This is a genomic window from Flavobacterium sp. LC2016-01, from assembly GCF_009711135.1.
GTDB lineage: Bacteria > Bacteroidota > Bacteroidia > Flavobacteriales > Flavobacteriaceae > Flavobacterium.
Genome location: NZ_WMIC01000002.1, coordinates 173,015 through 230,685, shown reverse-complemented (window position 1 = coordinate 230,685; position 57,671 = coordinate 173,015). Strand labels below are relative to the sequence as shown.

The window sequence follows — 57,671 nt, the reverse complement described above, 5'->3', positions numbered from 1 at the left end:
TATTTCCGGCGTCTGCAAAGACAGCTCCTTTAACATCGCCAAGAATTTTAAAACGATATTCGGCACTAAATGCAATCTTCATATTGGCCTCATTAAAATCATCCATTGCATCTGTACTTCCCGGACCTAACGAGTAAGGCTGCCATGCGCGGTTGTCATTTGAACCTCCTGAATAATAACTTCGTGAAAACGGAATATAATTTGAGTTCCCAAAAGGGATTGCAATACCAAAGAAGCTTCGTACCGCAAGCACATTTTCTTTTCCAAAATCCCAGTGTTTGATATAATCGAATTCCGTTTTAATGTATTCTGAATACTCTAAATTGAATATTTCATAATTGCCATTTGTGTTTTTAGGCAAACTTGCAATGTTTGAAATGGCTGATAATAAAGTTCCAGCCGATTCTACTTTAGTTTTAAACTGATAGAAATTATTGTCGGCAAGATCTTTTTTAGTTGTTTTGGTGAAGGTATAACTTGTGGCTAAAATAAAGTCATTTTCAGTCAGACGAACTCTTCGTTCTTCAATACTTTCTACATCTCTATATTGAGGATCTCCAGGAAGCAAAGCTGTTCTGTTATTCAATACATCATCAGTAAACCCGGTCGTTCCTTGTGGGATCGTTAGATTTTTTTTAGCTTGTTCTTCGGGTATATCTCCCCAGTTGATAGGGTTGATATTATAATCTTTACCAATTCCATTTAATTCATCATAGGAAGAGGTGTAAACATTAAAATAGTTATTCGGATTTAAATTACGTACATACTGCGCATTTAACAATTCTAATTTTGCTGTATTATGACGTTTTGGAGACCAATTGTATGCAATTCCTCCAGTGAAGTTTTCTTTATCTAAACCAATATTTCGCTGCTTCGAAAAACCGCTTGATATGGAGGTGGAAGGAATCATCCTTTTCGGAATAATTTTTTCAGTTCCAAAAGGCATCAGAATTCTTGGGAAATTTAATTTCATATCAAGTCCATATTCTGAAACATTGAAGAAATTATTATTTGGATTCGCCATATCTTTTGATGAACCAATATTCATACGTGCGGAGATTTCCAGCGTTTCAGCACGATTAAATACGTTCCGAATAGTTTCAGAAACACTTGCTCCAATACCAAAATCCTGAATATTAGAGTGTGTTACGTCAAGCGTTGCTCCAAAACTGTATTTTTTTCTTGGTGTTAGATAAACATTGGCAATTAAAGATTGTGCTGTCGAATCTCTTTTATCAACTTCATATTGTATAGAAGGATAATTAAAGATCTTTAAATTATTTAAATATCGCGAAGAAAGTGTTGTTCTAGTGTCTGAAAATGTACTTCCTTTAGTAATAAAAATAGCATCTGTAATAGCTCTTGGCTTGTATTTTAGTTTGCTATAGCTGTACAGGTTAAAATTGTTGTACGATACACTGTCGTTAATTTTAGTTTTAGCTTTTGCAGGCGAATAATCGGTGTAAATATTAACGTCGCTTATTTTATACAGTTTGAAAGGTTCAGTTCTGCTTGAATCTTTCTCTTGTATACTATTATTGTTAATAATCAAGTTTACGTCGGCTTTGTTTTTTTTGCCAATTGTATCAATATCAAAAGTTACATAAGTAGGCTGAAAATAATAAGCACCATTGTTTCTGAAATAAGTCGTAATACGGTTTTTTTCTTCTTCAAAATCGGTTGTTTTGTATTGATTTCCGGATTTTAAAATCGAAGGTTCTCTGCTGGTATTATAAAGTGAATCTAGGGCAGGAGTTAAAATCGTAGTTCTAATAGAATCTAATGTATAAGCTGGTCCAGTTGTAATATTATAGTTTATTTTAGCTTTTTTAATTCCAATAGTATCAATAGTATAGTCAGTTTGTACTTTAAAAAAGCCATTATTTAAATAATAATATTTTAAGCGAAGCAAAGATTTTTTTGTTTTCGCGGTATCAATAATTACTGGCGGTTCTCCCGTATTTTTTAAGAAATCATTCAGTCCTTTGTTTATAAAAGACTGACCAAGACGATCAACTTGTTTTGCCGATAGTATTTTTGACCAGCGCTCATATCGCCCGGGATGATTGTCAAATTTTGCCTGATAAGTCGAATCTGGATTTAAATTGGCTAAATTGTATAAATTTAAACGCAGTTTAAAGCCTAATAACTTTCCGTTTGGCTTTTGATACATTTGATTCGTGGCAATTTCGTCATTTGAAGACTTTCCGTTTACAAGAATATTATTTTTTACAAGAAGGTTTTTTCCATCTGGAACTCTTTTTACGGCATTACAAGCACAAATAAGTGTTGCTATTAGAATAAATGCTGTTATTTTTGTGGAATTATTTTTCAAGTGTTTTTAAATATTTAATTCAAAAGTACATTATTTTATGGTTAGTAAAAACCAAATAAAACTTATCTCAGGCTTACATCAAAAAAAGCAGCGTTTCGCAAATCAATTATTCTTTGCCGAAGGAGTAAAAGTAATTCAAGAATTGTTGCTATCCAATTTTGAATTAGAGCATTTATACACCACACAAAATGATTTTGAAACAGTTCAGTCTTCAAAACGTACTCTTATTAATGAACAGGAGTTAAAAAAAATAAGTGCTTTGTCGACTCCAAATTCTTGTTTGGCTGTATTCAAAATCCCTGCCGAAAATAAAATTAGCGACTCCGGTTTGATTTTGGCTTTAGACGATATTCGTGATCCTGGAAATTTAGGTACGATACTGCGTCTTTGCGACTGGTTTGGTATCAAACAAATTATTTGCTCTAAAGAAACTGTAGATATTTATAACCCAAAAGTGGTTCAGGCTACAATGGGATCTATAACCAGAGTAAACGTAAATTATGTTGATTTGAAAAACTTTATCGCTCAAACAAAACTGCCAGTTTTTGGAACTTTTATGGACGGTGAGAACATCTATAAATCAAATTTGCCTCAAAACGGCATCATTATTATGGGTAATGAAGCCAATGGTATTTCGGCAGAAATTGAAAAAATGGTCACAAGCCGACTCACAATTCCTCGTTTTGGAGAGCTTCAAAAAACCGAAAGTTTAAATGTAGCTACCGCAACAGCAATTATTCTTAGTGAATTTAAACGAAATAGTTAGGTATTTGTTTTAGTGAAAAGTGAAATTTATTAAAATAGCTCTAGATTTCATAGAATCGATGTTTCCTGTCCAAGGGCTATTTGGATCATTGTCTCTAATTAATTCATCTGTTATGCCAAACATACCTCTGATTGAAGGAGAAAAAATGAAATATTCTGTAAAAAAGTCTATTCCAACTCCCATTTCATAAGCTGCTGTCCAAGGTTTTACTCTGAATTTTTGTTCAGAATTGTCGTCCTGAGATTTTGAATTGCTTGATAAATTAAGCGTAGTCGACATTCCTCCAACTAAGTACGGGCGGATGTTTCCTGTACGAAGAGAAGAGAATTTTAAAAGCAGCGGAAAATGAATATAAGTACTGTTTACTTCTCTTAAATAATCATTTTTAGAACTGAAATTCGGATAATATAAATCGCGTTTTGTATAGTACAAACCTGGTTCAAAACGCAGATTTATGTATTCCTGTAATCTTAAATCTGCTACTACGCCAACATTAAATCCGGTAGTTTTTTTAACCTGAATATCTTGGTTCACAACATTTTTATAGTCAAATTTAAAGTCAAAGCTGTTGAAGCCCAAATAATACCCAAAGTAAAGGCGTTGTTTTTGCCAGTTTTCAAGATTGATAATGGGATCTTTGCTAAACATACTTTTAGCAAATTGCGAATATCCTTTTGTCGATAAGACTAATAAAAGTAAGATTACTGTTTTTTTCATACTATTTTTTAGAAGCAGAATAAATGGTTGCAACTCCAAAAGTTTGAGGCATTGCCACAACATCTATAAACCCAATTTTTCTCAAAATATTGTTTAATGCTTCTCCGTATGGAAAAACTGCAGCCGATTCAGATAAGTATCCATATGCTGCATTATCTTTAGAAAATAATTTTCCAATTATTGGGAGAATGTTTTTGCTGTAAAATTTATATCCTTGTTTGTATGGAGTTTTATCTGGAACTGAAGTTTCTAAAATTACAAACACGCCATTTGGTTTTAAAACTCTTAAAATTTCAGCAAATCCTTTTTCTAAATTTTCGAAATTTCGAACACCAAAACCAACAGTTATAGCATCAAAATAATTGTCTTCAAAAGGAATATTTTCAGAATCGCCTAAAACTAAATCAATTGTATCAGACAGTTTTTTTTCTTCAACTTTTTTCTTTCCAACTTCAAGCATTCCTGCCGAAATATCTAAACCAATAATTTTTTCAGCATTTGTCTTTGCCATTAAAATAGCAAGATCCCCGGTACCGGTTGCGATATCAAGTATGATTTTAGGTTTAGTGTCAGAAACTATTTTTAAAACTTTTTTTCGCCATTTTACGTCGATCCCAAAAGAGATCACACGATTCAAGTTATCATAGTTCCCAGAAATGTTGTCAAACATTTGGGCAACCTGTTCTTTTTTTCCTAAAGAGGAGTCTTTATATGGAGTTATTTTTTCAGACATTTTTTTTATTTAGGCAAATATAATACAATCTGACTTAACTGTAATTGGCTTTTTTAATTTGTAAATCAAATGTTTTAAAAGAAAGGCTAAAGCCTTTAGGAATCTTCAATTTTACTTTTCATAGAGCATCACCAAAAGTGGGTATTTTTAAAAAATCACTAAAAATGGGTATTGTGCAATGCTGGTTTTATGTTCAAATTTGTCAAAGATAAAATAATGAAAGTTTAATGATTGATTAAAAATAGAGCTTAAATCAAATGGTTACTTTTTTTGCATTGGTAATTTCATTTGTTCTTGTAAGTAGTTTTGAAATGTTGTTCTTATAAAGCAACATTCTTTTTAAAGTGCAAAATACGTTCTTAGGATTAAATTTGTTTTTGGAAATTTTAATTTTCTTGCCTTTAATATCTTAGTGGTATTTGTTATTAAAGGCGCTTTTGAGATTCGTTCTCAATTATGTTATTCAGTTATTCAAATGTTTTAGACATTTGTGAATTTTTTTTACCAAAACTACTTCTGGAATGAGCCAGTCTAAAAATCAATCGTTTTTAAAAAACATCCTTCAAAAGAGGATGTTTTTTTATTTACGGATATAAGTTTCGTAAGTGTAGTCGTAAAGATGTTTGTCATCTTTAAAGTTTTCTTCGCTCTCAACAAGCATCCATTCTTTCTCATTTATTTTTGGAAAAAAAGTATCAGCATCAAAAGTATGATGGACTCTTGTTACTTCAATAATGTCAGTAAACGGCAATGCAAGATTGTAAATTTCGCCGCCGCCAATAATATAAGAATCCTCATTTTCAGGACACACCGCAATAGCTTTTTCAATGCTGTCTACTACAATACAGCCTTCAGGCTGATAATTGCTCTGGCGTGTAATAATTACATGAGTTCTGTTAGGTAAAGGTTTTGGGAAACTTTCAAAAGTTTTTCTTCCCATAATAATATAATGATTTGTTGTAAGTGCTTTGAATCTTTTAAAATCATTTGGCAAATGCCATACTAAATCATTGTTTTTCCCTAGGGCATTATTTTCGGCTACAGCCGCTATCATTATAATCATGGCATTCTAAACTAAATTTTATTTTTCAGTATCCTCGTTTATTTTGGATTCCAATTGACTGATTCTTTTTTGCTGCAGTGCAACAAGTCTGTCAATTTGTTCTCTTTCCCATTTTTTATTCATGAATCTGTCTGTAATATAGACTTTTATAAAGTGTAAAATGAACAAAAAGAACCATATCGTAATTCCCCAGATACACCAGTTTTGATTCGATTCTGCTCCAAAACCAAAAAATCGGTTAGCTACAAATAAAAATAAACTTCCTAATAGAAAAAGCACAAAATGAAAATAAAGAATTTTCTTCTGTCTGAGTCTTCTCCTGGCATATTCATATTGTTCGTGTACTTCTTTTTCCATAAGATATTAAATGAAATGAGGTTATAAAGTTAAAATTTATTTTGAAAACAAGGAATTTTGATTTCATAATATTTGCCAATGAATGAGTTAAGAATTTGAAATCAAAAAATTATCGCTGGTTAATTTATGGATATGATTAAAATAAATAAGCATTTTTGCTATTGTCGTAAATCGGATATTGAGATGCCGAAAGTTTACTGGATTTTGTGTAACTTAGACATATCAATCTAAAAACTAAATAGTTATGTCTTTAAAAAAACAGTTTATCAAAACAAAACCAGTAGTAAAAGTTACTTTTTCTATTGATGCTAAAGATGCAAGTACCGCTGCTGTAGTTGGAGATTTCAATAATTGGAATCCAGAAGAAGGAACTTTGAGCAAATTAAAAAACGGAACTTTTAAAGCAACTTACGACTTGGTAAAAGATGCGATTTATGAGTTTAAGTATTTAATTGACGGCGTTTATGTGAATGAGCCTGAAGCAGATTCTTATAAATGGAATGATTTTGCTGGAAGCGAAAACAGCGTTTTAGCAGTATAAAAAAATCCGCTTAAATTCTAAGCGGATTTTTTTTATGTTTTTTTATACAGCAACACTTCCTTTTATTCCCGGATGCGGTTCATAATCAACAAGTGTGAAGTCGTTGTAATCAAAATCAAAAATGTTCTTAATCGCAGGATTTAATATCATTTTTGGCAGTGGTTTTGGCTCTCTTGAAAGCTGTAATTCCAATTGATCAAAATGATTATTGTAAATATGTGCATCTCCAAAAGTGTGGATAAAGTCTCCAGCTTCAAGATCACAAACCTGTGCGATCATCATCGTTAATAATGCGTAAGAAGCAATGTTAAATGGAACTCCCAAAAAGATGTCAGCACTTCTTTGGTACAATTGACATGATAATTTTCCTTTAGTTTCTCCTTTTTCTAAATCTGGAGCTGCTACGTAAAATTGAAAAAAGGCATGACAAGGAGGTAATGCCGCTTTATTATTGGCTACATTTTCTTCAAATGATTTTTTTGTATCTGGCAATACTGATGGATTCCATGCAGAAACCAACATTCGTCGGCTGTTAGGATTTGTTTTCAGCTCTGTAATCAATTCAGTGATTTGATCAATTTCTTCGCTGTTCCAATTTCTCCATTGATGACCGTAAACAGGACCTAAATCGCCATTAGAATCGGCCCAATCATCCCATATTTTTACTCCGTTTTCCTGAAGATATTTAATGTTTGTATCTCCTTTTAAAAACCAAAGCAATTCGTAAATGATTGATTTTAAATGAAGTTTTTTTGTTGTAACCATTGGGAAACCTTCACTTAAATCAAAACGCATTTGGTAACCAAAAACACTTTTAGTTCCGGTTCCGGTTCTGTCTCCTTTTTGATTGCCGTTTTCTAAAACGTGTTTTACTAAATCTAAGTACTGCTTCATCGTCTTTTAATCGTTTAATCGTGGATTTGTTTAATTGAGAATTTGTTTAATCGATTTAACGAATAAACAAATCAATGATTAAACAATATTTTTATCTTTTCGAGATTTCGTCTCTGATTTTTGCTGCTTTTTCGTAATCTTCCTGAGAAACGGCCTGATCTAAAAGCTCGTTCAGTTCTTGTAAACTATGTTTTGCGTAAACATCTCCAGATTGATTTGTTTCTTCTTCGTGACCAAAAGTCTCCGGATTAGAGAGTACATCGTCAATTTCCTGAGAACCTTGATCTGTATCGGCAGTATTTGATTTTAGATAAATTCCGGCCTTATCTAAGATGTTTTTATAAGTAAAAATTGGTGCGTTGAAACGCAATGCCAATGCAATTGCATCAGAGGTTCTTGCATCGATAATTTCTTCGATTTTGTCTCTTTCACAGATTAAGCTGGAGTAAAAAACGCCATCAACAAGTTTATGAATAATTACTTGTTTTACGACAATATCAAATCGCTCAGCGAAATTTTTAAATAAATCGTGTGTTAGTGGGCGAGGAGGTTTAATCTCTTTTTCTAAGGCAATAGCAATCGATTGGGCTTCAAAAGCACCAATTACGATAGGTAATTTTCTTTCGCCATCAACTTCATTCAAAATTAAGGCATAAGCGCCATTTTGAGTTTGACTGTATGAAATTCCTTTTATAGATAATTTTACTAGACTCATATATGATTGTAAAAAGGGCACTTAAGCCACATTTTAATACTATTTTTGATTGGGAAATAAAGCTGCAATTTTAATCAAAAAATATGGAACAAAAAAGCTGCCTTAAAACAAAGATACGATTATCTTGTTTTTAGGCAGCTATAATATTAAGAATTCTTAAATTAAGAATGCTGAGCTTTAAAAGCTTTTAATTTCTCAGTTAATTGAGGTACAATTTCAAATGCATCACCCACAATTCCGTAGTCAGCAACTTTAAAGAAAGGAGCTTCAGGATCGCTGTTGATTACTACTTTTACTTTTGAGGAGTTGATTCCGGCAATATGCTGGATTGCTCCAGAAATTCCGATTGCAATGTATAAGTTTGTTGCAACTGGTTTTCCTGTTTGTCCTACGTGTTCGCTATGAGGTCTCCATCCTAAGTCAGAAACTGGTTTAGAACATGCTGTTGCAGCGCCTAAAACTTCTGCTAAATTTTCAACTAATCCCCAGTTTTCTGGACCTTTCAATCCGCGTCCGCCAGAAACTACAATATCAGCATCGGCGATAGAAACTTTTCCTGTTACTTTTTCTACAGATTCTACTTTTACACCAAAGTCATTATCTCCAATTGATGGATTAAAATCTTCAGCAGCTGCAGCTCCTGCACTTTCGAAAATCCCGTAAGAGTTTTTAGCTAAACCAAGAACTTTTACATCAGTATTGATTTCTGTAATATTGAAAGCTTTGTTTGAGAAAGCATTTCTTTTTACTTGAAAAGGTGAAGTACTAAGAGGTAATCCAACAACATTTGAAGCAAAACCAGCATTTAAAGCTACTGCAACTAATGATGAAAGATAGATACTGTCTGTTGTAGAAGAAAGTAAAACTACTTTTGTGCCTTCTTTTTCAGCAGCTTGTTTGATAACATCGGCGTAAGCCTTAGCAGTAAAACCTGTTAATTTATCGTTGTTTACTTTTAATACTTTATCAACTCCGTATTTGCCTAATTCGCTTACGTCGCTAACATTTACAGTCAAAGCTGTAACCGTTGTTCCTAATGATTCCGCTACTTTTTTAGCGTAAGAAGCTAATTCGAAAGCAACTTTTTTAAATTTTCCTTCTGCAGATTCTGCATATATTAATATTGACATAATTTTTTTGTTTAAAGTTTAAAGTTTAAGGTTTCAAGTTCATAAACTGAGACTCAAAACTGAGACTGAAAACTAATTACTAGATTACTTTCGCTTCGTTGTGTAATAAATTGATTAACTCATCTAAATTATCAGGAGAAACTAATTTCACTGCTGATTTAGGAGCTGGTTTTTCAAATTTCACCGCTTTTGTATTTACAGGAGCGTCAACTGGTTCAAGAATAGTTAAAGCTTTAGTTCTTGCTGTCATGATTCCTCTCATGTTTGGAATACGTAAATCTTTTTCTTCAACAAGACCTTTTTGACCTCCAATAATTAAAGGTAAAGTAGTGCTTACAGTTTCTTTTCCACCGTCGATTTCACGAACAGCTTTTACATTATTTCCATCAACAGTAACGCTTGTACAAGAGTTTAAAAAGTTAGAACCTAAAATTCCAGCAATCATTCCAGGAACCATTCCTCCATTATAATCTAAAGACTCTTTTCCAGCAATTACAAGATCGTAACCGCCATTTTTAATTACTTCAGCCAATTGTTTTGCTACGAAAAATCCGTCAGTTGGGTTAGCGTTTACACGAATTGCTTCGTTTGCGCCAATTGCCAATGCTTTACGTAAAGTTGGTTCAGTATCAGGACCTCCAACGTTAACAACAGTTACAGTTGCTCCTTGTTGTTCTTGAAACCAAATTGCACGTGTTAAACCAAATTCGTCATTTGGGTTTATTACATATTGTACACCATTGGTATCAAATTCTGAATCACCATTGGAGAAGTTAATTTTTGAAGTAGTATCAGGCACATGGCTGATGCAAACCAATATTTTCATAAGTATATATTTTGAATTTGTAATATGCTTTGACAAATTTAGAAATTAAAATCGGAATAATATACTATGCATGCATAATATTTTTTAAAAACTATTACGTTTTCGAAGATTATGAAATTTGAAGCGTCTTTTAGTGCTTTTCAAAAATGAAAACTCAGCTATTTTGCCTGATTCTTAGTAATTTCGTAATCATCTGAGGTTGTTTCGCTGTTAAAATGGGAAGGAATTTATACTAGATTTTGATTTCCTGCGTTTAAAAGAAGCTAAATTGAAAAACAGAATTACACAAATAAGATTGTATTTGTATAAAAAGTGTTTTTGCAGATAGAATAACATCAATTATATCGATTTCGTAAATATTACAATACCTTTCAAAAAGTTAAAAGGGAGAGAAGAGGATAAACTTCCTGCGATTTTAAATTTAATTTATGCTTTTAAGTGATTTAAAATATTTATTTTTGCTCTTCAGAAAATTCAACATACAATATAAATATGAGAACAATACAATTTAGAGAGGCCATTTGTGAAGCAATGAGCGAAGAAATGCGTCACGATGAATCCATATATTTAATGGGCGAAGAAGTTGCAGAATACAACGGAGCATATAAAGCTTCAAAAGGAATGCTTGCTGAGTTTGGCGAAAAAAGAGTAATCGATACTCCAATTGCTGAGCTTGGTTTTACAGGAATTGCAGTAGGTTCTGCAATGAATGGCAACAGACCGATTGTTGAATATATGACTTTCAACTTCTGTTTAGTAGGTATTGATCAAATTATAAATAATGCTGCTAAAATGCGTCAAATGACTGGTGGACAATTTAATGTGCCAATCGTTTTCCGCGGACCAACTGCTTCTGCAGGTCAATTAGGAGCAACTCACTCTCAGGCTTTAGAAAACTGGTTTGCAAATACTCCAGGTCTTAAAGTTGTAGTTCCTTCAACTCCTTATGATGCAAAAGGACTTTTAAAATCAGCAATTCGCGATAATGATCCAGTTATTTTCATGGAATCTGAGCAAATGTATGGTGATAAAGGTGAAGTGCCAGACGGAGAATACACAATTCCATTAGGTGTTGCTGATATCAAACGTGAAGGAAAAGATGTAACGATTGTTTCTTTCGGAAAAATTATTAAAGAAGCATTTATCGCTGCTGATGAATTAGCTAAAGAAGGAATTTCTTGTGAAATTATCGACTTAAGAACAGTTCGTCCTATGGATAAAGATGCTATTCTTACTTCTGTTAAAAAGACAAATCGTTTAGTAATTCTTGAAGAAGCTTGGCCATTTGCAAGTATTTCTTCTGAAATTACTTATATCGTTCAGGAACAGGCATTCGATTTTCTTGATGCGCCAATTCAGCGTATCACAACTGCTGATACTCCTGCGCCTTACTCTCCTGTTTTACTAAAAGACTGGTTGCCAAATGCTGGTGATGTAGTAAAAGCAGTAAAGAAAGTAATGTACAAATAAAAAAATCAACAATACTTATAAAACTTCATCAGTCATATTAATTGATGAAGTTTTTTTTTGCCAAATGATAAAAAGAATAATTTTACTCAGCCTGTTTTTGGTATTTGCATTTGCGAATATTGCTACTGCACAAACTAAAGTGAGCGGAATTGTTTTGGATAAATCAAATCAGCCTGTTCCGTTTGCAAATATTGTTTTTAAAGGTTCTAATACCGGAATTGTTTCTAATGAAGATGGACGTTTTTATTTAGAATCTCCCAATACTTATACGGCATTATTAGTTACATCAGCAGGATTTTCAGATAAGGAAGTTCCTCTTGAAAAAGCAGTTAATTATAATTTTAAAATTGTTTTAGGCGAAGCCGAAGCACTTAATGAAGTTGTAATTTATACTGGAAAAACTTCTAAAAAGAATAATCCAGCATTAGATATCTTGAGGAAAATTTGGGAAAGAAAGCGTAAAAACGGACTTTATCAATTTAATCAGTATGAAATGCAAAAGTATGAGAAAGTCGAGTTCGATATGAACACGATTGACAGTGCTTTGATGAAAAACAAGCTTTTTAAAGGAATGGAGTTTGTGTTCCAGCATGTTGATACTTCTGAAGTAACTGGAAAAACATATTTGCCAATTTTCATTAACGAATCGGTTTATGATGTTTACGGCGACAATAAATTAAAGAAAGTAAAAGAAAATCTGACCGGAAATAAGATGTCTGGTTTCAACGGAAATCAGCAGATTTTATCTTTCGTAAAAGATCTTTATTCAGATTATAATATTTACGATAATCACCTTAAATTTTTTGACAAAAGTTTTACAAGCCCGCTTTCAAAAACAGGAATTGATGTCTATAATTATGTACTGAAAGACAGTGCTTATATTGACAAAAAATGGTGTTATAATATTGTTTTTTATCCGAGACGTAAAAATGAATTGACTTTTAAAGGTGATTTTTGGGTAAACGATTCCACTTTTGCCATCAAGAAAATTAATATGGGCGTAACAAAAAGCGCCAATATTAACTGGGTAAAAGATATTTATATCGAACAGGAATTTGAAGTTGAAAATGATTCTGTTTTCCTTTTGACACGTGATTATATGATGTCTGATTTTGCTTTGAATAAAAAAGAAAAATCAAAAGGAGTTTATGGAAAGCGAACGACTTTGTTTCGAAATCATAAATTCAATATTCAGAAACCAGAGAAGTTTTATAAAGAAGAAGTCAATTTTATCGACAATGCAGTTTACGACAGACCTCCTGAATTTTGGGAAGAAAATCGTTTTGAGAAGTTGAATAAAGATGAGAAGGGGATTTATAAAATGCTCGATACTTTGCAGACTGTCAAGCGATTTAAGCAATTGTACAGCCTCGTCTCCATTTTGGGAAGCGGTTATGTTGAGTTCAAAAATTTTGATTTTGGACCTATTTTTTCAACATTTGGCTATAATGAAGTCGAGGGTTTAAGGATACGTGCCGGAGGCCGAACGTATTTTGGACCAAATGATCCATGGCGTGTACAGGCATATACAGCATATGGTTTTGATGACGATAAATTCAAATATGGCGTTTCTGGAAAATGGATGGTCGATAAGAAAAAACGTATCATTATTTCTGGAGGAAACAGGCGTGATATTGAACAAATTGGAGCCAGTTTAACTACTACAAATGATATTTTAGGGCGAAGTTTTGCGTCTTCTGCGTTATTTACAACGGGAAGCAACGGAAAATTAACCAATATTAATTTGAGTAATGTTTCTTTTGAAATTGAACCAAAAAAGAATTTTATTGTCCAAACAGGTTTTTCATATAGAACCTTAGAGTCGGCATCAAAAACATTTAGTTTAGATTATTATACTACTTTGCCAAGTCCTTCAAATCCTGCGGGTGTTATTGAAAGTAAAGTGAGGCAGTCAGAAGCTAATATTCAGTTTGAGTACATGCCAAACCGAAAAACCATTGGTTATGGCGTAGAAAGAAGTTTGGTAGACAGCCCTTTTAGCCATTTCTTTGTGAATTTCAGCTATGGATTAAAAGGTGTTTTTGAAAGTGATTTCGCTTACGAAAAAATACAGATTTACTACAAACAGCCAATTATCATTGGTCCTTTAGGAAGATCAAATATTATTCTGGAAACTGGTAAAACTTTCGGAACAATTCCGTTAGGTTTAATGAGTGTTATTCCGGGTAACCAGACGTATTGGACTATTGAAAATACATTCAGTAACTTGAATTTCTACGAATTTATTACAGATCAATATACGACCCTGCAGTGGAATCATGATTTTGGAGGAAGATTATTTGCAAGAGTTCCTTTTATGAGAAAATTGAACTGGAGAGAATTTGTGGGTATTAAAGCGGTTCATGGAACTATTTCTGATGCAAACAGAGCGATAAATGCTTCAGCACAACCTTATAATGCACCAGAAAATGTTTATTGGGAATATAATGCCGGAATAGGTAATATCTTCAAAGTTTTCCGTATCGATTTTTCTTGGAGAGGAAGTTATCTAAATGCTCCAGACGCTAATAAATTTGCAGTAAAAGGATCTTTCGGATTCTATTTTTAAAGTTGCAAAGGTTCAAAGTTACAAAGTCGCAAAGGTTTAAATCTTTGCGGCTTTTTTTGTGGTGCAAAATTTGTTCCCGCAGATTTTGCAGATTGCGGAGATTTAAATTTTATCAGCTTTATCTGCAAAATCTGCGGGAACAAAAACTTTGCGCCTTTGTGCGAGATTCTTTTTTATTTAATTTTGACATAGACTTAAATACTTATGCAAGAAGCCATCGATTTTCTAACCAATAAAAGCCCGATATTTCAGGAAATAATCGAAAAGTACGGATTGCCTCCAATTCCGAAACGTCCTCAGGGTTTTGAAACTTTAGTATTGTTGATATTGGAGCAACAGGTTTCTGTAGATTCGGCGAAAGCCACATTTTTAAAAATCAAATCACATACCGTATGTACTCCTGAAACAATGGCAATTTTGTCTGACGAAGAATTTAGGAATCTTGGTGTAAGCCGTCAGAAAACAAAATATATTAAAATTTTAGCAGAAGCTGTTTTAAATAAAGAGTTAGATATTGAAAGCCTGCCTTCAAAATCAGCAAAGCAAGTTCGGGAAGAACTTATCAAATTAAAAGGAATCGGGAATTGGACAATTGATATTTATTTGATGTTTTGTCTTCAAGAACCCGATTTGATGCCGCTTGGCGATATCGCAGTGATCAATACAATTAAAGAATTGCTGAATATTCATGATAAACAAGAAATGGAAATTCATGCAGAACAGTGGAGTCCATATCGATCTTATGCAACCTATTTGCTCTGGCATTACTACTTAAAAAAGCGAAATCGAACAATTACGTATTAAATGCTTGTTTTTTAATAGATAATACAGATAATTTAACCTGTTTTTTTATTGTAAAAATAGAATGTTTGGTTACTTTTGCAACCGAAATTATAGATATAATAAAAAACGAAAATGACCGCAGACAAACTAACGACTTTCGATGTATTAATCGAAATACCAAGAGGAAGCAGAAATAAATACGAGTATGATTTTGAGATCAAAAGAATGCGTTTCGACAGAATGTTATTCTCTTCAATGATGTACCCAGCTGATTATGGATTTATTCCAGAAACTTTAGCACTTGATGGAGATCCTCTTGATGTATTGGTTTTAGTAAACGAACCAACTTTCCCTGGATGTGTAATGGAAGTTAAGCCAATTGGTGTTTTCCACATGGCAGATGATAAAGGACCAGACGAAAAAATTATTTGTGTACCAGTTTCAGATCCAATCTGGAATTCATTAAATGATCTTTCAGATATGAATCCGCACTTAGTGAAAGAAATCGAGCATTTCTTCCAGGTTTATAAAGATCTTGAAAACAAAAAAGTTGATGTTGAAGGATGGGGAGACGTAAACGAAGCTTACGCAATTATTGCTGAGTGCACGAAACGTTTTGATGACATTGAAAATAAACCAGAGGGATTATTTAGCATTAAATAATTTTTACCCTATTCTATTATAAAAAAAGCAATACTCCGTTAGGAGTATTGCTTTTTTGTTTAAATTCGTTTCAGTTAGATTGTTGACTATTAACCAAAACCATTAAATAATTATGAATGCATTTATGATTTACCTGCCAATAGTTATGGCAGTTTTAGGATTACTTTTCATGGGAATAAAGAGGACTTGGGTTTTAAAACAAGATGCCGGAGACGGTAAGATGAAAGAGATTTCAGATCATATCTACGAAGGAGCCTTAGCCTTCCTAAAAGCCGAATATAAGCTATTAACCATCTTTGTAATTATTGCGAGTTTAGCCTTAGCAGGAATTACTTTTATTCCGGGAGTAAAAACACATTTATTTATAGTAATTGCATTCATATTTGGAGCGTTATTTTCAGCTTATGCAGGAAATATTGGAATGAAAATCGCGACCAAAACAAACGTTAGAACAACACAGGCAGCACGTACAAGTTTGCCTCAAGCCTTAAAAGTTTCTTTTGGCGGAGGAACTGTAATGGGACTCGGTGTTGCAGGATTAGCAGTTTTAGGCTTAACAGCGTTCTTTATAATTTTCTTTAATTTATTATCGGGGGGTGTTTGGAAAGATACTGAGACAATGACTGTTGTTTTAGAAACTTTAGCTGGGTTTTCGCTTGGTGCAGAATCTATCGCATTGTTCGCCAGAGTTGGTGGTGGAATTTATACTAAAGCTGCTGACGTTGGAGCCGATTTAGTTGGTAAAGTTGAAGCTGGAATTCCAGAAGATGATCCTCGTAATCCAGCAACAATTGCTGATAACGTTGGAGATAACGTAGGTGACGTTGCAGGTATGGGAGCTGATTTATTTGGATCTTATGTTGCGACAGTTTTAGCAGCAATGGTTCTTGGAAATTATGTTATAAAAGACATGGGCGGAAGCATTAATGATGCTTTTGGAGGAATTGGACCAATTTTACTTCCAATGTCAATTGCCGGTTTCGGAATCTTGTTTTCGATTATCGGTACAATGCTTGTAAAAATTTCAGATGATAATGCTAAAGAAGCTCAAGTTCAAAAAGCATTAAATATAGGTAACTGGGTTTCGATTGGTTTAACTGCAATTGCTTGCTACTTTTTGGTTCAGCACATGTTACCGGAAACAATGCAGATGAGCTTTTTTGGTGAAGGCTCAAAAGATATCTCTTCAATGCGTGTTTTCTATGCTACATTAGTCGGATTAGTTGTTGGTGGAGCTATTTCATCAGTAACAGAATATTATACAGGATTAGGAACAAAACCAGTTATGGCAATTGTTCAAAAATCATCTACAGGAGCAGGAACAAACGTTATTGCAGGTTTGGCAACAGGAATGATTTCTACTTTCCCAACTGTATTATTGTTTGCAGGTGCCATCTGGATTTCTTATGCTTTGGCTGGATTTTATGGTGTTGCATTAGCAGCTTCAGCAATGATGGCTACAACTGCAATGCAATTAGCAATTGATGCGTTCGGACCAATTTCTGATAATGCAGGAGGAATTGCTGAAATGAGTGAATTGCCAAAAGAAGTTCGTACAAGAACCGATATTTTAGATTCAGTTGGAAACACAACAGCTGCAACGGGGAAAGGATTTGCAATTGCTTCTGCAGCCTTAACTTCATTAGCATTGTTTGCTGCATATGTAACGTTTACAGGAATTGATGGAATTAATATCTTCAAAGCACCAGTTTTAGCCATGTTATTTGTGGGCGGAATGATTCCGGTAGTTTTCTCAGCTTTAGCGATGAATTCTGTTGGAAAAGCGGCAATGGATATGGTTTATGAAGTGCGTCGTCAATTCAAGGAAATCCCTGGAATTATGGAAGGAACTGGAAAACCAGAATACGGAAAATGCGTTGAAATTTCTACAAAAGCAGCTTTACGCGAAATGATGCTTCCGGGAATTTTGACTATTGGTTTTCCAATTGCAATTGTACTTTTAGGGAAATTGGTTTATTCAGATAACAATCAATTAATTGCTGAAATGTTAGGAGGATATATGGCTGGAGTTACCGTTTCTGGAGTACTTTGGGCAGTTTTCCAAAACAATGCAGGAGGTGCTTGGGACAATGCTAAAAAATCTTTTGAAGCTGGAGTTATGATCAACGGCGAAATGACTTATAAAGGTTCTGATGCGCATAAAGCAGCGGTAACTGGAGATACAGTTGGAGATCCATTTAAAGATACATCTGGGCCATCGATGAATATTTTAATTAAATTGACTTGTTTGATCGGGTTGGTTGTGGCACCAATTTTAGGTGACGGACATTCAGCTTCAGGAATGGCAGAAAAAGATTCTTGCTGTGTTAAAACAGAAATGCATGCCGGCGGCGTTTCTAAATGTGGTGATTTGTCAACAATGACTAAAGAAGAATGTGCTAAAATGTGCAAAGAAAAAGGCTGCACAGCAGAAGAAACTGCAAAATGCTTAGCACATTATGACGCAAACGGAAAATTTGTTCATCAAAAAACAGATTGTTTTGATGTAACTAAATATGATAAAACCTCAGTTCGAGTTGATTTAAAAAATGTAAATGGGAAAGCCGTTGGAACTGTTACAAAAACTGAAAATGGTAAAACAACTACCGAAGTTTACGAAGGAACAGAAAAAGAAGTTGAAGCTAAAATCAAGGCGGCAACTGCTAAATAAAACAACTTTGTCAAAGTTTTAAACTTTGACAAAGCTTCTTTAAACAGAAAATGCCTCTAAATAATTTTAGAGGCATTTTTTATTCGTGTAAATCTGTGCAATTCGTGTTTTAAAACAATCCGTTTAATTCAGCATCAATTCTATTAATAATGTTTCCTAAATCTTCAGGATTATCAACAAAATTAATATTGTCAACATCAATAATTAATAGTTTTCCTTTTGTGTAAGTCTGAATCCACGCTTCGTATCTTTCGTTCAAACGGCTTAAATAATCGATAGAAATTGAGTTCTCATATTCACGTCCGCGTTTGTGAATTTGTCCAACTAAATTCGGGATAGAACTTCTTAAATAAATCAATAAATCTGGAGCTTTTACCAGTGATTCCATTAATTCAAAAAGTGAAGTGTAATTTTCAAAATCACGGCTCGTCATTAATCCCATTGAATACAAATTGGGAGCAAAAATATAAGCATCTTCATAAATCGTTCTGTCCTGAATAATTTTTTTACCGCTTTCGCGAATTTGCTGTACCTGACGAAAACGGCTATTTAAGAAATAGATTTGTAAATTAAAGGACCAGCGCTCCATTTGGTGGTAAAAATCGTCTAAATACGGATTATCAACCACATCTTCATAATGAGGTTCCCATTTAAAGTGTTTGGCTAATAATTTGGTCAAGGTGGTTTTTCCTGCGCCGATATTTCCTGCTATTGCTATGTGCATTACGGTGTTACGATTTTATAATTTACAATTTCTTTAGCTGTAAAAATAGATAAAATTTGGTCTTTGTAATAGAAATTGTCAAACGATTTTTCTAAAATTTCAATTTCATAAATTACAGTTGATTTCTCTTTGCTAATGTTCTTTAAATACAACAGATTACCTTTGCTGAAAATGTACTTTTGAGCATCAATTATTTCGATTTTATCAAAATCGGATACATTTCCAAGGCTTGTGATTTTCCCAAAAATATCGCACGAATACCAGTTGTTTTTTTTATCGATCCAATAAAAAGTATTAAAATCGGTTTGGTAATATTTAATGGATTCGGTCAATGGAATAGAAACCGTTTTATATTCATTTTTTAAATAATCAAAAAGTCCAATTTGCTGGTTAAGTGCATTGTAAATCCATAATTGATTTTGAGTGGACATGCCGATTGCACTGACGACAATTGGAGTAGAATTCAATGAAAAATTGATTTCAGTAATTTTGTTCAGCTGATTATCTAGTAACACAACAGTATTGAAATCTTCATAATACAAAACGATTTTCAGCGGATTTTGTAAGTCAGTTTTTGTGATTCTTCCTAAAGAAACATTTTTGTATTCAAAAACCTCACTTCCTTTAAATTTACTGAAAACATTATTGCTGATCTGATAACTAAATCCGAATGAATCTTGGCCTAAATACTCATCAGCGGTATAGTCTGTATGAGAAATTTGGGTTGCATTTATTTTTGGATTTTGTGCCGATAGAATAGAAGGAATACTGGCAATTAAAAAGAAAAATAAGATATTTATTACCGTTCTATTCATTTTTTTCAGGTTTCGATCGAGCCAAATTACAAAAAACCTTACTATAAAAGTTTAAAAAGAGCAGATTTTGAATATTTTGCCATTTAAACCTTTCTCAATCGTAATAGTCTAAAAAATAACGTATTCTGTCTATGTCTTAAAAGCATTGATATATTATATTTTTAGTATTTTAAAATTAATGATACATTTGGTTGTAAGTTTTATATGATCTGCCTAATTTAAAATAAAATAAAAATGAAAAAAGTGATTTTTTATATGTCTTTAATGCTTGTATTTACTCAGATGCAGGCACAGAAAGATTTCCAAGGAATGGCCGTTTATGAGTCAAAAACGCAAGCGCCTAAACTTGACGGAATGCGTCCGGGAAACCGAGACATTACGCCCGAAATGCAAAAAAACATGGAAGAGCGAATGAAAAAAATGCTTGAAAAAACTTTTATTTTAAATTTTGATAAATCGGCTTCAATTTATAAAGAAGAAGAAAAACTCGAAGCTCCTGGGCAACAGCAAGGCGGTATGCGTATTATGATGAATTCGTTTATGGGAGGCGGAGGCACTTTTTATAAAAATGTAAAAAGTAAATCATATACAGTTGACAAAGAATTTATGGGGAAAGAGTTTTTGGTTATAGATTCTCTTCCAAAACTAAACTGGAAAATGGAATCTGAAACCAAACAAATTGGCGGTTATACTTGTTATAAAGCAACAGCGGTAAAAGAAGCAAGCAAAACTGATTTTAGAAATTTCAGACCAAAAAGCGACGATGATAAAAAAGCGGAAGAGAAAAAAGATGAGGTAAAGAAAACCTCGGGTGAAACGAAAACTAACTTTCAGGACAACTTCGAAATCCCTAAAGAAATTATTATAACAGCTTGGTATTCTCCAGAAATTCCAGTTAACCAAGGTCCCGAAAATTACTGGGGTCTTCCGGGTTTGATTTTGGAAGTGAATGATGGAAGAACAACTATTTTATGTTCAAAAATTGTTTTGAATGCTAAAGATAAAGTTGAAATAAAAGCACCTACAAAAGGAAAAACAATTTCTCAGAAAGATTACGATGAAACAGTAATCAAAAAAATGGAAGAGTTTAGAGAAATGAACCGTGGCCGTGAAGGCGGTCCAGGCGGTGGTCCAGTAATGATCAGACGATAATTGTAAGCACATCATCTTTTAGTTTTCTCCATGAAAAATATACTTTTTTATGTCATTTTTTTAATGACCTCGATATCTTTTGCTCAAAGTGTCCGATTTGACGGCGTTATTCAGGACGAACAGAAAAATCCGTTGGAAATGGCCAATATTATGGCTGTGAATAACGGCACCAAAGCAATGGATTCCTACGGAATTACAAATGATAAAGGAAAATTTCAGCTGACTTTGAAGCCAAATACTTCCTATACAATTAAGATAAGTTATCTGGGAATGAAATCTAAAGAAATGGCAATTTCAACCAATACAGAAAATATCGTTCAGAATATTGTAATGGACGGTGCGGGAATTGAACTTGAAGGTGTTGAAATTGTTCGTGAAATGCCAGTTTCTATAAAAGGTGACACCATTGTTTACAACGCCGATTCATTTAAATCGGGAACAGAAAAAAAGCTGGAAGATGTCTTGAAAAAATTACCTGGTGTTGAGGTTAATGCCGATGGTGAAATTGAAGTTGAAGGAAAAAAAGTCAGCAAACTGATGGTTGAAGGCAAAGATTTTTTTGACGGAGATACTAAACTTGGCGTAAAAAACATTCCAGCCGATGCTATTGATAAAGTTCAGGTTTTAAGAAATTATAACGAAGTAAGCCAATTAAAAGGCCTTGAAAATGATCAGGATAATGTTGCCATGAATATCAAACTAAAATCAGGCAAAAAGAATTTCTGGTTTGGAGATGTTACTGCCGGCGTTGGCGTCGCAGAGCTCGATAGCCGTTATATCATCAATCCAAAATTGTTTTATTACAGTCCAAAATACAGCATTAATTTAATTACCAATTTCAATAATATTGGCGAATTGCCTTTGACTGCGCAGGATTATTTCAAATTTACGGGCGGTTTCAAAAATATGATGAAAAAGGGCGGAAGCAATTTTAATGTTTCGTCAAATGATTTAGGAATTTCGATTTTAAGAAACAATCGAGCTAAAGAAATTGAAACTAAATTTGGCGCGACTAATTTTGCTTATTCGGCTACAAAATCTTGGAATATTAGCGGTTTCGGAATTCTTTCAACTTCAAAAACCGATTTAGAAACCAAATCGCAGACCACTATTTTAGCTTCTGGCGATCAGCAGAAACGTGATGAAAACACAAACCAAAAGAATAATTTAGGGCTTTTTAAATTAAGCTCGACTTATAAACCAAACGACAAATTTCAGTTTGATTATGATATTTTAACCAAACTGACAAAACAGGAGGAATATTCAGATTTATTAAGAGAACAAATTGTACAAAATGTTGCTACTTCAGAAACGATTTTTACGACTAAAAAGCAAGATCCTACGTCGATTAATCAGAATTTAAGTTTGTACTATACACAAAGCGATAAAAATATTTTTGCTTTTGAAATGCAGCATTTGTATCAGGATGAAAATCCATTTTATAATGCTAATCTGCAAACACTTCCTTTTAATTTGTCAGGATATATAACACAGCCCGGCGCACGAAATGATTATAATCAGGATCGTTTTGTGAAAACAAATAAATTGGATGCCAAACTGGACTACTATTATATGGTAACCCCAAAAAGTAATTTCAATGTTACTTTAGGAAATACCTATTCATATCAAAATTTCAACTCTCATATTTTTCAGATTTTAGAAAACGGAGATCGAAACGATTTGAATAATGCCGAAAATAACAATGACGTCGATTATAGTTTTAACGATGCTTTTTTAGGATTTCATTATAAAATATTGACCGGAAAGTTTACGTTAACGCCGGGAGTAAGTCTGCATTCGTATCAAATGACAAACGGACAATTGGGCACGGATTATTCTCAAAGTTTTACTAAAGTATTGCCCGATTTCTTTGCTTTATATCAAATCAAAAAATCAGAAACGCTGACTTATAATTTCTCTTTGTCCAATGATTTTACTGATATTAATCAGCTTGCGGCGGGTTATGTTTTATCTGATTACAGTAGTTTGTTCAGAGGAAACCGTTATTTAGAAAATGCAACTTCGCAAGTGCACTCGCTTCGTTATTTTAAATACAATATGTTCAATTTCGAAAATATTTTTGCCAACGCAACCTACACTAAAAAAGTGGATGCGATAAAAACGAAAGCTAATTTTGATGGAATTAATCAGTCTTCAGTTCCATACAATTCTAATTTAGCTGATGAAACTTTGAGTGGAATGGGAAGTTATGGACGTTCGTTTCTAAAGAATTACAAAGCATCAGCAACGGCAAGCTTAAATTGGTCAAAATTCAATAATATTCAGAATAATGTTCTAGCAACAACAGAAAGTTTTACCCAGAGTTATACTGTAAAAGCAGCAACAAACTATAAAAACTTACCCAATTTAGAGCTTGGATATAATGCCTTAATTAATCAATACAGCGGTTCGACTTATTATACCGACAAGCCTTTTGCACGATTGGATTATTATTTCTGGAAGAGTTTTTCGTTTGTTTCTGAGTATGAATTTTATCATTATTATAATGGCGATAAAACGGTTGATAACGAATACGACTTTTTGAGTGCCAGTTTAATTTACCAGAAAAAAGACAGTAAATGGGAATATAAAGTCTCGGCTACAAACTTATTAAACACTACATATCTTAATGATGACAGCTTCTCGCAGTTTTCTACACGAGTTTCGCAATATACTGTACAGCCTCGTTATATCATCTTTTCGATGAAATATAATTTGTAGTATTTTAATTGCAAAATTTATTTTTTGATGCTTGATTTCGGCGCGAATAGAATATCTTTGCGCCGTATTAATTATCAAAAAAAGAACCATGCGTAATTTTATATGTAGTTTATTTCTCTTGTTTTTATCAATTTCTACTTCTTTTTCTCAAACAAAAGGAATTGAAAAGGGAACTTATTTATCCTCAAATAAAGGTCAAAAAATAAAACTAAATTTATTAGAAGATAATAAATACGAATTGGTTTTTTATACGGGCAATTATGAGATTAAAGGTGATTCGCTGTTATTTTTCCAAAAAGAAAAGGCAGAAAGTAATTTTGATCTTGCTTTTGCAACGGATAAAAAAGCAAAAAAAATCAAAATTAAATTTCCAGATTCGTCTTATTATTCCTTTTATTTAGGTACACAAAAAGGCTCTGAAGATGTTGTTTACCAAAGGATTTCTGATGTAAAAACCAAAATAGATCCAAACTGGGAAAAAACAGATTTAGAATTTGAAATCGAGAAAACGGATTACTTATACTTGGTTTATGAAAATTACGACGGAAAAAGTAATGTCAGCAAATATGCATTGCCAAAAGATGTTTCTGAAGTAACCGTAAATTATGATTTCGCATCATTTGGTGATTTGAAAATCAGCGGTTTTTTTGACAGAAAAACAAATGAATTAAAAATCGCTGAATCTGCGGGTAAAAATCCTTTGGTCTTTATAAATGAAAAGGAACCACAACCAGTAAAGGAAAAAAAAGTAATTCCTATTGAAAATCAAACAATCTCAAATTGGACCTATCCAGGTAAACCAAATGTAAACGAAGATTACGGAATGGGAGTTGCTGTTGATACAACGGTGTATCCTCCTTTATCGACTAATACTGAAATGGCTGAACCAGCTTATTCCAATTTTAAATTAAAAATTGAGAACAATTTAAAAAGCGCATTAGCTGCGACTAAAGAAGCAAAGATTAAGTTTTTAGCGCTTTATGCCAATAGCAATAAAACTGCAGGAAAAGAAAATTTTGATGCCTTTGTAAAAGATCAGGAAACACAGACTGGATATAATATGTATGACGGTTACAATCCGGTTTATGATGTTTACAATTATTATTTGGCTGGTGCCGATGATAAAAAATGGCTCAAAAATAATAAGATATTAAATGATCCGAGTATAGTAGTTTTAAATGGAGACGGAGATATTTTGGCAACTTCAAAATCTGATTTGTCTGACCAGAGTTATCAATTTGGTTATTATGGTGATTTTTATAAAAGACTGCAGCGAGCAAATGCTTTTGTTTATATTGACAAGATCTTCAAAAATAAAAAAGCAATAGATGCCGATTTGATCAGAGCCTTTAATAGAGCCGCTGTTTTAGAAATTTCATACGATTCTGATGTTGCGGCAGAAGATCCAAATTCAAAGGAATTTGTAATGACTAAAACGTCTTTAGATAAAAAAACAGTTGCACAAACTTGGAAAAACTTGATTGAAACGCATCAAAAAGATAAAAATCCAGATATGTATCTGGTTGAAACAATCGTAAAAGAAATCAAAAATCAAGGATTTACAAAACAGCTTTTTAACGAAGAGAGAATCCTAAATGATACTGATTTTTTAGCGATTGATTATCTGCTAAAGCACTCTGAAGATATTGAGAACAATCGTACAGAATTCAATAATAAAGAAGGCGAAGTGCATAATTTAGGAAATGTAATTTCTGAAATTTCATCGGCATTGCAGGCTAATACTTATATTGCTCAAGAAAAATCTTCTTCAGATATAAATAAGGAGAAGAATATTTCGATTTATAAAAAGATCATTGCTTTAGGAAAAGGAAATTTTGAATCATACAGTAATTATTTTCAATATTTAAACAATGCAGAAGATGCCTCGGTATCAAATGTAGATTTCTTAAAAGAGTTCAGCAGCTATTTTGATTCTCATTTAACATCATCAAGCCCAATTGAAAAATTGGATGCCATGTTTTCGACTTTGGATTCATCTTCTCCATATTCCTATGATGGATGGAATTCTTTTAAAGAGTATCATTCTAATCTTTGTAATAATGCGGCATGGTCAGTAGTACTGCAGCCACAAAATGCTAGTTTTTTAAAAGAAGCTATTAAATGGTCTGAATACAGTTCCGTTATAACCAAGAACAATCCGTATTACTTAGATACTTTAGCGCAATTATATTACAAAGACGGCCAGAAACAAAAAGCAATTGAAACACAAACTTTGGCAGTTAAAAATATAAATGCTGTGACGGAAGCAGAAACAGCTGCTGATATCAAGGAAACTTTGACTAAAATGCAAAACGGAACGTATTAAAATTTAATAGTTGTGAAAAATGCAATGGCTGTCTGTATTGACAGCCATTTTTGTTTATTAATCGTTGCTATTGGCTGTTTTTGATGTTAAAAAACCAAAGATTTTGCTGTGAAATGATTAAGTTTGGGTTATAAAATTAAAATGTATGAAAAACAAAATGATCCTTGTTTTACTTGCCTCTGGTGCAGTGACTTTTGCACAGGCAGTTAAAAAACCATTAGTTTCGGCAATAACTGATAAAGATCTTAGAACCGATATGTACCAAATGGCCGGCGACCACTTTAATGGCCGTGAAGCTGGAACGCTTGATGAATTAAAAGTATCGATGTGGCTTGCCAATAAAGCTAAAGAAGCCGGAATGGCTCCAGCAGGTGATGACGGAACGTATTTTCAGTTTTTTGATTTGTACAGGCATCAGGTTACACCAAATACAAAGTTTAAAATTGGCCAAAAAGAATATAAATTATGGAAGGAAGTTCTGGTTGCAGAAACGACTAACATAAAAGTTGAAGGTTCGCTTGTATATTTAGGAGCAGCAACAAAAGAAGAAATTGAAAAAGCAGATGTAAAAGGAAAAGCAGTTGTTTTGTTAGCTTCAAAAGAAGGAATTGCAGATGATATTTCGCTTTTTGACAGAAGATATCCTGGTTTGGTTCGAAATAAATATTATGATCTTGTCGTAAAAAAAGGTGCCGTAGCACTTATTATGGTTGCTGACGAATTAGCAGAACAAAGCTGGTCTCAGGTTGAGCCCCAAATGACAAGAGGTATTTATGGAATCGAAGGTTTTCGTGATAAAATAGGCGCTACAATGCCAGTTTTTTGGGTACACGGAGATCAATTAGAATATTTAAAAACGACTAAAGATATTTTATCGACGGAGGTAGTTTCTGAAACTTATAAATATCCGTCAGTAAATGTTGTGGGTACAATTGCGGGAACCGATCCAAAATTGAAAAATGAATATGTGCTTTTCAGCGGACACCAGGATCATGATGGAGTTCGTCAAAAATACGGTCAGGATTCTATTTATAACGGTGCCGATGATAATGCAAGTACTTGTGTTGCAATGCTGGCAATTGCAAGAGCTTATAAAAAACAGCCAGGAAAAAGAACCGCTTTATTTGTGTTTCATGGTTCAGAAGAGCGTGGTTTGTTAGGTTCAAGATGGTATGCGGCGCACCCAACAGTTCCAGAGGCAGCTATCGTAGCAGTTTTAAATGGTGATATGATTGGAAGAAACAATGTAAATCAAGCGGCTTTATTAGGCTCAAGTTCGCCTCATGAAAACTCATCTGATTTGGTAGCAATTGCCAAAAAAGCAAATGACGAAGGGCCAAAATTTGATTTGGATAAACTTTGGGACAGACCAGAACATCCTGAGTATTTTTACTTCCGTTCAGATCATTTGCCTTATGCGAGAAAAGGAATTCCTGCAGTTTTCTTTACAAGTGTATTACACAGTCAATACCACACTCCAATGGATGAGTCTGAAAATATTGATTACGTAAAACTGCGCAAAATGACCGAATGGATGTACCGCACAGGCTGGATTTTGTCTAACGATGCTAATCGTCCTAAAACATTACCAGATGTAAAATTGGAAAGATAAAAGATGATTTAATAAAAATAAAAGACCCGATTTCAAGAAATAGAAATCGGGTCTTTTTATGTTTAAGATTAAAGTAGTTGTCTAAAATTCTAACAATCTAAGTTAGTCTAAGTAGTCTAAAATTACAATCCAAATGCAGCTTTAACTTGGTCAACAAAATCAAGTTTTTCCCATGTAAACAATTCAACAGTAACTGTTTTTTCGTTTCCACCTGGAGCAGAGAAAGTTTTAGTAACTGTTTCTGGTTTACGTCCCATGTGTCCGTAAGCAGCAGTTTCACTGTAAATAGGGTTTCTTAATTTTAAACGTTGTTCGATAAAGTAAGGACGCATATCAAAGATAGCTTCTACTTTTTTAGCGATTTCACCGTTAGTTAAGTTTACTTTAGAAGTTCCGTAAGTTTCAATGAAAATACCCATTGGCTGAGCAACTCCAATTGCGTAAGAAACCTGAACTAAGATTTCGTCGGCAACACCTGCAGCAACTAAGTTTTTAGCAATATGACGTGTAGCGTAAGCAGCACTTCTGTCCACTTTACTTGGATCTTTTCCAGAGAATGCACCACCACCGTGAGCACCTTTTCCACCATAAGTATCAACGATAATTTTTCTTCCTGTTAAACCAGTATCTCCGTGAGGTCCTCCAATAACGAATTTTCCTGTTGGGTTAATATGGTAGTTGATTTTATCATTGAATAAATGCGCGTGAGCTGGATTTTTAGCAATAATTCTTGGAATCAAAATTTCAACTATATCTTTTTTGATTTTAGCAAGCATTGTAGCTTCCTCATCAAAATCATCATGTTGAGTTGAGATCACAATCGCATCAATACGAGTTGGTTTGTTATCGTCGCTGTATTCTAAAGTTACCTGAGATTTAGCATCTGGACGTAAATACGTGATTTCTTTGTTTTCGCGTCTTAAAATAGCTAACTCTTGTAATAATTTATGAGATAAATCAAGTGCCAATGGCATGAAGTTTTCAGTTTCGTTTGTAGCGTAACCAAACATCATTCCTTGATCTCCTGCACCTTGCTCTTCCGGCTTAGCTCTGTCAACACCTTGATTAATGTCTGCAGACTGCTCGTGAATTGCTGAAAGAATTCCACAAGAATTCGCTTCAAACATATATTCACTTTTAGTATATCCAATTTTACGGATTACCTCACGTGCAATTTGCTGAACATCAAGATAAGTATTCGATTTAACTTCACCTGCTAAAATAACCTGACCTGTTGTAACTAATGTTTCACAAGCTACTTTTGAATCAGCGTCAAATGCCAAAAAGTTGTCAATTAATGCATCCGAAATTTGATCTGCAACTTTGTCTGGATGCCCTTCACTAACAGATTCTGACGTAAATAAATAAGCCATAATAATGTATTAAATTAAAATTAAGCGAGGAAAATAATTGCTAAAAAGGGCTAAAGGAGAGTTTCTGCTTTAGCATTTTTTACTGCCGAAATTAATCTCTCAGCACTCATAACGAACCATTTCATTATGAAGAGGTTGCAATCAGTTCAAATTTTTCCTCTGTATTCGGGTGCAAAGGTATAAAACCATTTTGATTTGCAAATCAAAGTTCAACTTTTTTTATTTTTTATAGCAGAAATTTAACAGAAGTATAGTATTTTGATAGGGTAATAGAAAATATTTTGACTTTTGTTTGGCTGATTAAAAAATAGTTCGCAACTTTGCCTCGTTAAAATAACAGAAACAAATGAAATTAGCAGTTTGCAATATGATGTCTTGTATGAAGCCGGAACTTTCCGCAGGGACTCTGTTGTAATTTTTTTTCAAAAATAGATATAGAAACCTCTGCAGACCGCAGAGGTTTTTTTTTTGCTCAAAATGAAAAACTTTAATTTTTTAAGCCAAAACATTAACTAATCCAGTAAAAGAAATGAAAAAAAATGTACTAGCCTTTTTAAGTATCTTGACATTTTCAGGAATTTATGCACAGGAAAATAAAACTGAGCAGGATACGCTAAAAAATAATGAATTATCAGAAGTTACGATTGTGGGGTCCAGAAGTAAAAACAGAGTAAAGACTGATGTTCCAGTTCCTGTTGATATTTTTAGTATTACTGAAATTACAAAAGGATCGCCTCAAACAAGCGTAACTCAAATTTTAAATTATGTTGCACCGTCGTTTACCAGTAATCCTACATCAACGGCAGACGCAACAGATCACGTTGATCCGGCTCAGCTGAGAGGATTGGGACCCGATCAGGTTTTAATTTTAGTGAACGGAAAACGAAGACATACAAGTGCCTTGGTAAATATAAACGGATCACCAGGAAGAGGATCTGTTGGTACCGATTTAAATGCAATTCCCTCTTTTGCAATTGACCGAATCGAAGTTTTAAGAGATGGAGCAGCAGCACAATATGGTTCTGATGCCATTGCCGGAGTAATTAATATTGTCCTTAAAAAGAATGCCAATTTTATTTCAGGAGGAATTCAATACGGAGCCAATTTATCCTCTGGATCTAATGATTTTAAAGGCGGAGCCGATGGACAAACTCTGCAAGTCGATTTAAACTACGGAACTTCATTAGGAAAACCAGGAAGTTTCCTGAATGTTACGGCAAGTGCGGTGACAAGAGAAGCAACAAGCAGAGCCGGAATTAGAAACAATGCTATTTTTAACGCTTACAATGCGGTTGAAAACAGAGCGGCGCAAGGCGGTGTTCAAATCAATTCATTATTCAGCAATATCAATACAACTCCAAATTCGGCACAAATTTTAAGTTCTTTAAAACAATATGCGCCACAGGTAAGTTATTTTACGACTGCACAACAAAATGCGATCGCGGGCGCAACAACGCTTACGCAAATGCAGACAGCGTTGAGTTTTGATGTTACCAATAATGAGCTTGCATACAGAGGTCAGCAGAGAACCGACTATAATATGAGTGTGGGACAGTCAGAATTGGCATCGGGTCAAGCTTATTATAATGCAAAATATCCTTTGACCGAAACGACCTCTCTATATTCTTTTGGGGGAATATCGTATAGAAATGGTAAATCATATGCGTTCAACAGACTTCCAAATGGCTCAGGAACTTTCACGCAAGTGTATCAAAACGGATTTCTGCCGGAAATTGAGTCAAAGATTTTAGATGCTTCGGCAGCGGTTGGAGTAAATACAGAATTATTCGGATTTGATACTGATTTGAGCACGAACCTCGGAACAAATTCTTTTCAATATGATGTAAACAATACCATAAATGCAACTTTAGGAACCAATTCTCCTTTTAGTTTTGATGCAGGTAAAGTTTCGTTTTTGCAAAGTACAACCAATTTAGATTTTACCAGAAAATATGATGTTCTTGCAGGTTTAAACGTTGCTTTTGGAGGGGAATTCAGATATGAAAATTACCAAATCAAACAAGGGGAAGAAGCTTCTTATGGATTGTATGATGTAAATGGAGCTTTGGTTTCGGGAATTCTGCCAAGCAATTCACCTTTAATTGTTACCGACTTTTTTGGAAACAAACGTGGAGCAGGAGCGCAGGGATTTTCAGGATTTCAGCCTTCAGATGCTAAAGAAAAAAACAGAAACAGCGGCGCAGCATATCTTGATTTAGAATTAAATGTAACTGAAAAATGGTTGGTAAACGGAGCAGTGCGTTATGAAAACTATTCAGATTTTGGAAGTACAGTGATCTTCAAATTAGCTTCTCTTTTAAAGCTGAATGAAAATATCAACTGGAGAATTTCTGGTCAGACAGGTTTTAGAGCGCCATCATTACAGCAAAAATATTTTGAATCAAGTTCAACGCAATTTATAAATGGATCACCATATCAGGTGGGTTATTTTACAAATGATTCACAAGCAGCAAAAAGTATTGGAGTTGAAAATCTAAAGCCTGAAAAATCAAAAAGCATCAGTACGGGATTTACGTTTAAAATTCCTGAAGCGAATATCACAATTGCAACAGATGCTTATTTTACCAGAATCGACGACAGAATTGTTTTGACAGGCCAATATTCAAGACCAACAGATGCTCAGATTGCAGCGGCTACAACTCCTGGACAAGCGGAAGCATTGACTTTGTTTCAACAGGCATTTGACACAAAAGGAGTTGAACGAGCTTCGTTTTGGACAAACGGAATCAACTCTGAAACAAAAGGAATTGATTTGGTAATTTCTCAGAAATATGATGTTATTCCTGATTTTATTATCCGAAATGATTTGGCTTTGAGCTACAATGAAACGAAAAGAGTTGGCGATTTAAATGTACCTCAATCTATTATTGATGCGGGCGGTGAACCTTATAAATATTCATTTTTTCCAGAGTCAAGCAGGGTGTATTTAGAAGAAGCAATTCCGAGATTGAAAGCGAATTTAATGACAACTTTCAGCATTAAGAAACTGGATATTTATTTAAGAAACAGCTATTTTGGAAAAGTGACGGATCCAGGAGCAACAGATGTGAATTTAGATGGAAGCTCTTCTGTATACGAACATCCAGAATACAGTGCAAAATTAGTAACCGATTTATCTTTAGGATATCAGATCAATGAACATTTTAGAGCGACAATTGGATTTAATAATATAGGGGATGTTTATCCGGACAGAAATAATCCTGCAACTCCGGCCTTTACAAATACAACTCCAACTTTATCGCCAGCACCAAGCACGGACTTGACCAATGCCAATCAGTTTGCATATTCAAGAGCGGTTTCGCAATTTGGATTGAACGGTAGATTTGGTTTTGCACGTTTGAGCTTTAAATTTTAAAGAATCAACTATCAATTAATCAGCTGTTAGTGCTTGATTTTAGGGACTTTAAAAAATTAATTGTTAAATATCAGTTTTTTTATTTGGCTGTTAAATAAATAAATATTACATTTAATCTATCGAATTAGTCGAGTTTATAAAAGAAACAATTCAAATATTAAATATAAATGAAAACAATAGTAAATAATATGGTGATGTGTTGTCAGATGATGCAAATGTGCATCCCAATTTGCTGTTGCCAAAAGTAAAAGTTAAATCTTGGTTTTAGTTAGAACTAAAAGCCCTTTTGGTAGCCATCCGAAAGGGCTTTTTTAATTTCAACACTTAAATTTTCAAATTATGAAAACACTAAATTCAATCGCAATTGAGTATTTATTGAGAAACGATTCTCAAAAAAACAATAATAAATCAGAAGACATAACTAGAGAAGTTGTACGAATCAATACAGAGCAGAAAATAAAAGCTCAAAGATCATTATTGTTTCAAATGTATGATCTCGAAGAACAAGAAAGTTTTCTTGTTTAAAAGAGTTTCAGCATCAATCTCAAAAAACAATATCAATATAATATATAGTATCAACAATATTTAAAAAATTAAGAAATCATGAGTACACAAAAATTTGCAACAAACGCGCTACACGCAGGGCACGATGTTACTAAAAATGCAGGAACAAGAGCAGTGCCAATTTATCAGACATCATCATATGTATTTAATAATGCTGATCATGCTGCCAATTTATTTGGTCTTGCTGAAGCCGGATTTATTTATACAAGACTAAATAACCCAACAAATGATGTTTTAGAACAGCGTTTAGCGGCGCTTGAAGGCGGTATTGGAGCTGTAGTTACGGCATCTGGAGCATCGGCAATTTCAACAACTTTCTTGACTTTGCTAAGAGCCGGAGATCATATCGTAGCTTCAAACAGTTTATACGGAGGAACCTATAATCTGCTAAATGTAACTTTGCCTCGATTAGGAATTACAACCACTTTTGTAGATCCTTCAAAACCAGAAAACTTCACTAAAGCAGCAAAAGAAAATACGAGAGCTTTCTTTGTAGAATCATTAGGAAATCCAAAATTAGATGTATTGGATTTAAAAGGAATTTCGGCGGAAGCCAAAGCATTCAAAGTGCCTTTTATAGTAGATAATACAGTTGCGACACCTTATTTATTAAACCCTATTAAATATGGTGCCGATATTGTAATTCATTCCTTAACAAAATATATCTCCGGAAACGGAACGTCATTAGGAGGCGTTATTATTGATGCCGGAACTTTTGACTGGTCTAACGGAAAATTCCCTGAATTTACAGAGCCTTCGGCAGGATATCACGGATTAGTATATCATGAAGCTTTAGGAAATGCAGCTTTTATTGCAAAAGCACGAATTGAAGGTTTGCGCGATTTTGGTGCAGCTTTGAGTCCGTTTAATGCTTTTCAGATTATTCAGGGATTAGAAACTTTGCCAATCCGAATTAAAAAACACAGCGAAAATGCTTTGGCCTTGGCTGAATGGCTGGAGAAACAAGATGAGGTGGTTTGGGTAAATTATCCAGGTTTGAAATCGAATAAATATTATGATTTAGCCAAGGAATATCTTCCTGCGGGACAAAGCGGTGTTATCACTTTTGGATTAAAAGGAGGTTTTGATGCGGCCAAAAAAGTGGTAGACGAAACCAAATTGTTCTCATTATTAGCCAATATTGGCGATACAAAATCATTGATTATACATCCAGCAAGCACAACGCACCAGCAATTGTCTGAAGAAGATCAATTGTTGACTGGAGTTTCTAAAGATTTAGTCCGACTTTCTGTTGGAATCGAAGATATTGAAGATTTAATCGCCGACTTAAAAGCGGTTTTTGAAAGCGTTACACAAGCGCAGTACAGTATCAATAAAAATTAGGTTTTTTTGTTTTTTGTTTGAAAAATTGCCTTTAGCAATGTGGTGTTGCTAGAGGTGATTTTTTATGATTAAAAAATTCACAATATATGTAGAGGCGCACAGCAGTGCGTCTAAATCGTAAAACGAGATGTTTAAACTTATATGGTTCAATAAAAATTAGATATGTTTTAAAAATTAAAATTATGTCAAAGCTTAAAATAAATATTATTCTTTTCGGGATTGGAAATATCGGAAGCACTTTAATCAATCAGATTATCGAAAGTCAGGAATTTTTTCTGCAGAGTAAAAATGTCGATTTTCATTTTCCAATAATTACCAATTCAACTGTTGCTTTTTTCGAGAAAGAAGGCGTTGGATATGCGTGGGAAACCAATTTTAGAGAATTGGCCGTTCCTTTCAGGGTGGAGGATATTATAGAATTTGCAAAAGAAAATGAATTCGAAAACTTGATCGCCGTTGATGCTACAGCCAGTGACGAACTGATTAGTCATTATAATACTTTGATCGAAAACGGATTTAATATCGTTGCTGTAAATAAAAAGGCGAATACACTTCCAATTGATTTATACAAACAATTAAGAGAAAATCTTAAGAAATACGATAAAGAATTCTTGTATGAAACCTCAGTTGATACAGGATTTCCGGTTTTGCAGACCTTGAGAGATTTGTATTATTCGGGCGAAAAAATCACGAAGATCAGAGGTGTTTTTTCAGATCATCTGAGTTATGTTTTTAATCGGTTTTCTGCAGAAGAAAATTCTTTTTCATCAATTCTAAAAGATGCCAGCCTTCTTGGTTTGATGCGTTCTACCTTTAAAGAAGATTTGTCAGGAAACGATACTGCCAAAAAACTATTGATTTTAACTCGAGAAATTGGGAAGGAATTTGAATTGTCTGATATAAAAATCAATCCTATAATAAGAGAAGAACATTTAGAGAAAAATGGCATCTTAAATAAAGAAGCAATTGATAGATCTTATAAAATTGCAAAAATCACTCAGGCAGAAGATCATGTGCTGCGATATGTAGGCGAATTTGATGTTGAAAAAAATACTTTGGAAGTAAAATTAGTTTCAGAACCTATAACCTCTGCAATTGGGCAGTTAAAAGGATCTGACGCTATTTTCGAAATCTACACAAAGTCTTATGCAGATGTTCCTATTGTTATACAAGGAGCGTCACCTTGCAAACAGGCAATTTCGAGAGGAATTATAACTGATATTTTAAAAGTAGCCGAAAAAATCAAAAATAAGGAAGCGGTCTGGCTTTAAGTGGTTTTTAAATAATAGAAAAAATAGTTCTTTGACAGATTGAAACAGAAAAAGTTAGTTAATTTTTTGTAAGATAAAACTTCTTTAATTTAAAATCTTAATTTTGTAAGATGTTTTTTAACGGTAAAAAGATGTTTTTTAACGTTTTTTAGGAATAATTAAGCTTTTATAACTTGGAAAATTAAAAAAAATATCGCAAATTTGTAAGACAAGTAAGATCTGTTAAAAAGAGACGCTTAATTGTTAAAATAAACAATCGCTTTTTGGAATTAATCAAATCAAAAAGCTCATTAAAGAAAATTAAATGCAGAATTTTTTTAAAATAGAAGTCAAACAACAAATGAATAAATCCCTACAGATGAACAAGATGTTTAACGTCGCACGTATTTGTGTACGCGTCTGTTGATACTAAAAGTATATATAAGTTCTATAAAACTTAAACCCTTTTGGTATTAAAAATCCGAAAGGGTTTTTTTATTCCATTTGACTAGCATAACAAAGAATTAAAGAAATAGTAAAGATTATAAAATGCAAACTAACTTAAACTTAAATATCATGAGCACATTAAACTACTTATCAAAAACATTTTTGACATTGAAAAGCATAAGAGCTAAAAGAAACAATCCGCCTCCGCCAACAAATGAATTAGTTCATCCAAGATTTGGAATGACTGAGACAGATAAAAAAGAGGTGAAAAAAGATCCAAATTCTTTATTGTTCTTAATGTATTCAAAAGAGAATGAAACGCTTTTTATCTAAATCAAAAAGCAGTATAAAATAGGGTAAAACCGGCTTAATTTTACTGGGCATTCTGTTCGGTAATTTTTTGCGTATAATAGTTTTTGATTGAATAATGTTTAAGAAATTGAGGAATCAGTTTCGATAAAATTTGTTAGTTTAAGAAATTAGTAGTTAATTTGCACCGTTAAGTTCAAATACGTATTGAAATGTTATAAAGAAAGGAGGAGGGATTAGACCCGATGAATCCTTAGCAACCCTTCGTTAATTCGAAGAAGGTGCTGCATTCTACCACGCCCAAACGTGGAAAGATAACAACAAGAATTTTTCTAGTTTCAAACTCTAGACTTTCTTTCTAATATTTCCACATACAAATCATAAATAAAAAGATTTGAAATTGGAAAATATACCCAATCCCATTATAATTCAAAATTTCATCACAGAGAGTGGTGCGATATTTTCATCATTACCGTTAAGTTTTACGCTTTCTGGTTTGCCTTTGCATACCGCACCAATTGTTTTGGTCAATCATGCCTTGACAGGAAATGCACAAGTAACTGGCCCAAACGGATGGTGGAATGATTTAATTGGCGATGAAAAAACAATTGACACCCATAAATTCACCGTTTTGGCATTTAATGTTCCAGGCAACGGGAACGATTCATTTGTAATTGAAAATTATCACGATTTTACAGCCAGAGATATTGCAAGAATTTTTATCAAAGGTTTAAAAGCGCTTCAAATCGAACAAGTGTTTGCTATAATTGGAGGTTCTGTCGGTGGCGGAATTGCGTGGGAAATTTTAGCATTGGAACCAAACATTACAGAACATTTAATTCCGATTGCAACCGACTGGAAATCGACGGACTGGATGATCGCAAATTGCTATCTACAGGAACAGATTCTGAATAATTCTTCAAAACCAATTGAAGATGCCAGAATCCATGCCATGCTTTGTTACCGTTCTCCAGAATCATTCAAAGAAAAATTTCAGCGAACCATTAATCAGGATCTTTTGATTTTTAATATTGAAAGCTGGCTGGCGCATCACGGAAAAAAACTACAGCAGCGTTTTCAATTGGCATCTTATAAATTGATGAACCAACTGCTTAAAACTATAGATATTACCAGAAATAGTGAGGATTTCGAGGCTTTAATATCAAAATCAAACGCAGCGATTCATATCGTAGCAATCAACTCAGATTTATTTTTTACACCAAAAGAGAATCTGGAAACTTATAATGAATTAAAAAAGTTCAAAGAAAATGTTTCCTACAGCGAAATAGATTCGGTTCACGGACACGACGCTTTTTTAATAGAGTACAAACAATTAGATCTTTTACTTGCCGATATTTTTAAGGCAGAAATAATAGCAAAATAAAAATGAAAGTATTAAAATTTGGAGGTAAATCATTATCAAACGGAGAAGGACTAAATAAAGTCGTTTCAATCATTTCTGATAAAGTAAATCAAGGCGAGCAAATTGCCGTAGTCGTTTCTGCAAGAGGAAATGCAACAGATGAATTAGAAGATATTTTAAGAATTGCCGCTAAAAATGGGAATTATAAACCCCTTTTGGAGAGTTTTAAAGCTTATCAGACTTCTGATTACGGTCAGGTTGATTTGTCTGAAGAATTCAATATTCTGGATAAACTTTTTGAAGGCGTAAGCTTGATTGGCGATTACAGCAATAAAATCAAAGATCAGATTTTGTCGAAAGGTGAATTGCTTTCGGCTAAATTATTGACCGCTATTTTAATTGAAAAAGGTATTCCCGCAAACTTTGTCGATACGAGAGAATTGCTTAAAACCGATTCAAAATTTGGTGACGCGCAACCTTTGGAACAACTTTCGAAGAAAAACGTTATCAATTATTTCAAATTGCATAACGGTGAAACAGTAAATATCGTTACAGGTTTTATTGGCTCAAATAATAATAATGACACCACAACTTTAGGAAGAAACGGAAGTAATTATACAGCGTCATTAATTGCAAATTATTTGAATGCTGAAGAACTTCAAAACTTCACGCACGTTGACGGAATTTACACAGCAAATCCAGATTTAGTTGCCGATGCTAAAAAAATCGAATATTTATCGTTTAACGAAGCGAATGAGTTGGCTAATTTTGGAGCAACAATTCTTCACGCTAAAACGATTATTCCTTTATTAGAAAAAAATATTCCGCTTCGTATTTTAAATACTTTCAATCATGAAAACCGCGGTACTTTAATCACTTCAGATTCTGCGAAAGAAGGAATCAAGACGCTTTCTGTTTTAGAAAATGTGTCTTTGGTAAATCTTGAAGGACGAGGATTACTAGGAAAAGCTGGAGTTGATGCCCGAATTTTTAAAGTAATGGGCGATCACAACATCAGCGTAAGCATTATTTCGCAAGGTTCTTCAGAAAGAGGAATAGGATTGGTTGTGGCTAAAGACAAAGCAACTCTCGCAATGGTGGAGTTGGAAAAAGAGTTCGAAAACGACTTTTATTCTAAAGACGTAAACCAAATCACAGTAACGGATAATGTTTCGGTAATTTCGATTATTGGGCAGGACTTGAGCACTTTTCACAAGCCATATACTGCATTAATCAAAAACAAAATAGTTCCAATTTTATTCAACAACACGGTTACGGGTAAAAACGTGAGTTTGGTTGTGAAGAAAGAAGAACTGAACAAAGCTTTAAACGTAATTCACGGAGAGATTTTTGGAGTTTCTAAAAAAATCAACATTGCGATTTTTGGTCACGGATTAGTGGGCGGAACGTTGATTAATCAAATTTTAGAATCGGCTGCAGCGATTGAAAAACGTAAAGATGTGAAGCTGAATGTTTTTGCAATTGCAAACTCTAAAAAGCTTTTATTAAACAGAAATGGCGTAACTTCAAGCTGGAAAAATGATATCCAGACAAAAGGTGAAGAATACAAAATAAATGATATTATCGCTTACGCAAATGAGCATCATTTAGAAAACTTAATTGCGATTGATAATACGGCAAGTGCATCATTTGTAGAAAACTATATTCCGCTTGTAGAAAGCAGTTTTGACTTAATTTCTTCGAATAAAGTAGCGAATACATTGACGTATGGTTTTTATAAAGAGCTGAGAAAAGCTTTGGCAGAAAACCAAAAGAATTATTTATACGAAACCAACGTTGGAGCAGGTTTGCCATTAATCGACACCATTAAATTACTGCATCTTTCAGGTGAAAACATCACAAAAATTAAAGGAGTTTTCTCTGGAACATTGAGTTATTTATTCAATAATTTTTCTGCAAAAGATGTTCCATTTAGTGAAATTCTTAAGGAAGCAATTGACAACGGATATACAGAACCAGATCCGCGTGAGGATTTATGCGGAAATGATGTGGGAAGAAAATTATTGATTTTGGCAAGAGAATTAGATTTGCAGAATGAGTTTGAAGAAATCTCAATTCAGAATCTAATTCCGGAACATTTACGCGATGGAAATGTTGCTGATTTCTTAACGAAATTAAAAGAATTCGATCCAATTTACGAGAAAATAAAAGCCGATCAAAAACCAAATCATGTATTAAGATACATTGGCGAATTGTCTGGTGATTTGCAAAATGACAAAGGAAATTTAGAAGTAAAATTAGTTTCTGTTCCTTCAGACACTGCTTTAGGCGGTTTAAAAGGTTCTGATTCTTTCTTCGAAATTTACACAGAATCTTACGGAGATCGTCCAATCGTTATTCAAGGAGCCGGTGCAGGTTCTGCGGTGACAGCAAGAGGAGTTTTTGGAGATATTTTGAGATTGTCTGATAAAGGATAATTGATTTTAAATTTTAGAGAGCAGATTTTAGATTTCTGATTTGAACTCAAACAAAAAACAAAAAATAACAACACAATGAAAGTAACCTTAAACAGAGTAAACGACGCATTTCATTTCAAAGTAAAAAATGAACGCGGACATGTAGTTGACGTTGACAGCAGAGCTGAATTTGGCGGAAGCGATTTAGGCGCCAGTCCAATGGAACTTGTATTAATGGGCGTTGCAGGATGCAGTGCGATTGATATGATTTCGATTTTGAAGAAACAGCGTCAGGAAATCACTTCTTTTAACGCTGAGGTTGAAGGAACGCGCGTTCAGATTGAAGAAGCAAAACCTTTTAAAGAAATCGATGTGGTTTTTTATTTAGAAGGAGAAATTAACCCAGAAAAAGCAAAAAAAGCAGCACAGCTTTCTTTCGAGAAATATTGTTCAGTTGCCAAAACTGTAGAACCAACAGCAACTATCAAATACAAAGTTGTCTTGAACAACGAAGCTTTATAGAATTAGAAAATTAGTCAATTTGAGAATTAGATAATTTTTAGGATGACTCACTTATTTAAGTTTCAAATCATATTTATTACTCACAAAATAAACCTGAAACTTGAAACAAAAAAACAAAAAACAACACAATGAACACAGAAGAATTTGGTTTTGAAACACAAGCCATACGTACACATTTAGAAAAAACGCAATTTCAGGAACATTCAACTCCGTTATATTTATCGTCAAGTTTTGTATTTGAAGATGCTGAAGATATGAGAGCATCTTTTACGGAAGAAAAAGTCCGCAATATCTATTCTCGTTTCAGCAATCCAAATACAACAGAATTTGTAGACAAGGTTTGTGCTATGGAAGGTGCCGAAGCGGGTTATGCTTTTGCAACTGGAATGGCGGCAATCTATTCTACGTTTGCAGCATTATTAGAATCTGGAGATCATATCGTTTCTGCTGGAAGTGTTTTTGGATCAACTCATGCGTTGTTCATGACGTATTTCCCAAAATGGAAAATCGAAACTTCTTATTTTGACATCAATAAACCAGAAACTATTGAAAGTTTTATTAAGCCAAATACGAAGATTTTATACGCTGAAACACCTACAAATCCAGGTGTAGATGTAATTGATTTGGAGTTGTTAGGTCAAATTGCAAAAAAGCACAATTTGATTTTAATAATTGATAACTGTTTTGCAACTCCATATATTCAGCAGCCTATTAAATATGGTGCGCATATCGTAGTTCATTCAGCAACAAAATTAATCGATGGACAAGGCCGTGTTTTGGGCGGAGTTGCCGTTGGAGACGCTGAGTTAATTCGTAAAATATACTTGTTTTCAAGAAATACAGGACCGGCAATGTCACCTTTTAATGCTTGGGTTTTGTCTAAAAGTTTAGAGACTTTGGCTGTTCGTGTTGACAAACACTGCGAAAATGCTTTAAAAGTAGCTGAGTTTTTAGAAAGTCATCCGAATGTAAATAGTGTAAAATATCCGTTCTTGAAATCACACCCAAAATATGAGATTGCTAAAAAACAAATGCTTTTAGGTGGTAATATTATTGCTATCGAAATTAAAGGTGGTCTTGAAGCAGGAAGAAAATTTTTGGACAAAATTAAATTGTGTTCGCTTTCGGCAAATATTGGAGACGTAAAAACAATTGTAACGCATCCGGCTTCTACAACGCACAGTAAATTATCTGAAGAAGATCAATTGGCTGTTGGAATTACACAAGGTTTAGTGCGTGTTTCTGTAGGTTTAGAAACCGTTGCAGATGTAATTGCTGATTTAAAACAAGCGCTGGAATAAATATAAAATATAATAAATTGAAGGGCTATTTTTTTTAAATAGCCCTTTTTGGTATATTGAAATTTCTAATTCAGGAAATAGCAATTTTAAAAGTAAAATATGAAACCCAGATTACTTATTTTATCGGATTTATTTGGAGGAGAAAATCCAGACGGGATAAAATTCTATACAGATAAATTAGAATCTAGTTTTGATATTCAGTATTATGACGTTCTCAAATTAGCAAACATAAATGCATCTGGTCTTGGAGAAACTGAAATACACAGCCAATTTTTAAATGGCGGCATTGAAAGAGCAATTGAAAATTTACTCCAATTGGAAAAAGAAAAAGTTACCGTTCTAGGATTTAGTATTGGAGGGACAGTTGCATGGAAAGCTTCTTTAAAAGCTTTAAAAACGGATTATTTGTTTGCTGTTTCCTCTACTAGATTACGATATGAAAATGAATTGCCAGATTGTAATATCAAACTGTACTTTGGAGAAAATGATTTAAACAAACCCAATCTCGAATGGTTTTTCAATTTAAATGTTTCAAATAAAATCTTCGATAACCAAAAACATCAATTGTATTTAGAAAATAATAATGCTTATTTAATTTGTGATGACATTCTGAAGGCATTCATAAAATAACTTTTTTTGACTGTAAATTTATTACTATTAAAAATCCTTCTGCTTTTTTTGAGGTTATTTGAGTAAAAAATATATTTTTGTTAGGAGCTAAAAAAACTAATAAATTATAAAATTACCAATTTGTATATGAGTAATTCTGGTTACATTCTTGACGATAGATTGCTGGCTTCAGTTGGAATCCGTTTTTTAAATTACATTTTAGATGGCATATTTGCATTTCTTATCTTTGCGGGACTCTGTGCTTTTACTGGGATTCTGATTGGTTTATTTGGTTTGACCGGCTTAAGTGTCTGGATGGATAATTTAGGAAATTGGGGATGGAATTTCATAATGATGCTAATCTACTTTTTTTATTATTTAATCACAGAGGGACTGTTTGGGAGATCTTTAGGCAAATTTATTACAGGAACTACTGTCGTTAACGAGTATGGCGAAAAAACTGATTTTGCGACCATACTAAGAAGAACTTTGTGTCGTTTTATTCCTTTTGAAATATTCTCCTGTTTAGGAACAAGAGGATGGCACGATTCGATGACGGATACTTATGTGGTAAATAAAAAAGCACTAGTTGAAGAAATAAAATCATTCCACGAATTCAATTTAATCGGAAATAGCGAAGTAATCTGATAGAATAAGTAGAATATAATTTCTATTCTGTTATTATTCTCATTTAAAAAGCCTATTTTTGTTGCAGAAATAAATGTATCGATTTCAATACATTAAATTCGGAACAACTATTTTGCAATTTAAAATCTAAAGATGCTTTCAAAGAAAACAAAATACGGAATAAAAGCGTTGACTTATTTGGCCAGACGAGAAAATAATGATCCTGTTCAAATTGCCGAAATAGCGAAAAACGAGCATATTTCGATTAAGTTTTTAGAAAGTATTTTGCTGCTGCTTAGAAATTCAGGCTTTCTTGGAGCAAAAAAAGGAAAAGGCGGCGGTTATTACTTAATCAAAGACCCAAAAGATATCAGTATGGCTAAAGTCTACCGAATTCTTGAAGGGCCAATTGCACTTCTTCCTTGCGCAAGTCATAATTTTTATGAAAGATGTGACGATTGTGATGACGAATCTACCTGTGCAGCACGACGATTAATGACCGAAGTTAGAGATAATACACTTAAAATATTGGAAAGCAATTCTCTGGCAGATATTGCTTTCTAAGAAAAAAAGACCATTTCAAAATAGAAATGGTCTTTTTTTATAATGATGATTTTGTTAAAAAATCAATTTATATCCAGTGAAGAATAGCATTACTGCTATTGCATTTCTAAGAAATTGATCCGGTACTTTTCCGCTCAGCATACTTCCCATATAGATTCCAGGAAGCGATCCCATTAACAGCTGGCCAAGTAATCCTAAATCTAGATTTCCCATCGAGGCGTGCCCAATTCCAGCAACAAGCGTTAATGGAACAGCATGAGCAATTTCGGTTCCCACCAAACGAGGTAGTGGCAACAGCGGATATAGAAAAAATAAAGTTACCGTTCCAAGTGCGCCTGCACCAATAGATGTTACCGTTACCGTTGCACCAAGTAAAATCCCAATAGCAATAGTCAGCATATTTTGAGTGTGGCTTTCCTTATGGAATTTATCTCCAGCATGTTTTTGCGAAAATTTCAAAATTTTGTTTTTGAAGATAATAGCAATTGATGTGAATAATAATGCCCAGCCTAAACTGAACTTTATAACATGATTAATGGTTTCAATATCAGTTTTAATGCTGTTTAGAATCCATAAAGTCACTAAAGCAGCAGGAACACTGCCTAATGTTAGCCATCCTGTAATTTTCCAGTTGATATTTCCTTTTTTATGGTGTACAAATACACCTCCAGCTTTTGTAAAAGCAGCATAAAGCAAATCTGTTCCTACTGCAGTTGTTGGCGGAATATTAAAAAACAACAAAATCGGAGTCATTAAAGAACCGCCTCCAACACCTGTTAAACCAACAATAAAGCCAACTACTAAGCCCGCAATTACAAGACCAATCTGAAAATCCATAAAAAAAGTTTGGCGTAAAAATAATAACAATTTTATAATTATCCTATAGATATGGTAGACTTTAAAATACTATATTTGTAAACAAATGTCATAACTAGTTTATTTCGCTGTAATACAGTGTTGTATGATTTTTAATTTAGGAAGCGATTTTATAAAACTATAAAAAAATACCGCTTACTTAACATAAAGAGAATTAGGGCTGTAAAAAAATTAAATAATGTTTTGATATTTAGAAATAAGTATTAATTTTGCATAGTAATCTATTAACCCGATAGGGTAATAGATTTTGCATCAAAAGCCAATCCAGAGATATGGAAAAAGAATTGAAAATCAATAATTACGATGTTAGGTCTGATGCATCATTAAAAGAAAAATTATGGGTTGTAGTGCCTGTAGCTTTATTGGTAGGTTTGTTGACTGCCTTAATTTTTAATCACTACGCTGAGTTTTCATGGAGTGGCTTTATTGGAGGTTTTAACCAGGAGTTTTTAGTGTTTTTTGCGATTGGTCTTTTTGCTCAATTGGTTGATGGAACATTAGGAATGGGTTATGGAGCAACTTGTACTTCGTTTTTGCTGGCTTACGGAGTTCCGCCAGTTGTTAGCAGTACAGGAGTTCACGTTGCAGAAATGTTTACAACAGGGGCATCGGCAATTTCGCATCATAAATTCGGAAATATTAATAAAAAACTGGTAAAGCATTTATTAATTCCGGGTGTTTTAGGTTCTATTACAGGAGCTTATTTATTGTCTGATGTGATTAACGGAGATGTTATAAAGCCATTCATTGCAGTTTATATGATTGTTTTGGCGGTTATTATTATAAGAAAAGCATTAGCAAAAACGATTGTAAAAAAGAAAACAACCAAGTTGGGTTATTTAGCCACTTTTGGAGGTTTTATGGATGCGGTTGGTGGCGGTGGCTGGGGGCCAATTGTAACTTCAACGTTATTAGGAAGAGGAAGAAATCCACGATATACGATAGGTTCTGTAAATGCAGCTGAGTTTGCAATTTCATTTGCAAGCGGCATCACATTTATGCTTTTTGGAGGAATTCACGGTTGGCAGGTTATTTTTGGTTTGATTTTAGGAGGCGTAATTTCAGCACCATTAGGAGCTTATTTAGTAAATAAAATCAAAAGAAAACCAATGATGATTGCAGTTGGGATTCTAATTATATTATTGAGTTTAAAAACATTATCTAAGTTATTTTAAAAATAATTTTAGAAAGGAAGAGAGATTATGAGTGCGAGTATTGTACAAGAATTATTAGATAAAACAAAAGATTTTTCGCTGGACGAAACTTTAGTTTTTTTAGCAGAAGAATTTCCAGGAAAAGTAATTTTCTCGACTTCTTTTGGTCAGGAAGATCAGGTAATTACAGATTTCATTGCAAAAAGCAATACTGATATTACCGTTTTTACATTGGACACCGGAAGATTATTTCAGGAAACATACGATGTTTTTCATAAAACATTAAAAAAGTATAAAAGACCTATTGAAGTTTTTTTTCCAGAAGCGACTGCGGTAGAAAATCTTTTAAAAACAAAAGGGCCAAACAGCTTTTACGATTCAGTTGAGAATAGAAAAGAATGCTGTTTTATTCGTAAAGTGGTTCCGTTAAGAAAAGCTTTGGCAGGAAACTCAGTTTGGATTACGGGATTAAGAGCAGAACAATCAGAAAACAGACACGATTTAAATCTGTTTGAATATGATGGAAACTTCGAAATCATAAAATTCAATCCGTTGTTAAAATGGACTTTAGAAGAAGTTGAAGTTTACCTTTCGGAAAACAATGTACCGCAAAATGCATTACACAAACAAGGTTTTGTAAGTATTGGATGTGCGCCTTGCACAAGAGCCATTTTTCCTGGTGAAGATATCAGAGCCGGAAGATGGTGGTGGGAATCAAGCCATAAAGAGTGTGGGCTTCATAGCGCTAAGAAAGAGTAAGTAGAAGAAAGAAGCAAGATGCAAGACTTCTGCTAGAGAATAGAATATAGATTATAGAATAAAGAGTGAAGATTTTTTAGATCAGGGAACTTGAAACCTGAAACCTGAAACTTAAAACTTGAAACTCACAAAATATCAAACAAAAAAACAATGAGTTCAGTATTAAAAACAAACGCTTTAGAGAGTGAAGCGATATACATTTTCAGAGAAGTAATTTCACAGTTTGACAAACCGGTTTTACTTTTCTCAGGAGGAAAAGATTCTATCACGTTAGTGCGTTTGGCACAAAAAGCATTTTTCCCTGCTAAGATTCCGTTTCCTCTATTGCACGTTGATACGGGACATAATTTCCCTGAAACAATTGCTTTCAGAGATAAATTGGTAGAAGAATTAGGTTTAGAGTTGATCGTTCGCAATGTTCAGGATGCTATTGATGAAGGAAAAGTGGTGGAAGAAACAGGGAAATATTCTAGTAGAAACAGCCTGCAAACGACAACACTTTTAGATGCAATTGAAGAATTTAAGTTTGATGCTTGTATTGGAGGCGCACGTCGTGATGAAGAAAAAGCAAGAGCGAAAGAACGTATTTTCTCTGTTCGTGATGATTTCGGACAATGGGACGAAAAAAATCAAAGACCAGAGTTGTTTGATATTTTGAATGGAAAAATTGAAAACGGACAAAACGTTCGTGTTTTCCCAATTTCAAACTGGACAGAATTAGATGTTTGGAGTTATATCGAAAAAGAACACATCGAAATTCCGTCAATCTATTTTTCACATAAAAGAAAAGTTTTTTTGAGAGACGGTTTAATCTGGTCGCATTCTCCTTTTGTGTACCAGGAAGAAGACGAACAAATCGAAGAAAGAATTGTTCGCTTCAGAACCGTTGGAGATATGAGTTGTACCGCTGCAGTTGAATCGTACGCAGCCACAATCAAAGAAGTTGTAGGCGAAATTAGAGAATCAACCATTTCTGAAAGAGGAGCCAGAATCGACGACAAACGTTCTGAAGCTGCAATGGAAAAGAGAAAACAACAAGGATACTTTTAATAATTGTTAATTATGAATTGTTAATTGTAAATGCAATTCGGAACGGAATTTTAAAAGAAAAAATCAAGAAAACAAAAACATACGGATTTAAATTTTAGACAAAGTTTTTCAACTTGAAACTTGAAACAAAATTTAAACTTGAAACAAAAAATACAGAATGGAAGTTTTAAAAATAGCAACAGCAGGAAGTGTAGATGACGGAAAAAGTACTTTGATCGGGAGATTATTGTATGATACAAAATCATTGACGACTGATAAAATAGAAGCAATCGAAAAAAGCAGTAAACAAAAAGGATACGATTATCTTGATTTTTCTTTGGCAACTGATGGTTTAGTGGCGGAAAGAGAACAAGGAATCACAATTGATGTTGCGCATATTTATTTTTCGACTGCAAAGAAAAGTTACATTATTGCCGATACTCCGGGTCACGTAGAATATACAAGAAATATGGTTACAGGAGCGTCGACTTCTCAGGTTTCTATCATTTTGATTGATGCCAGAAAAGGTGTTATTGAGCAGACTTACCGTCACTTTTTTATCAATAATTTATTGAGAGTAAAAGAGGTAATTGTAGCGATTAATAAAATGGATTTGGTTGATTATTCGGAAGAAGTTTTCAATAAAATCAAAGCCGATTTTCAGGCATTAAATGCAAAAAGCACATTCAAAGAACAAAACGTAAGTTACATTCCGTTAAGTGCAATTAATGGCGGAAATGTGGTTGATCAATCAGAAAACATGCCTTGGTATGACGGACAAACAGTTTTGGAACATTTAGAAGGATTACATGCTTCTGATGTTTTTGAAGCAGGAAAAGCACGTTTTCCAGTTCAGACAGTTATTCGTCCAAAAACAGAAGAATACCACGATTTTAGAGGTTACGCTGGAAAATTATACGGAAACTCCATTAAAGTTGGAGATGCCGTAACGGTTCTTCCTTCTTTAACCGAATCAAAAGTATCTAAAATTCACTTTTTCGATAAAACATTCGACGAAGCTGTTGCAGGATCTTCAATTACAATCGAATTAGAAAATGATATCAATGTGACGAGAGGTGATATGATTGTAAAATCGGATGAGCTTCCAAAAATTGAAAAAGATATTACCACAACAGTTTGCTGGATGGACAGTAAAAAACTGGTTCCGGGAACTAAATATTTGGTACAACACAATACAAACCGAGTTTTAGCAAAAGTAGAAAGCATCAAAAATACAATTGCTACAGATTACTCTGGAACGACAGAAGCTTCACAATTAGCAATCAACGAAATTGGAGAAGTAACGATCAAATTAAGTAAACCGTTATATTTTGATTCATACAACGAAAACAAATCAAACGGAGCTTTTATCTTAATTGATACAGCAACAAACACAACAGCAGGAGTAGGATTCATTCGCTAGTTGATAGTTGATGGTTTTTGGTTGATAGATATTCTGCCAGCAAACCAACAACCAGCAACTGACAACCAACAACTAAAGAGAAATGGAAAGTTTTAGAACAGAAATAGAAAATCCGATAGTTCAAAGAGAGATTATCGAATTAGAAAAAAAGATTCATTTATTCCGTGGAGGAAAAATTGATGATGAGCGTTTTCGTAGTCTTCGTTTAGCGCGTGGAATCTACGGGCAACGTCAGGAAGGTGTTCAGATGATTCGTATCAAATTGCCTTATGGTAAAGTAACCAGCGAGCAATTAGTGCGCATCACTCAGGTTTCTGATGAATATTCTACAGGACGTTTGCACATTACAACGCGTCAGGATATCCAGATTCACTATGTGAGTTTAGACAGAACTCCTGAGCTTTGGGCAGATTTGGCTAAAGACGATATTACGCTTCGTGAAGCTTGTGGAAATACTGTTAGAAATATTACAGGAAGCGAATTAGCTGGAGTTGACGTAAACGAACCATTTGATGTTTCGCCTTATGCACACGGACTTTTCCAATATCTGTTAAGAAATCCAATTTGTCAGGAAATGGGACGTAAATTCAAAATTTCGTTCTCCTCTTCAGATGAAGATACGGCTTTGAGTTATTTACACGATTTAGGATTTATTCCGAAAATTAAAGATGGGCAACGCGGATTCAAAATCATGTTTGGAGGAGGTTTAGGATCTCAGCCAGCACATGCTGAATTGCTTTCGGAATTCGTTCCAGTAAACGAAATCATTCCAACGGCAGAAGGAATCATCCGTATTTTTGACAGATACGGAGAACGTGCAAAAAGAATGAAAGCGCGTATGAAATTCTTAATCAAAGAAATGGGAAGAGATGTTTTCCTTGATCTGGTTGAACAAGAGAAAAAAGCCATCGCTTTTGAAACATACGAAATTGATACAACCGCTTTTGAAGGTCCAATTACAGCGCCGTTATTAGAAGTTCCTCAAGTTACAATCGAAGATACAAAAGCGTATGAAGCGTGGAAAAATTCGAATGTAATCAAACAGAAACAAGACGGTTATTACGCTATCGGGATCAAAGTTTTATTAGGAGATTTTTATACGGATAAAGCCAGATTATTAGCCGCTTTAATTAAGAATTACGGAGCAAATGAATTACGTTTTTCATTGCGTCAAAATATTGTAATACGTCACATAAAAGAGGAGAATCTTCCTTTCTTTTATCAAGAATTAGCGAAGTTGGATTTTGTTCAGCTAGGATATAATTCAGTTGGAGATATTACGGCATGTCCGGGTACTGATACTTGTAATTTGGGGATTGCAAGTAGTACCGGTATTGCAGAAGAATTGGAAAGAGTTTTAACGGCAGAATATCCTCAGTATTTAAACAACCGCGAAATCGAAATTAAAATTTCAGGTTGTATGAATGCTTGCGGACAACATAATATGTCTGCAATTGGATTCCAGGGAATGTCTATCAACTCAGGAAAACTAGTAGCTCCAGCTTTACAAGTTTTATTGGGCGGAGGAAGATTAGGAAATGGTGCTGGACGTTTTGCTGATAAAGTAATTAAAGTGCCTAGTCGTAGAGGTCCAGATGCGTTGCGTACCATTTTAAATGATTTTGATGCTAACGGAAGCGGACAAAAATTCCTAGATTATTATGATGCAAAAGGAGAAAAATATTTTTACGAAATCTTAAAACCGTATGCTGATGTTACCAATTTAACAGAAGCCGATTTTGTAGATTGGGGTAACGCAGACAATTACGTAAAAGCAGTTGGAGTGGGAGAATGTGCGGGAGTTGTTATTGATTTGGTTGCTACATTATTATTAGAAGCCAAAGATAAATTGACATTCGCGCAAGAATCTTTCGACGAAGGAAAATGGTCAGATGCAATTTATCACGCTTATGCAGGATTTGTAAATGGTGCTAAAGCATTATTGCTTGCTGAAAATGAAAAAACAAATAATCACGCAGGAATTGTAGACTTATTCGACACTGTTTTCATTGCAAGTTCTAAAATAGAATTGGCAACAACATTCAGAGAATTGGTATATCAAATCAATCAAAATGAGCCTTCAGAAGCATTTGCAAAAGCATACATTCAACAAGGAATTTCATTTTTTGATACCATCGAAAAATACAGAGCTCAAGAATTAGCAAATGCTTAATATCAAACCCAAAATAACTTTAGTTGGCGCAGGTCCCGGCGATCCTGATTTGCTTACGCTGAAAGCCGTAAAAGCACTAGCTGAAGCGAATGTGGTTTTGTACGATGCTTTGGCCAACGAAGAAATTCTGGATTACGCACCAAAAAGTGCAATTAGAATTTTTGTTGGAAAAAGAATCGGAAATCATGCTTACACGCAAGATCAAATCAATCAATTAATTGTGGATAATGCTTTGACTTACGGAAATGTAGTTCGGTTAAAAGGTGGAGATCCATTTATTTTTGGAAGAGGAAGCGAAGAAGTGGAATTTGCAGAAAGTTTCGGAATAGAAACCATCGTAGTTCCCGGAATTTCATCAGTAGTAGCTGTTCCTGCAAGTCAGGGAATTTCGATTACAAAAAGAGGAGTTTCAGAAAGCTTTTGGGCAATTACGGGAACAACTTCTGATAGAAAATTATCTTTGGATATTGCTTTATCAGCCAAATCATCAGCAACCGTAGTGATTTTGATGGGAATGCACAAATTGCCTCAAATCATCGATTTGTTTCAAAAAGAAGACAAAGGAAATTTGCCCGTTGCGATCATCCAAAACGGAACAACAGCAGAAGAAAAAGTGGGCGTAGGAACAGTAGATTCGATTCTAAATATTGTAAAAGAAAAAGAATTAGGTTCGCCAGCGATTATTGTTCTAGGCGAAGTTGTCAGAGAAAGCAACAAATTAAAAGGTTTTTACGAAGAATTTCTATCAAAAGAAATCGCAAGATAAAGTTCCGAAGGAACGGTTCATATTGTAGCGTCGGGTTTCAACCCGATGTACGCATGGTAATAACGTTGGATTTTAATCTGGGAAATAAGACGAAAGATTGGAAAACATAGCCCGAGGTTTCAACCTCGGGAACGCATGGATATTTAATTCAATATTCATCAAAAAATCATCTAATTTTGTTTAGATGAAATTAAATTAAAATGGAACAGAACGAATTATATCCCATATTCCTGAAACTTCACAACTTGAACGTTTTAATTGTGGGCGGAGGAAATGTAGGATTGGAAAAGCTTTCTTTCTTGCTAAAGTCAAGTCCGAATGCAAATGTTGAGGTAGTAGCAAAAGAATTTCATTTAGAAATTAAAGTTTTAGCTGAAAATCATCCTTCGATTAAATTGACAAAATCGAAGTTCAAAAAGAAAATGCTCAAAAAACGTCACATGGTAATTGCGTGTACAGACGATTTAAAAGTAAATAAAAGAGTTTACGAATTATCGAGAAAACGCTATTTGATTTGCAATATCGCCGACACGCCCGATTTATGCGATTATTATTTAGGTGGAATCGTAACGAAAGGAAATGTGAAAATTGCCATTTCAACCAACGGAAAATCACCAACAACGGCAAAGAGATTGCGTGAGTTTTTCGAAGAAGTAATTCCGGAAGATATCAATCAAATGGTTGAAAATCTGAATGAATACCGAAAAACCTTAAAAGGTAATTTTGAAGAAAAGGTTAAAAGAATGAATGAGATTACCTCTTCATTAAAAAATAAAGAGTAGAAAATTGAACAAAGAAATCAATGATAAAAATCATTGATTAAAGAATAAATTATTCGTTTCTTTGTATTATTAAGAATGATTATAAACAACAACCATAATGATTAAAACAGATATACTTATAATTGGAGCAGGCCCAACAGGTTTATTTGCCGTTTTCGAGGCAGGATTATTAAAATTAAAATGCCACATTTTAGATGCGTTGCCTCAGCCAGGAGGACAGCTTTCAGAATTATATCCTAAGAAACCTATTTATGATATTCCGGGATTTCCAGAAGTTTTAGCAGGAGATTTAGTGGATGGTTTAATGGAACAAATTAAGCAGTTTGAACCAGGTTTTACATTAGGAGAACGTGCTGAAACCATCGACAAACAAGAAGACGGATCTTTCATTGTAACTTCAAATAAAGGAACTAAATTTCACGCGCCAGTTATCGCAATTGCGGGAGGTTTAGGAAGTTTTGAGCCTCGTAAACCACTTATTGAAGATATCGAGTTTTATGAAGATAAAGGAGTAAAATACTTCATTAAAAATCCGGAGAAATTCAGAGATAAAAAAGTTGTAATTGCAGGAGGAGGAGATTCAGCTTTAGACTGGAGTATTTTCCTGGCAAATGTAGCTTCAGAAGTAACTTTAATTCACAGAAGAAATGAATTTAGAGGAGCTCTTGATTCTGTAGAAAAAGTACAAGAATTAAAAACAGCAGGAAAAATCAAATTAATTACACCTGCAGAAGTTATCGGAATCAATGGCGCTGAGCATGTTGAATCATTAGACATCGAAGAAAACGGAGCACACCGTAAAATTGAAACCGATTATTTCATTCCACTTTTCGGATTAACGCCAAAATTAGGTCCAATTGGAGACTGGGGATTAGAAATCGAGAAAAATGCCATCAAAGTAAACAATGCATTAGATTACCAGACTAACATTCCGGGAATCTTCGCTATTGGAGATATCAACACGTATCCAGGAAAATTAAAGCTGATTCTTTGTGGTTTCCACGAAGCAACTTTAATGTGTCAGGCTGCATACGGAATCATCAATCCGGGTAAAAAATACGTATTGAAATATACAACAGTTTCAGGAGTAGACGGTTTCGACGGAACTCGTAAAGAAGCGCCAAAAGCGGTTGTGAAGGCAATTGTGTAAGTTGCTAAGATAGTAAGTTTCTAAGACACTAAGATTTTTATATATAAAGCTCAAACTTTTAGTTTGGGCTTTTTTATTGAATTAAACTTTAAACTTAGCATCTTAGTATCTCAGCGTCTTAGCATCTATTTGAAAAACTTAGAAACTCAGTATCTTAGAGTCTCAGCATCTTAAAAAAAAACATTTGCAAATCGAATGGCTATTTCATACCTTTGCGCTGTTCTTAAAATTATTGTCAGTTATCACGAAAGGCGGAGGGATAGACCCGATGAAACCTTAGCAACCCTTTATCATAAAGAAGGTGCTAAATTCTACTTTATACAACATTTTCCAGTATTAAAGATAGATAACACAAATACATTACTCGTATTTCTCAAAACTTTTCCTGACAACTTATAATATTTACTGAAACAGATGCTGTATCAGGAGCGAATCATTGGCGCATTTTTGCAGTCAACAGTTCCCGCTTTCGCCTTTATCTCTCCATTTCATTACGAGGATACCGGCTCAATCGGGGCTAATGAGCCAGCAATAGTGCACTTTTGGAATTAATGTAAAAAAAATATCGAAGGCTAAACCCGACAGGTTTTTAATCCCGAGGCTTCGGGACTGTCGGGTTTAATTAGAGCCTTCAAAATTATAATTAAAAAAGCTTGGCGCCTTAGCGTCTTTGCGGCAAATACAAGATGGCAATAACAATTCAGGAAGCAATAAAAAAAAATATCCTAATCCTTGACGGAGCAATGGGAACAATGTTGCAGCGCTATAATTTCTCAGAAGAAGATTTCAGAGGAGAGCGTTTCAAAGATTTTCCGCATCCATTAAAAGGAAATAATGATTTACTATCTCTAACACAACCACAAGCGATCCGCGATGTTCATGCTGCTTATTACGAAGCTGGTGCTGATATCGTAGAAACTAATACTTTCTCTGGAACGACAATCGGTATGGCCGATTATCACATGGAAGATTTGGTTTACGAGTTAAACTACGAATCGGCTAAAATTGCAAGACAAGTAGCCGATGAATTTACCGCGAAAAATCCGGATAAGCCACGTTTCGTAGCCGGTTCAATTGGACCGACAAACAGAACCGCAAGTATGTCTCCAGACGTAAACGATCCGGGTTACAGAGCTGTAACGTTTGACGATTTACGAATTGCTTACAAACAACAAGCAGAAGCTTTAATGGATGGAGGCTGTGATTTACTTTTGGTAGAAACCATTTTCGATACTTTAAATGCTAAAGCAGCACTTTTTGCGATCGAAGAAGTAAAAGACGAACGTAATTTGGATATTCCAATCATGGTTTCAGGAACAATTACCGATGCTTCAGGAAGAACACTTTCTGGGCAAACTGTTGAAGCATTTTTGATATCCGTTTCGCATATTCCTTTATTAAGCGTAGGTTTCAATTGCGCTCTTGGAGCCGATTTGTTAAAACCGTATTTAAAAACATTATCGCAGCATACGCAGTTTAATGTTTCAGCGCATCCAAATGCAGGATTGCCAAATGCTTTCGGACAATATGATGAAACGCCAGAACAAACTCAGGCCTTCATTAAAGAATATTTAGATGATAATTTAATTAATATAATCGGTGGATGTTGCGGAACAACTCCAGATCATATTCGATTAATGGCTGAGGTTGCGAAGGATTATAAGCCACGTGTTGCGCCTGTGTTGGCATAATCTATTTATTTAGTATAAGCATGAAATTTAAACATATAATTTTACTGATTTTTATTTCAGTATTCTTCAGTCGATGCGCAATTGGTGCCTCTGTAAAAGGTATGACTGTTAAAGATTATAAAGTTGAAAAAAAGATTGGAGATAAGATTTTTATAAAACCTGTTATAGGTGGAAAAAAGACAAACCCATTATGGGTATCTAATATTTCCAATAAAAATTTTGAAGAAGCATTAAAAAAATCATTTATTGAATCTAATGCATTTACAAAAACAGAAGCTATTATAGATGGTGATTGGGTTCTTGAAGTAAGTATAATTTCTGTAAGTAGACCTAAGTGGTTTAATTTAACTGTAAAAACAACAGTAGAATACAAGTTGTATAATAAAAATAATTTGGTTTTTAGTAAAAGTATTAATCAATCAGGAAATGCTACGATGTCAGATGCTTTTTATGGCGCTAAAAGATTGCGATTGGCAAATGAAATTTCGGCAAAAAATAACATTAAAGCGTTGCTTGAATCGTTAAATGAAACAGCTTTGGATAGCACAGCTAGCGCAAGCCTCCCACTTGTACCTGCAAAATAAAGCAAGGAGTGTAGAATTTTATATTTAATTAAATATGAAAAAAATAAAAATCATATCAACTTTTTTTGTGCTTTTTGGTTTATTCAGTTTTAATAATGAGAAGCAAAAACTAGTTGTTAAAGAAGACATGCCTTCTGATTTTTATTTTGTGATAGAAGACGGAGGAAATAATTATTATGATTCTCAGAATGGCAATTTTCATAGAAAATATGTGAAAGGAGAAAAAAAAATAAAAGTAAAACTAACAAAGGAAGAAAAAGAGAAAATATATTCGCTCATTTTGAAGGTCAAATTTTTTGAAATGCCAACAAAATTTGAACCAGATGACAAGAAAAATATCGTAATAACTGTCCCAAGTTTTTTACAAAGTATATTAATTCGGGCAAATGGTAAAAAAAAATTAGTTAGTTATGATACTGGTTTAACTAGTATTAAGAACGATAAAAATGCCAAACCCTTTTTAGATTTATATCATAAGATTTGGGAAATTTTATATAAAAAAGAAGAAATAAATAGAATGCCAAAGTCGGATTATTTTTATGAATGAAAACGAAAGACATCTTATGAAACCGAGTTTGCGTGAGGGATAGAAGCGGTTAGCCCACAGCCTGACGAAGGAAGAGCGAGGACTAATAGTGGATAGCCCGGCCCGGAGGGACACGCCCAAATTAATATAAAAGATTACAGGTTTAAACACCTAAAAAAATATAGAATAAAAAACTTAGAACCTTAATATCTCAGGATCTTAGTAACTTAGAAAGAAATGACAGAAAAAAGAAGAGACCTTGTATTAGCAGGATTAGAACCGTTAATTATTACGCCCGAAAGTGTTTTTGTAAACGTTGGGGAACGTACAAATGTAACAGGTTCAAGAAAATTCCTAAGATTAATCAAGGAAGAGAAATATGACGAGGCGCTTGATATTGCAAGGCAACAGGTAGAAGGTGGAGCACAAATCATCGATATTAATATGGATGAAGGAATGCTTGACGGTGTTACTGCGATGACTAAATTTTTGAATTTAATTGCGGCAGAACCAGACATTTCGAGAGTGCCGATTATGATCGACAGTTCGAAATGGGAAATCATCGAAGCGGGTCTTAAAGTAGTTCAAGGAAAAAGTGTTGTCAACTCGATTTCGTTGAAGGAAGGCGAAGAAGCCTTTATTCACCACGCCAAATTAATCAAACGTTACGGGGCGGCGGCCATTATCATGGCTTTTGACGAAGTAGGTCAGGCCGATAATTACGATCGTCGAGTGGAGATTTGTCAGCGTTCGTATGATATTTTGGTGAATAAAGTTGGTTTTCCTCCGCAGGATATTATTTTCGATTTGAATATTTTCCCGGTTGCAACGGGAATGGAAGAACATCGCTTAAACGCTTTGGACTTTTTTAGAGGGACAAAATGGGTTCGTGAAAACCTTCCGCACGCACATATCAGTGGTGGCGTAAGTAACGTTTCGTTCTCTTTTAGAGGAAATGATACCGTTCGTGAAGCCATGCACTCGGTATTTTTATACCACGCGATTAAAAACGGAATGACGATGGGAATCGTAAATCCGGAGATGTTGACGATTTATGATGATATTCCAAAAGACTTATTAGAACACGTTGAAGACGTAATTTTAGACAG

48 protein-coding genes and 2 riboswitches (2 of these 50 running past the window's edge) are annotated in these 57,671 nt (G+C 34.0%); of the genes, 35 read left to right on the top strand and 13 right to left on the bottom strand.

Going from position 1 to position 57,671, the window contains the following annotated elements; translation table 11 throughout:
* Positions 1–2,335, bottom strand: partial view of a BamA/TamA family outer membrane protein gene (locus tag GKZ88_RS05385; protein WP_155101369.1) — the 5' portion only. It extends 239 nt beyond the left edge of the window; only the first 2,335 of its 2,574 coding nucleotides appear in the window; the start codon lies at positions 2,333–2,335; its stop codon lies beyond the left edge, outside the window.
* A gap of 37 nt (positions 2,336–2,372) precedes the next feature.
* On the opposite strand from GKZ88_RS05385, the gene GKZ88_RS05380 reads away from it, so the two are divergent.
* Complete coding sequence (locus GKZ88_RS05380; protein WP_155101368.1) at positions 2,373–3,101, top strand: RNA methyltransferase; 729 nt, start codon at positions 2,373–2,375, stop codon at positions 3,099–3,101.
* A 9-nt stretch (positions 3,102–3,110) separates the two neighbouring features.
* Here the strand turns inward: GKZ88_RS05380 and GKZ88_RS05375 are convergent, their stop codons facing one another.
* The 4 genes from GKZ88_RS05375 to GKZ88_RS05360 form a co-directional block, all read right to left on the bottom strand.
* A complete protein-coding gene (locus GKZ88_RS05375) occupies positions 3,111–3,818 on the bottom strand; it encodes a porin family protein (RefSeq protein ID WP_155101367.1) in 708 nt (235 codons plus the stop codon).
* Between the two features lies 1 nt (position 3,819).
* Positions 3,820–4,551 carry a bifunctional demethylmenaquinone methyltransferase/2-methoxy-6-polyprenyl-1,4-benzoquinol methylase UbiE gene (gene ubiE / locus GKZ88_RS05370; protein ID WP_155101366.1) on the bottom strand — a complete coding sequence of 244 codons (732 nt, stop codon included), beginning with the start codon at positions 4,549–4,551 and terminating at the stop codon, positions 3,820–3,822.
* A 580-nt stretch (positions 4,552–5,131) separates the two neighbouring features.
* Complete coding sequence (locus tag GKZ88_RS05365; protein WP_155101365.1) at positions 5,132–5,614, bottom strand: dihydrofolate reductase; 483 nt, start codon at positions 5,612–5,614, stop codon at positions 5,132–5,134.
* An 18-nt stretch (positions 5,615–5,632) separates the two neighbouring features.
* Complete coding sequence (locus tag GKZ88_RS05360; RefSeq protein WP_155101364.1) at positions 5,633–5,971, bottom strand: 2TM domain-containing protein; 339 nt, start codon at positions 5,969–5,971, stop codon at positions 5,633–5,635.
* Between the two features lie 244 nt (positions 5,972–6,215).
* Here GKZ88_RS05360 and GKZ88_RS05355 point away from each other — a divergent pair, with 244 nt between their 5' ends.
* Positions 6,216–6,512: an isoamylase early set domain-containing protein gene (locus tag GKZ88_RS05355; protein WP_115888168.1), complete on the top strand. Its 297-nt coding sequence runs from the start codon at positions 6,216–6,218 to the stop codon at positions 6,510–6,512.
* 42 nt (positions 6,513–6,554) lie between these two features.
* On the opposite strand, the gene GKZ88_RS05350 is transcribed toward GKZ88_RS05355, so the two are convergent.
* The 4 genes from GKZ88_RS05350 to GKZ88_RS05335 all read right to left on the bottom strand — a co-directional run bounded on the left by GKZ88_RS05350 (position 6,555) and on the right by GKZ88_RS05335 (position 10,077).
* The gene (locus GKZ88_RS05350; RefSeq protein WP_155101363.1) at positions 6,555–7,406 is read right to left on the bottom strand and encodes a thymidylate synthase; all 852 of its coding nucleotides are present in this window, start codon (positions 7,404–7,406) and stop codon (positions 6,555–6,557) included.
* Between the two features lie 91 nt (positions 7,407–7,497).
* Entirely contained in the window at positions 7,498–8,121 is a 624-nt protein-coding gene (locus GKZ88_RS05345) for a bifunctional nuclease family protein (protein ID WP_133523313.1), read from the bottom strand.
* A 161-nt stretch (positions 8,122–8,282) separates the two neighbouring features.
* On the bottom strand, positions 8,283–9,251 hold the full coding sequence (locus tag GKZ88_RS05340) for an electron transfer flavoprotein subunit alpha/FixB family protein (RefSeq protein WP_155101362.1): 969 nt from the start codon (positions 9,249–9,251) through the stop codon (positions 8,283–8,285).
* 79 nt (positions 9,252–9,330) lie between these two features.
* Positions 9,331–10,077: an electron transfer flavoprotein subunit beta/FixA family protein gene (locus GKZ88_RS05335; RefSeq protein ID WP_140508076.1), complete on the bottom strand. Its 747-nt coding sequence runs from the start codon at positions 10,075–10,077 to the stop codon at positions 9,331–9,333.
* Between the two features lie 492 nt (positions 10,078–10,569).
* Between GKZ88_RS05335 and GKZ88_RS05330 the strand changes: the two genes are divergently transcribed.
* The 5 genes from GKZ88_RS05330 to GKZ88_RS05310 all read left to right on the top strand — a co-directional run bounded on the left by GKZ88_RS05330 (position 10,570) and on the right by GKZ88_RS05310 (position 18,233).
* A complete protein-coding gene (locus GKZ88_RS05330) occupies positions 10,570–11,547 on the top strand; it encodes a pyruvate dehydrogenase complex E1 component subunit beta (RefSeq protein ID WP_035645643.1) in 978 nt (325 codons plus the stop codon).
* Positions 11,548–11,614: 67 nt separating this feature from the next.
* Positions 11,615–14,116 carry a DUF5686 family protein gene (locus tag GKZ88_RS05325; protein WP_347343858.1) on the top strand — a complete coding sequence of 834 codons (2,502 nt, stop codon included), beginning with the start codon at positions 11,615–11,617 and terminating at the stop codon, positions 14,114–14,116.
* Between the two features lie 204 nt (positions 14,117–14,320).
* A complete protein-coding gene (locus tag GKZ88_RS05320; protein WP_155101360.1) occupies positions 14,321–14,920 on the top strand; it encodes a DNA-3-methyladenine glycosylase in 600 nt (199 codons plus the stop codon).
* 111 nt (positions 14,921–15,031) lie between these two features.
* On the top strand, positions 15,032–15,562 hold the full coding sequence (locus GKZ88_RS05315; protein WP_155101359.1) for an inorganic diphosphatase: 531 nt from the start codon (positions 15,032–15,034) through the stop codon (positions 15,560–15,562).
* 112 nt (positions 15,563–15,674) lie between these two features.
* Complete coding sequence (locus GKZ88_RS05310) at positions 15,675–18,233, top strand: sodium-translocating pyrophosphatase (protein WP_155101358.1); 2,559 nt, start codon at positions 15,675–15,677, stop codon at positions 18,231–18,233.
* Between the two features lie 109 nt (positions 18,234–18,342).
* Here GKZ88_RS05310 and GKZ88_RS05305 read toward each other — a convergent pair whose 3' ends face one another.
* Entirely contained in the window at positions 18,343–18,957 is a 615-nt protein-coding gene (locus GKZ88_RS05305) for a deoxynucleoside kinase (RefSeq protein WP_089052568.1), read from the bottom strand.
* A complete protein-coding gene (locus tag GKZ88_RS05300; RefSeq protein WP_155101357.1) occupies positions 18,957–19,772 on the bottom strand; it encodes a hypothetical protein in 816 nt (271 codons plus the stop codon). The genes GKZ88_RS05305 and GKZ88_RS05300 overlap by 1 nt, the downstream gene beginning before the upstream one ends.
* 234 nt (positions 19,773–20,006) lie before the next feature.
* Between GKZ88_RS05300 and GKZ88_RS05295 the strand changes: the two genes are divergently transcribed.
* From GKZ88_RS05295 to GKZ88_RS05280, 4 genes are all read left to right on the top strand, one after another.
* A complete protein-coding gene (locus tag GKZ88_RS05295; protein ID WP_155101356.1) occupies positions 20,007–20,924 on the top strand; it encodes a GLPGLI family protein in 918 nt (305 codons plus the stop codon).
* A 63-nt stretch (positions 20,925–20,987) separates the two neighbouring features.
* Positions 20,988–23,645 (top strand): carboxypeptidase-like regulatory domain-containing protein, encoded by a 2,658-nt coding sequence (locus GKZ88_RS05290; protein WP_196216449.1) that lies wholly within the window; start codon positions 20,988–20,990, stop codon positions 23,643–23,645.
* An 88-nt stretch (positions 23,646–23,733) separates the two neighbouring features.
* The gene (locus tag GKZ88_RS05285; RefSeq protein WP_155101354.1) at positions 23,734–25,971 is read left to right on the top strand and encodes a hypothetical protein; all 2,238 of its coding nucleotides are present in this window, start codon (positions 23,734–23,736) and stop codon (positions 25,969–25,971) included.
* 145 nt (positions 25,972–26,116) lie between these two features.
* On the top strand, positions 26,117–27,583 hold the full coding sequence (locus GKZ88_RS05280) for a M28 family peptidase (RefSeq protein WP_155101353.1): 1,467 nt from the start codon (positions 26,117–26,119) through the stop codon (positions 27,581–27,583).
* A 122-nt stretch (positions 27,584–27,705) separates the two neighbouring features.
* On the opposite strand, the gene metK is transcribed toward GKZ88_RS05280, so the two are convergent.
* Positions 27,706–28,956 carry a methionine adenosyltransferase gene (gene metK, locus GKZ88_RS05275; RefSeq protein ID WP_155101352.1) on the bottom strand — a complete coding sequence of 417 codons (1,251 nt, stop codon included), beginning with the start codon at positions 28,954–28,956 and terminating at the stop codon, positions 27,706–27,708.
* 529 nt (positions 28,957–29,485) lie between these two features.
* On the opposite strand from metK, the gene GKZ88_RS05270 reads away from it, so the two are divergent.
* The 12 genes from GKZ88_RS05270 to GKZ88_RS05215 all read left to right on the top strand — a co-directional run bounded on the left by GKZ88_RS05270 (position 29,486) and on the right by GKZ88_RS05215 (position 43,649).
* Positions 29,486–32,332 carry a TonB-dependent receptor gene (locus tag GKZ88_RS05270; protein ID WP_155101351.1) on the top strand — a complete coding sequence of 949 codons (2,847 nt, stop codon included), beginning with the start codon at positions 29,486–29,488 and terminating at the stop codon, positions 32,330–32,332.
* A gap of 339 nt (positions 32,333–32,671) precedes the next feature.
* Positions 32,672–32,857 carry a hypothetical protein gene (locus GKZ88_RS05265; RefSeq protein WP_155101350.1) on the top strand — a complete coding sequence of 62 codons (186 nt, stop codon included), beginning with the start codon at positions 32,672–32,674 and terminating at the stop codon, positions 32,855–32,857.
* 78 nt (positions 32,858–32,935) lie between these two features.
* A complete protein-coding gene (locus tag GKZ88_RS05260; protein WP_155101349.1) occupies positions 32,936–34,240 on the top strand; it encodes an O-acetylhomoserine aminocarboxypropyltransferase/cysteine synthase family protein in 1,305 nt (434 codons plus the stop codon).
* A 182-nt stretch (positions 34,241–34,422) separates the two neighbouring features.
* Positions 34,423–35,511 carry an aspartate kinase gene (locus GKZ88_RS05255; RefSeq protein WP_155101348.1) on the top strand — a complete coding sequence of 363 codons (1,089 nt, stop codon included), beginning with the start codon at positions 34,423–34,425 and terminating at the stop codon, positions 35,509–35,511.
* 555 nt (positions 35,512–36,066) lie between these two features.
* Positions 36,067–36,270 carry a hypothetical protein gene (locus GKZ88_RS05250; protein ID WP_155101347.1) on the top strand — a complete coding sequence of 68 codons (204 nt, stop codon included), beginning with the start codon at positions 36,067–36,069 and terminating at the stop codon, positions 36,268–36,270.
* Between the two features lie 188 nt (positions 36,271–36,458).
* Positions 36,459–36,567: riboswitch (SAM riboswitch) on the top strand.
* 79 nt (positions 36,568–36,646) lie between these two features.
* Positions 36,647–37,630, top strand: coding sequence for an alpha/beta fold hydrolase (locus GKZ88_RS05245; RefSeq protein WP_230392464.1), 984 nt, complete (start codon positions 36,647–36,649; stop codon positions 37,628–37,630).
* A gap of 2 nt (positions 37,631–37,632) precedes the next feature.
* Positions 37,633–40,047 carry a bifunctional aspartate kinase/homoserine dehydrogenase I gene (gene thrA, locus GKZ88_RS05240; RefSeq protein ID WP_155101345.1) on the top strand — a complete coding sequence of 805 codons (2,415 nt, stop codon included), beginning with the start codon at positions 37,633–37,635 and terminating at the stop codon, positions 40,045–40,047.
* A 75-nt stretch (positions 40,048–40,122) separates the two neighbouring features.
* Positions 40,123–40,548 (top strand): OsmC family protein, encoded by a 426-nt coding sequence (locus GKZ88_RS05235; RefSeq protein WP_026728534.1) that lies wholly within the window; start codon positions 40,123–40,125, stop codon positions 40,546–40,548.
* 128 nt (positions 40,549–40,676) lie between these two features.
* Positions 40,677–41,849, top strand: a complete 1,173-nt coding sequence (locus GKZ88_RS05230) for an aminotransferase class I/II-fold pyridoxal phosphate-dependent enzyme (protein WP_155101344.1) — start codon at positions 40,677–40,679, stop codon at positions 41,847–41,849.
* Between the two features lie 99 nt (positions 41,850–41,948).
* The gene (locus GKZ88_RS05225; RefSeq protein ID WP_155101343.1) at positions 41,949–42,479 is read left to right on the top strand and encodes an alpha/beta hydrolase; all 531 of its coding nucleotides are present in this window, start codon (positions 41,949–41,951) and stop codon (positions 42,477–42,479) included.
* 126 nt (positions 42,480–42,605) lie between these two features.
* Positions 42,606–43,106 (top strand): RDD family protein, encoded by a 501-nt coding sequence (locus GKZ88_RS05220; RefSeq protein WP_155101342.1) that lies wholly within the window; start codon positions 42,606–42,608, stop codon positions 43,104–43,106.
* Positions 43,107–43,238: 132 nt separating this feature from the next.
* On the top strand, positions 43,239–43,649 hold the full coding sequence (locus GKZ88_RS05215; protein WP_035645602.1) for an Rrf2 family transcriptional regulator: 411 nt from the start codon (positions 43,239–43,241) through the stop codon (positions 43,647–43,649).
* A gap of 54 nt (positions 43,650–43,703) precedes the next feature.
* Here the strand turns inward: GKZ88_RS05215 and GKZ88_RS05210 are convergent, their stop codons facing one another.
* A complete protein-coding gene (locus tag GKZ88_RS05210; protein WP_155101341.1) occupies positions 43,704–44,486 on the bottom strand; it encodes a sulfite exporter TauE/SafE family protein in 783 nt (260 codons plus the stop codon).
* Between the two features lie 311 nt (positions 44,487–44,797).
* Between GKZ88_RS05210 and GKZ88_RS05205 the strand changes: the two genes are divergently transcribed.
* The 12 genes from GKZ88_RS05205 to metH form a co-directional block, all read left to right on the top strand.
* Complete coding sequence (locus GKZ88_RS05205) at positions 44,798–45,700, top strand: sulfite exporter TauE/SafE family protein (protein ID WP_155101340.1); 903 nt, start codon at positions 44,798–44,800, stop codon at positions 45,698–45,700.
* A 27-nt stretch (positions 45,701–45,727) separates the two neighbouring features.
* Positions 45,728–46,438 (top strand): phosphoadenylyl-sulfate reductase, encoded by a 711-nt coding sequence (locus tag GKZ88_RS05200; RefSeq protein ID WP_155101339.1) that lies wholly within the window; start codon positions 45,728–45,730, stop codon positions 46,436–46,438.
* 150 nt (positions 46,439–46,588) lie between these two features.
* Positions 46,589–47,488 (top strand): sulfate adenylyltransferase subunit CysD, encoded by a 900-nt coding sequence (gene cysD, locus GKZ88_RS05195; protein WP_155101338.1) that lies wholly within the window; start codon positions 46,589–46,591, stop codon positions 47,486–47,488.
* A 157-nt stretch (positions 47,489–47,645) separates the two neighbouring features.
* Positions 47,646–48,890, top strand: coding sequence for a GTP-binding protein (locus GKZ88_RS05190; protein WP_155101337.1), 1,245 nt, complete (start codon positions 47,646–47,648; stop codon positions 48,888–48,890).
* A gap of 82 nt (positions 48,891–48,972) precedes the next feature.
* Positions 48,973–51,063: a HEPN domain-containing protein gene (locus GKZ88_RS05185; protein ID WP_155101336.1), complete on the top strand. Its 2,091-nt coding sequence runs from the start codon at positions 48,973–48,975 to the stop codon at positions 51,061–51,063.
* On the top strand, positions 51,056–51,829 hold the full coding sequence (cobA, locus tag GKZ88_RS05180) for a uroporphyrinogen-III C-methyltransferase (protein WP_155101335.1): 774 nt from the start codon (positions 51,056–51,058) through the stop codon (positions 51,827–51,829). Before GKZ88_RS05185 ends, cobA begins: the two co-directional genes overlap by 8 nt.
* Positions 51,830–52,029: 200 nt before the next feature.
* On the top strand, positions 52,030–52,611 hold the full coding sequence (locus tag GKZ88_RS05175; protein ID WP_155101334.1) for a bifunctional precorrin-2 dehydrogenase/sirohydrochlorin ferrochelatase: 582 nt from the start codon (positions 52,030–52,032) through the stop codon (positions 52,609–52,611).
* Between the two features lie 97 nt (positions 52,612–52,708).
* Complete coding sequence (locus tag GKZ88_RS05170) at positions 52,709–53,761, top strand: NAD(P)/FAD-dependent oxidoreductase (RefSeq protein WP_155101333.1); 1,053 nt, start codon at positions 52,709–52,711, stop codon at positions 53,759–53,761.
* Between the two features lie 236 nt (positions 53,762–53,997).
* A riboswitch (SAM riboswitch) is annotated at positions 53,998–54,114 on the top strand.
* A 333-nt stretch (positions 54,115–54,447) separates the two neighbouring features.
* Positions 54,448–55,452, top strand: a complete 1,005-nt coding sequence (locus GKZ88_RS05165; protein WP_155101332.1) for a homocysteine S-methyltransferase family protein — start codon at positions 54,448–54,450, stop codon at positions 55,450–55,452.
* A gap of 20 nt (positions 55,453–55,472) precedes the next feature.
* The gene (locus GKZ88_RS05160) at positions 55,473–56,036 is read left to right on the top strand and encodes a hypothetical protein (protein ID WP_155101331.1); all 564 of its coding nucleotides are present in this window, start codon (positions 55,473–55,475) and stop codon (positions 56,034–56,036) included.
* Between the two features lie 34 nt (positions 56,037–56,070).
* Positions 56,071–56,583: a hypothetical protein gene (locus GKZ88_RS05155; protein WP_155101330.1), complete on the top strand. Its 513-nt coding sequence runs from the start codon at positions 56,071–56,073 to the stop codon at positions 56,581–56,583.
* A 216-nt stretch (positions 56,584–56,799) separates the two neighbouring features.
* Positions 56,800–57,671 carry the beginning of a methionine synthase gene (gene metH / locus GKZ88_RS05150; RefSeq protein ID WP_155101329.1) on the top strand. Its footprint extends 1,804 nt past the window's final position, so the window shows 872 of its 2,676 coding nt (coding positions 1–872); its start codon is at positions 56,800–56,802; its stop codon lies off the right edge, out of view.

What these genes read in the sequence shown, in the direction of transcription:
- GKZ88_RS05200 (WP_155101339.1), top strand. Translation starts at nt 45,728, where the DNA reads ATGAGTGCGAGTATTGTACAAGAATTATTAGATAAAACAAAAGATTTT.
- GKZ88_RS05290 (WP_196216449.1), top strand. Translation starts at nt 20,988, where the DNA reads ATGACCTCGATATCTTTTGCTCAAAGTGTCCGATTTGACGGCGTTATT.
- thrA (WP_155101345.1), top strand. Translation starts at nt 37,633, where the DNA reads ATGAAAGTATTAAAATTTGGAGGTAAATCATTATCAAACGGAGAAGGA.
- GKZ88_RS05350 (WP_155101363.1), bottom strand. Translation starts at nt 7,406, where the DNA reads ATGAAGCAGTACTTAGATTTAGTAAAACACGTTTTAGAAAACGGCAAT.
- GKZ88_RS05165 (WP_155101332.1), top strand. Translation starts at nt 54,448, where the DNA reads ATGGCAATAACAATTCAGGAAGCAATAAAAAAAAATATCCTAATCCTT.
- GKZ88_RS05285 (WP_155101354.1), top strand. Translation starts at nt 23,734, where the DNA reads ATGCGTAATTTTATATGTAGTTTATTTCTCTTGTTTTTATCAATTTCT.
- GKZ88_RS05280 (WP_155101353.1), top strand. Translation starts at nt 26,117, where the DNA reads ATGAAAAACAAAATGATCCTTGTTTTACTTGCCTCTGGTGCAGTGACT.
- GKZ88_RS05300 (WP_155101357.1), bottom strand. Translation starts at nt 19,772, where the DNA reads ATGAATAGAACGGTAATAAATATCTTATTTTTCTTTTTAATTGCCAGT.
- GKZ88_RS05255 (WP_155101348.1), top strand. Translation starts at nt 34,423, where the DNA reads ATGTCAAAGCTTAAAATAAATATTATTCTTTTCGGGATTGGAAATATC.
- GKZ88_RS05270 (WP_155101351.1), top strand. Translation starts at nt 29,486, where the DNA reads ATGAAAAAAAATGTACTAGCCTTTTTAAGTATCTTGACATTTTCAGGA.
- GKZ88_RS05170 (WP_155101333.1), top strand. Translation starts at nt 52,709, where the DNA reads ATGATTAAAACAGATATACTTATAATTGGAGCAGGCCCAACAGGTTTA.
- GKZ88_RS05175 (WP_155101334.1), top strand. Translation starts at nt 52,030, where the DNA reads ATGGAACAGAACGAATTATATCCCATATTCCTGAAACTTCACAACTTG.
- GKZ88_RS05250 (WP_155101347.1), top strand. Translation starts at nt 36,067, where the DNA reads ATGAGCACATTAAACTACTTATCAAAAACATTTTTGACATTGAAAAGC.
- GKZ88_RS05340 (WP_155101362.1), bottom strand. Translation starts at nt 9,251, where the DNA reads ATGTCAATATTAATATATGCAGAATCTGCAGAAGGAAAATTTAAAAAA.
- GKZ88_RS05345 (WP_133523313.1), bottom strand. Translation starts at nt 8,121, where the DNA reads ATGAGTCTAGTAAAATTATCTATAAAAGGAATTTCATACAGTCAAACT.
- GKZ88_RS05190 (WP_155101337.1), top strand. Translation starts at nt 47,646, where the DNA reads ATGGAAGTTTTAAAAATAGCAACAGCAGGAAGTGTAGATGACGGAAAA.
- cobA (WP_155101335.1), top strand. Translation starts at nt 51,056, where the DNA reads ATGCTTAATATCAAACCCAAAATAACTTTAGTTGGCGCAGGTCCCGGC.
- GKZ88_RS05205 (WP_155101340.1), top strand. Translation starts at nt 44,798, where the DNA reads ATGGAAAAAGAATTGAAAATCAATAATTACGATGTTAGGTCTGATGCA.
- ubiE (WP_155101366.1), bottom strand. Translation starts at nt 4,551, where the DNA reads ATGTCTGAAAAAATAACTCCATATAAAGACTCCTCTTTAGGAAAAAAA.
- GKZ88_RS05160 (WP_155101331.1), top strand. Translation starts at nt 55,473, where the DNA reads ATGAAATTTAAACATATAATTTTACTGATTTTTATTTCAGTATTCTTC.
- GKZ88_RS05230 (WP_155101344.1), top strand. Translation starts at nt 40,677, where the DNA reads ATGAACACAGAAGAATTTGGTTTTGAAACACAAGCCATACGTACACAT.
- GKZ88_RS05330 (WP_035645643.1), top strand. Translation starts at nt 10,570, where the DNA reads ATGAGAACAATACAATTTAGAGAGGCCATTTGTGAAGCAATGAGCGAA.
- GKZ88_RS05265 (WP_155101350.1), top strand. Translation starts at nt 32,672, where the DNA reads ATGAAAACACTAAATTCAATCGCAATTGAGTATTTATTGAGAAACGAT.
- GKZ88_RS05380 (WP_155101368.1), top strand. Translation starts at nt 2,373, where the DNA reads ATGGTTAGTAAAAACCAAATAAAACTTATCTCAGGCTTACATCAAAAA.
- GKZ88_RS05360 (WP_155101364.1), bottom strand. Translation starts at nt 5,971, where the DNA reads ATGGAAAAAGAAGTACACGAACAATATGAATATGCCAGGAGAAGACTC.
- GKZ88_RS05210 (WP_155101341.1), bottom strand. Translation starts at nt 44,486, where the DNA reads ATGGATTTTCAGATTGGTCTTGTAATTGCGGGCTTAGTAGTTGGCTTT.
- GKZ88_RS05185 (WP_155101336.1), top strand. Translation starts at nt 48,973, where the DNA reads ATGGAAAGTTTTAGAACAGAAATAGAAAATCCGATAGTTCAAAGAGAG.
- GKZ88_RS05220 (WP_155101342.1), top strand. Translation starts at nt 42,606, where the DNA reads ATGAGTAATTCTGGTTACATTCTTGACGATAGATTGCTGGCTTCAGTT.
- GKZ88_RS05235 (WP_026728534.1), top strand. Translation starts at nt 40,123, where the DNA reads ATGAAAGTAACCTTAAACAGAGTAAACGACGCATTTCATTTCAAAGTA.
- GKZ88_RS05225 (WP_155101343.1), top strand. Translation starts at nt 41,949, where the DNA reads ATGAAACCCAGATTACTTATTTTATCGGATTTATTTGGAGGAGAAAAT.
- GKZ88_RS05215 (WP_035645602.1), top strand. Translation starts at nt 43,239, where the DNA reads ATGCTTTCAAAGAAAACAAAATACGGAATAAAAGCGTTGACTTATTTG.
- GKZ88_RS05260 (WP_155101349.1), top strand. Translation starts at nt 32,936, where the DNA reads ATGAGTACACAAAAATTTGCAACAAACGCGCTACACGCAGGGCACGAT.
- GKZ88_RS05320 (WP_155101360.1), top strand. Translation starts at nt 14,321, where the DNA reads ATGCAAGAAGCCATCGATTTTCTAACCAATAAAAGCCCGATATTTCAG.
- cysD (WP_155101338.1), top strand. Translation starts at nt 46,589, where the DNA reads ATGAGTTCAGTATTAAAAACAAACGCTTTAGAGAGTGAAGCGATATAC.
- GKZ88_RS05155 (WP_155101330.1), top strand. Translation starts at nt 56,071, where the DNA reads ATGAAAAAAATAAAAATCATATCAACTTTTTTTGTGCTTTTTGGTTTA.
- GKZ88_RS05315 (WP_155101359.1), top strand. Translation starts at nt 15,032, where the DNA reads ATGACCGCAGACAAACTAACGACTTTCGATGTATTAATCGAAATACCA.
- GKZ88_RS05375 (WP_155101367.1), bottom strand. Translation starts at nt 3,818, where the DNA reads ATGAAAAAAACAGTAATCTTACTTTTATTAGTCTTATCGACAAAAGGA.
- GKZ88_RS05335 (WP_140508076.1), bottom strand. Translation starts at nt 10,077, where the DNA reads ATGAAAATATTGGTTTGCATCAGCCATGTGCCTGATACTACTTCAAAA.
- GKZ88_RS05310 (WP_155101358.1), top strand. Translation starts at nt 15,675, where the DNA reads ATGAATGCATTTATGATTTACCTGCCAATAGTTATGGCAGTTTTAGGA.
- GKZ88_RS05355 (WP_115888168.1), top strand. Translation starts at nt 6,216, where the DNA reads ATGTCTTTAAAAAAACAGTTTATCAAAACAAAACCAGTAGTAAAAGTT.
- GKZ88_RS05295 (WP_155101356.1), top strand. Translation starts at nt 20,007, where the DNA reads ATGAAAAAAGTGATTTTTTATATGTCTTTAATGCTTGTATTTACTCAG.
- metK (WP_155101352.1), bottom strand. Translation starts at nt 28,956, where the DNA reads ATGGCTTATTTATTTACGTCAGAATCTGTTAGTGAAGGGCATCCAGAC.
- GKZ88_RS05305 (WP_089052568.1), bottom strand. Translation starts at nt 18,957, where the DNA reads ATGCACATAGCAATAGCAGGAAATATCGGCGCAGGAAAAACCACCTTG.
- GKZ88_RS05365 (WP_155101365.1), bottom strand. Translation starts at nt 5,614, where the DNA reads ATGATTATAATGATAGCGGCTGTAGCCGAAAATAATGCCCTAGGGAAA.